This is a genomic window from Novosphingobium sediminicola, from assembly GCF_014196525.1.
GTDB classification, from domain to species: domain Bacteria; phylum Pseudomonadota; class Alphaproteobacteria; order Sphingomonadales; family Sphingomonadaceae; genus Novosphingobium; species Novosphingobium sediminicola.
This window is the reverse complement of the sequence record NZ_JACIDX010000022.1, coordinates 1-57,671: the sequence shown is the minus strand read 5'-3', so window position 1 is coordinate 57,671 and position 57,671 is coordinate 1. Positions and strand designations below refer to the sequence as shown.

Annotated in this window: 39 protein-coding genes and 1 pseudogene (1 of these 40 running past the window's edge); 13 read left to right on the top strand and 27 right to left on the bottom strand. The window is 63.7% G+C overall.

Annotated features, from left to right (window positions below; all coding sequences use genetic code 11):
- A protein-coding gene (locus GGR38_RS21405; protein ID WP_183628603.1) for a TolB-like translocation protein crosses the window boundary here: on the bottom strand, positions 1-1,226 show its 5' portion. 688 nt of this gene lie to the left of the window's left edge; 1,226 of the gene's 1,914 nt are visible here — the first part of the coding sequence; its start codon is at positions 1,224-1,226; the stop codon falls past the left edge of the window.
- Between the two features lie 150 nt (positions 1,227-1,376).
- Positions 1,377-1,835, bottom strand: a complete 459-nt coding sequence (locus GGR38_RS21400; RefSeq protein ID WP_183628602.1) for an Lrp/AsnC family transcriptional regulator — start codon at positions 1,833-1,835, stop codon at positions 1,377-1,379.
- 135 nt (positions 1,836-1,970) lie between these two features.
- On the opposite strand from GGR38_RS21400, the gene putA reads away from it, so the two are divergent.
- Together putA and GGR38_RS21390 are read left to right on the top strand one after the other, a co-directional pair.
- The gene (putA, locus tag GGR38_RS21395) at positions 1,971-5,474 is read left to right on the top strand and encodes a bifunctional proline dehydrogenase/L-glutamate gamma-semialdehyde dehydrogenase PutA (RefSeq protein WP_183628601.1); all 3,504 of its coding nucleotides are present in this window, start codon (positions 1,971-1,973) and stop codon (positions 5,472-5,474) included.
- Positions 5,475-5,543: 69 nt separating this feature from the next.
- On the top strand, positions 5,544-6,419 hold the full coding sequence (locus GGR38_RS21390; RefSeq protein ID WP_183628632.1) for an ADP-polyphosphate phosphotransferase: 876 nt from the start codon (positions 5,544-5,546) through the stop codon (positions 6,417-6,419).
- Between the two features lie 20 nt (positions 6,420-6,439).
- Here GGR38_RS21390 and GGR38_RS21385 read toward each other — a convergent pair whose 3' ends face one another.
- From GGR38_RS21385 to GGR38_RS21355, 7 genes are all read right to left on the bottom strand, one after another.
- Positions 6,440-6,844, bottom strand: a complete 405-nt coding sequence (locus GGR38_RS21385; RefSeq protein ID WP_172341978.1) for a GlcG/HbpS family heme-binding protein — start codon at positions 6,842-6,844, stop codon at positions 6,440-6,442.
- 134 nt (positions 6,845-6,978) lie between these two features.
- Positions 6,979-9,714 (bottom strand): TonB-dependent receptor plug domain-containing protein, encoded by a 2,736-nt coding sequence (locus tag GGR38_RS21380; protein WP_183628600.1) that lies wholly within the window; start codon positions 9,712-9,714, stop codon positions 6,979-6,981.
- 292 nt (positions 9,715-10,006) lie between these two features.
- On the bottom strand, positions 10,007-11,986 hold the full coding sequence (locus tag GGR38_RS21375) for an alpha/beta hydrolase domain-containing protein (RefSeq protein WP_183628599.1): 1,980 nt from the start codon (positions 11,984-11,986) through the stop codon (positions 10,007-10,009).
- A 4-nt stretch (positions 11,987-11,990) separates the two neighbouring features.
- A complete protein-coding gene (locus GGR38_RS21370; RefSeq protein ID WP_183628598.1) occupies positions 11,991-12,305 on the bottom strand; it encodes an AtuA-related protein in 315 nt (104 codons plus the stop codon).
- A 1-nt stretch (position 12,306) separates the two neighbouring features.
- The gene (locus GGR38_RS21365; protein WP_221227201.1) at positions 12,307-13,644 is read right to left on the bottom strand and encodes an acyclic terpene utilization AtuA family protein; all 1,338 of its coding nucleotides are present in this window, start codon (positions 13,642-13,644) and stop codon (positions 12,307-12,309) included.
- Positions 13,641-14,912 (bottom strand): CitMHS family transporter, encoded by a 1,272-nt coding sequence (locus tag GGR38_RS21360; RefSeq protein ID WP_183628594.1) that lies wholly within the window; start codon positions 14,910-14,912, stop codon positions 13,641-13,643. Before GGR38_RS21360 ends, GGR38_RS21365 begins: the two co-directional genes overlap by 4 nt.
- A gap of 73 nt (positions 14,913-14,985) precedes the next feature.
- On the bottom strand, positions 14,986-15,903 hold the full coding sequence (locus GGR38_RS21355) for a LysR family transcriptional regulator (RefSeq protein WP_183628592.1): 918 nt from the start codon (positions 15,901-15,903) through the stop codon (positions 14,986-14,988).
- 185 nt (positions 15,904-16,088) lie between these two features.
- Between GGR38_RS21355 and GGR38_RS21350 the strand changes: the two genes are divergently transcribed.
- The gene (locus GGR38_RS21350) at positions 16,089-18,302 is read left to right on the top strand and encodes a TonB-dependent receptor (RefSeq protein WP_183628590.1); all 2,214 of its coding nucleotides are present in this window, start codon (positions 16,089-16,091) and stop codon (positions 18,300-18,302) included.
- 42 nt (positions 18,303-18,344) lie between these two features.
- On the opposite strand, the gene GGR38_RS21345 is transcribed toward GGR38_RS21350, so the two are convergent.
- Positions 18,345-18,761, bottom strand: coding sequence for a MarR family winged helix-turn-helix transcriptional regulator (locus tag GGR38_RS21345; protein WP_172341986.1), 417 nt, complete (start codon positions 18,759-18,761; stop codon positions 18,345-18,347).
- 131 nt (positions 18,762-18,892) lie between these two features.
- Here GGR38_RS21345 and GGR38_RS21340 point away from each other — a divergent pair, with 131 nt between their 5' ends.
- A complete protein-coding gene (locus GGR38_RS21340) occupies positions 18,893-20,638 on the top strand; it encodes a tannase/feruloyl esterase family alpha/beta hydrolase (protein WP_183628588.1) in 1,746 nt (581 codons plus the stop codon).
- Here GGR38_RS21340 and GGR38_RS21335 read toward each other — a convergent pair.
- The 7 genes from GGR38_RS21335 to GGR38_RS21305 form a co-directional block, all read right to left on the bottom strand.
- On the bottom strand, positions 20,625-21,710 hold the full coding sequence (locus GGR38_RS21335; RefSeq protein WP_183628586.1) for a pectinesterase family protein: 1,086 nt from the start codon (positions 21,708-21,710) through the stop codon (positions 20,625-20,627). The two genes, GGR38_RS21340 and GGR38_RS21335, sit on opposite strands and share 14 nt — an antisense overlap.
- Positions 21,711-21,721: 11 nt before the next feature.
- Complete coding sequence (locus GGR38_RS21330) at positions 21,722-22,660, bottom strand: alpha/beta hydrolase (protein WP_246405144.1); 939 nt, start codon at positions 22,658-22,660, stop codon at positions 21,722-21,724.
- Positions 22,661-22,776: 116 nt separating this feature from the next.
- On the bottom strand, positions 22,777-25,815 hold the full coding sequence (locus tag GGR38_RS21325) for a TonB-dependent receptor (protein WP_183628582.1): 3,039 nt from the start codon (positions 25,813-25,815) through the stop codon (positions 22,777-22,779).
- 103 nt (positions 25,816-25,918) lie between these two features.
- Positions 25,919-26,857 carry a FecR family protein gene (locus GGR38_RS21320; RefSeq protein ID WP_183628580.1) on the bottom strand — a complete coding sequence of 313 codons (939 nt, stop codon included), beginning with the start codon at positions 26,855-26,857 and terminating at the stop codon, positions 25,919-25,921.
- Entirely contained in the window at positions 26,854-27,450 is a 597-nt protein-coding gene (locus GGR38_RS21315) for an RNA polymerase sigma factor (protein ID WP_343059194.1), read from the bottom strand. The genes GGR38_RS21320 and GGR38_RS21315 overlap by 4 nt, the downstream gene beginning before the upstream one ends.
- Before the next feature lie 102 nt (positions 27,451-27,552).
- Entirely contained in the window at positions 27,553-28,605 is a 1,053-nt protein-coding gene (locus GGR38_RS21310) for an ATP-binding protein (RefSeq protein WP_183628578.1), read from the bottom strand.
- Between the two features lie 2 nt (positions 28,606-28,607).
- Positions 28,608-29,285, bottom strand: coding sequence for a response regulator (locus GGR38_RS21305; RefSeq protein ID WP_183628576.1), 678 nt, complete (start codon positions 29,283-29,285; stop codon positions 28,608-28,610).
- A gap of 102 nt (positions 29,286-29,387) precedes the next feature.
- Between GGR38_RS21305 and GGR38_RS21300 the strand changes: the two genes are divergently transcribed.
- From GGR38_RS21300 to GGR38_RS21290, 3 genes are read left to right on the top strand one after another with little or no spacing between them, the layout of a single operon-like run.
- Positions 29,388-30,512: an efflux RND transporter periplasmic adaptor subunit gene (locus GGR38_RS21300; protein ID WP_183628575.1), complete on the top strand. Its 1,125-nt coding sequence runs from the start codon at positions 29,388-29,390 to the stop codon at positions 30,510-30,512.
- 14 nt (positions 30,513-30,526) lie between these two features.
- A complete protein-coding gene (locus GGR38_RS21295) occupies positions 30,527-33,661 on the top strand; it encodes a multidrug efflux RND transporter permease subunit (protein ID WP_221227200.1) in 3,135 nt (1,044 codons plus the stop codon).
- On the top strand, positions 33,654-35,000 hold the full coding sequence (locus GGR38_RS21290; RefSeq protein WP_183628572.1) for an efflux transporter outer membrane subunit: 1,347 nt from the start codon (positions 33,654-33,656) through the stop codon (positions 34,998-35,000). The genes GGR38_RS21295 and GGR38_RS21290 overlap by 8 nt, the downstream gene beginning before the upstream one ends.
- Positions 35,001-35,028: 28 nt before the next feature.
- Here GGR38_RS21290 and GGR38_RS21285 read toward each other — a convergent pair whose 3' ends face one another.
- On the bottom strand, positions 35,029-36,774 hold the full coding sequence (locus GGR38_RS21285) for a CocE/NonD family hydrolase (RefSeq protein ID WP_183628570.1): 1,746 nt from the start codon (positions 36,772-36,774) through the stop codon (positions 35,029-35,031).
- Positions 36,771-39,446, bottom strand: a complete 2,676-nt coding sequence (locus GGR38_RS21280) for a TonB-dependent receptor domain-containing protein (protein ID WP_183628567.1) — start codon at positions 39,444-39,446, stop codon at positions 36,771-36,773. Before GGR38_RS21280 ends, GGR38_RS21285 begins: the two co-directional genes overlap by 4 nt.
- A gap of 283 nt (positions 39,447-39,729) precedes the next feature.
- Between GGR38_RS21280 and GGR38_RS21275 the strand changes: the two genes are divergently transcribed.
- Positions 39,730-40,767 carry an MBL fold metallo-hydrolase gene (locus GGR38_RS21275; RefSeq protein WP_183628566.1) on the top strand — a complete coding sequence of 346 codons (1,038 nt, stop codon included), beginning with the start codon at positions 39,730-39,732 and terminating at the stop codon, positions 40,765-40,767.
- A 52-nt stretch (positions 40,768-40,819) separates the two neighbouring features.
- Here the strand turns inward: GGR38_RS21275 and GGR38_RS21270 are convergent, their stop codons facing one another.
- Both GGR38_RS21270 and GGR38_RS21265 read right to left on the bottom strand, forming a co-directional pair.
- Positions 40,820-42,154 carry an MFS transporter gene (locus GGR38_RS21270; protein WP_183628565.1) on the bottom strand — a complete coding sequence of 445 codons (1,335 nt, stop codon included), beginning with the start codon at positions 42,152-42,154 and terminating at the stop codon, positions 40,820-40,822.
- Between the two features lie 12 nt (positions 42,155-42,166).
- Positions 42,167-43,318: an L-talarate/galactarate dehydratase gene (locus GGR38_RS21265; protein ID WP_183628564.1), complete on the bottom strand. Its 1,152-nt coding sequence runs from the start codon at positions 43,316-43,318 to the stop codon at positions 42,167-42,169.
- 143 nt (positions 43,319-43,461) lie between these two features.
- Between GGR38_RS21265 and GGR38_RS21260 the strand changes: the two genes are divergently transcribed.
- The 3 genes from GGR38_RS21260 to GGR38_RS21250 all read left to right on the top strand — a co-directional run bounded on the left by GGR38_RS21260 (position 43,462) and on the right by GGR38_RS21250 (position 46,904).
- A complete protein-coding gene (locus GGR38_RS21260) occupies positions 43,462-44,745 on the top strand; it encodes a glucarate dehydratase family protein (RefSeq protein WP_221227199.1) in 1,284 nt (427 codons plus the stop codon).
- Between the two features lie 48 nt (positions 44,746-44,793).
- Positions 44,794-45,681 (top strand): LysR family transcriptional regulator, encoded by an 888-nt coding sequence (locus GGR38_RS21255; protein ID WP_183628563.1) that lies wholly within the window; start codon positions 44,794-44,796, stop codon positions 45,679-45,681.
- 107 nt (positions 45,682-45,788) lie between these two features.
- Positions 45,789-46,904: a mannonate dehydratase gene (locus GGR38_RS21250; protein ID WP_183628562.1), complete on the top strand. Its 1,116-nt coding sequence runs from the start codon at positions 45,789-45,791 to the stop codon at positions 46,902-46,904.
- Between the two features lie 60 nt (positions 46,905-46,964).
- Here GGR38_RS21250 and GGR38_RS21245 read toward each other — a convergent pair whose 3' ends face one another.
- Both GGR38_RS21245 and kdgD read right to left on the bottom strand, forming a co-directional pair.
- Complete coding sequence (locus GGR38_RS21245; protein ID WP_183628561.1) at positions 46,965-48,293, bottom strand: enolase C-terminal domain-like protein; 1,329 nt, start codon at positions 48,291-48,293, stop codon at positions 46,965-46,967.
- Positions 48,293-49,207, bottom strand: coding sequence for a 5-dehydro-4-deoxyglucarate dehydratase (gene kdgD / locus GGR38_RS21240; protein ID WP_183628624.1), 915 nt, complete (start codon positions 49,205-49,207; stop codon positions 48,293-48,295). The genes GGR38_RS21245 and kdgD overlap by 1 nt, the downstream gene beginning before the upstream one ends.
- 403 nt (positions 49,208-49,610) lie before the next feature.
- On the opposite strand from kdgD, the gene GGR38_RS21235 reads away from it, so the two are divergent.
- On the top strand, positions 49,611-52,529 hold the full coding sequence (locus GGR38_RS21235) for a TonB-dependent receptor plug domain-containing protein (RefSeq protein WP_183628560.1): 2,919 nt from the start codon (positions 49,611-49,613) through the stop codon (positions 52,527-52,529).
- 46 nt (positions 52,530-52,575) lie between these two features.
- On the opposite strand, the gene GGR38_RS21230 is transcribed toward GGR38_RS21235, so the two are convergent.
- Positions 52,576-53,625, bottom strand: a complete 1,050-nt coding sequence (locus GGR38_RS21230; protein WP_183628558.1) for an MBL fold metallo-hydrolase — start codon at positions 53,623-53,625, stop codon at positions 52,576-52,578.
- Positions 53,626-53,810: 185 nt separating this feature from the next.
- On the opposite strand from GGR38_RS21230, the gene GGR38_RS21225 reads away from it, so the two are divergent.
- On the top strand, positions 53,811-55,001 hold the full coding sequence (locus tag GGR38_RS21225; protein ID WP_183628556.1) for an enolase C-terminal domain-like protein: 1,191 nt from the start codon (positions 53,811-53,813) through the stop codon (positions 54,999-55,001).
- On the opposite strand, the gene GGR38_RS21220 is transcribed toward GGR38_RS21225, so the two are convergent.
- From GGR38_RS21220 to GGR38_RS24025, 3 genes and pseudogenes are all read right to left on the bottom strand, one after another.
- On the bottom strand, positions 54,998-56,446 hold the full coding sequence (locus GGR38_RS21220) for a carboxylesterase/lipase family protein (protein WP_183628554.1): 1,449 nt from the start codon (positions 56,444-56,446) through the stop codon (positions 54,998-55,000). The genes GGR38_RS21225 and GGR38_RS21220 overlap by 4 nt on opposite strands.
- Positions 56,447-56,476: 30 nt before the next feature.
- A complete protein-coding gene (locus GGR38_RS21215; RefSeq protein ID WP_183628552.1) occupies positions 56,477-57,487 on the bottom strand; it encodes a PfkB family carbohydrate kinase in 1,011 nt (336 codons plus the stop codon).
- Positions 57,484-57,671 (bottom strand): annotated as a pseudogene (locus tag GGR38_RS24025) (mannitol dehydrogenase family protein); the annotation flags it as partial. The gene GGR38_RS21215 and the pseudogene GGR38_RS24025, both read right to left, overlap by 4 nt.

The following is a 57,671-nucleotide window of genomic DNA, read 5'->3' as shown; positions in this document are numbered from 1 at the left end:
CCCGAGGCGTTCTTGCCCGCCGCGCAATGGGTGGTCGATTGGAAAACGAGGCGCTTGTCGCTGCCATCGGCCTTCATCACCACCAGCGATGTATCGACATCCTTGTTCGACAGCGCCAGCGTGCCATCGCGGGCGAACATCGGGAACACATCCGTATAGCGATATTCGAACTTGTCGTTCCAGCTATAAAGCGGCGTGTTCTGGGCCAGCGGCAGATTGTCGATCCGCTCATAGACCACCTGCCGCCCATCGCGGCTCCACGAAGGTTCGCGCAGGTTGGCCGGGAAGGGCTTCGCGCCATCGGAATACATGATCCCGGTGATCTGGGCCGATTTGGTGCTGTAGGCAAAGCGGCCATCGGGCAGGAATTGCGGGTTGAGCTTCACCCCCGGCCCCGAGGTCAGCTCCTTGGCCTGCCCCGTCGCCACATCAATCGCCACGATCTGCGAGGTGGCCTTCATCGACAATTGATCGACCCGGCTCAGCCAGCTCAGTTCGACATCGCCCTGATAGGCGATGATCTGTTTGCCATCGGCCGACCATTTGGGCGATCCGGTGGTCACGCCCCCGGTCGCTACGCCCTCTCCCGACAAGCGTTTCAGGCCCGTGCCATCGGGATGGACGATATAGACCGACAGTTCCTGAAGATGCTCCCATGCCGCGCCCTTGTCATGCGACTTCCACTCGGTATTGCGGTCGGAGGTGAAGGCGATCCACTGGCCATCAGGCGACCAACTGGGGCGATAGAAACCATCGGGCTTGGCCGGATCGCCCTGAATGGGCGCGGCGCCCGTCAGATTGCGCAATTGCCGCGTTTGCAGGTCCAGCACCCAGATATTGGCCCGGTGCGATCCCCGGTCCGACATGAAGGCGACATAGCGATTGTCGGGCGACATGGCCGCCTGATCGTCCACCGCCGGATCGTCGGTCAGGCGCTCGAGCGCGCTGCCATCGGCGCGCACGCGATAGATGTCGGATTGCCCGCGCCCATTGCGTTCCGAGGTGAACACAATCCACTGCCCATCGTCCGAAAAGCGCGCGGCATAATCGAAACCATCGGTGGCGATCAGCCGATGCTCGCCGCTGCCATCGGCATTGGCGACATAGAGCTGCGATTTCGTCGGCCCGATGCGGTTGAAGAGCAGGACGTCCTTGGCCATCGCCGGGGCCGATGCCAAAATGCCGATCGAGAGGGCAAATCCCGAGATCCAATTGCCGTGAGCCATAGCCAATCCTCCACGCTTGCTGTCTTTCGGCGTGATCGCCTTGGCATCAGCAGCTAGGCGAGGAGGGCGGCTTTTTTTTGATCCAGATCAAATCCGGCGCCGATCTGATCGCCACGCACGCCTAATCAATCGCGGGAAAATGGCGGCTTTTCAGCCGATCTGGTCGACGATGGTTTCCATCACCACAAAGGTCGACGTACTGGCCACATGGGGCAGGCTGGAGATCTTTTCGCCCAGCACCGCGCGATAGGCGGTGATGTCGGATGTGCGCACTTTGAGCAGATAGTCGAAATGGCTGGCCAGCATGTGGCATTCCTCGACTTCCTCCACCTGCAACACCGCGCGACGGAAGGCTTCGAGCGCCTTTTCGCGCGTGTCCGACAATTTGACCTCGGCAAAGGCGATATGGCCCATGCCCAGCCGCACCGGGTCGATCACCGCACGAAAGCCGCGAATATAGCCCTCATCGACCAGTCGTTTGAGCCGGATCTGGCAAGGCGTTTTGGACAGGCCCACCCGCCGCGACAATTCGGCCACCGACAGGCGGGCGTCGACGCGCAATTCCTCGATCATCTTGCGGTCGATCTGGTCGATCGGGCTATTGTCCATCGCGGATCCCTATCATCGGTCTAAAACATCGCCCATCTTTATCCGATTGGCATGGTATGATAGGCTCCTTTGGTCGAAACGCCTAGACGCGATGCGATAGGCTTGCCCCGTCCACCCCATGACGGAAATGCGCCGATGACCGATGCTGCTTTTGCCCATTTCGCTCCCGCTCTGGCTGCTCCCTCGCCTCTGCGCCGCGCGATCACCGATGCCACGCGCCTGCCTGAGGGCAAATGCCTTGCCGCGTTGATCGAGGCGGCCACTCCGCCAGAGCCGATGCAACCTGCCATTGCCGCCACCGCCTGCGCGCTGGTGCGGGCTCTGCGCGCCAAGGGGCAGCGCGGGGGCATGGAAAGTCTGGTCAAGGAATATGCGCTTTCCAGCCAGGAGGGCGTGGCGCTGATGTGTCTGGCCGAGGCGCTGCTGCGCATTCCCGACAATGCCACGCGCGATGCGCTGATCCGCGACAAGATCGCGCGCGGCGATTGGCAGGCCCATCTGGGCGCGGGTCGAAAGCTGTTTGTCAATGCGGCCACATGGGGCCTGATCGTCACCGGGCGGCTGGTGGGGGCCAACAGCGACGGCTCGCTGGGCGCGGCGCTGACGCGGCTGATCGCACGGGCGGGCGAGCCGCTGATCCGGCGCGGGGTCGATATGGCGATGGAACTGATGGGCGAGCAATTCGTCACCGGCGAGACCATCGAGGAGGCCCTCAAACGCGCCCGAAGGCTTGAGGCGCAGGGTTTTGCCTATAGCTATGACATGCTGGGCGAGGCGGCGACCACGGCGGCGGATGCGGCGCGTTATTGGCGCGATTATGAAAACGCGCTGCACGCCATCGGCAAGGCCAGCGCCGGGCGCGGCCCCTATGCCGGGCCGGGCATTTCGATCAAACTCTCCGCGCTCCACCCCCGCTATGCCCGCGCGCAGCAGGACCGGGTGATGGGCGAACTCCTGCCCCGCGTGCGGGCGTTGGCCATTCTGGCGCGCGATTATGACATCGGCCTCAATATCGACGCCGAGGAGGCTGAGAGGCTGGAAATCAGCCTCGACATTCTCGAAGCCCTCGCGCTCGATCCCGATCTGGCGGGATGGAACGGGCTGGGCTTTGTGGTGCAGGCCTATGGCAAGCGGTGCCCCCATGTCATCGACTGGATCATTGATCTGGCGCGCCGCACTCAACAAACGGCCAACAGGCGGCTCATGGTGCGGTTGGTCAAGGGCGCCTATTGGGACAGCGAGATCAAGAAGGCGCAGGTCGATGGGCTGGCCGATTTCCCGGTCTTTACCCGCAAGGTTCACACCGATGTGTCCTATGTCGCCTGCGCTCGGCGGTTGCTGGAGGCGCGCGATGCGGTGTTCCCCCAATTCGCCACCCATAATGCCCAGACTTTGGCCACGATCCACCATCTGGCCGGGCCGGATTTCACGACCGGCGATTGGGAATTCCAATGCCTGCACGGCATGGGCGAGCCGCTGTATGAAGAGGTCGTAGGCGCGGGCAAATTGAACCGCCCCTGCCGGATTTACGCGCCGGTGGGGACGCATGAGACCTTGCTGGCCTATCTGGTGCGGCGCCTGCTGGAAAATGGCGCCAATTCCTCCTTCGTCCACCGCATCTGGCAGGAAAGCCTGAGCCCGCAGGAACTGGCGCAGGCGCCCGCCGATGAAGCCCGCACCATCGAGCCCTTCGGCTCGCCCCATCCGGTGGTCGCCCTGCCCGCGCATCTCTATGGGCAAAGGCGCAATTCCTCCGGCCTCGATCTGGCCAGTGAGAGCGTGCTGGCCGCCCTCTGGCAGGATTTGCGGGCCAGCGCGGCGCGGGAATGGCGGGCCGATCCGATGATCCCTTCGCTCTGCGTCATCCGCCCGCCGCAGGATGTGCGCAACCCGACCGACCGGCGCGACCTTGTGGGATTGGTCAGCCCCACACTGGAGCGCGATATACCGCTGGCCTTTGCCAATGCGCGAAGGGCCGCGCAGGGCTGGCGCGAGACGCCGCCCGCGCAGAGGGCCGCGATGCTGGAGCGCGCCGCCGATCTGCTGGAGGAACAGATGGGTATCCTGATGGGCCTCATCATCCGCGAGGCAGGGAAATCAGCGGCCAATGCCGTGGCCGAAATCCGTGAAGCGGTCGATTTCCTGCGCTATTATGCCGATCAGGCGCGGACCACCCTGAACGATACCCATGCGCCCATCGGCCCGGTGGTCTGCATCTCGCCATGGAACTTCCCGCTGGCGATCTTTGTCGGGCAAATCGCTGCCGCGCTGGCCGCGGGCAATGTGGTGCTGGCCAAACCCTCCGAAGAAACCCCGCTGATCGCCGCGCAGGCGGTGCAGATCCTGCATCAGGCGGGCGTGCCGGTGGGGGTGCTGCAATTGCTGACCGGGGCGGGCGAGATCGGCGCGGCGCTGGTGGCCCACCCTGATGTGGCGGGCGTGCTGTTCACCGGATCGACGCCGGTGGCCAAGCTGATCCAGCGCGAATTGGCGCGCCATGAAGGGCCGCCCATCCCCCTCGTCGCGGAAACCGGCGGGCTCAATGCGATGATCGTCGATTCCTCGGCGCTGGCCGAACAGGTGACCGGCGATGTTCTGTCCTCCGCCTTCGACAGCGCCGGGCAGCGCTGCTCGGCGCTACGCATCCTGTGCCTTCAGGAGGATATTGCCGAGCGGCAGTTGACGATGCTGAAAGGCGCGCTGGGCGAATTGCGGATCGGCAATCCCGATCGCCTCTCCACCGACATCGGCCCGGTCATCACCGAGGAAGCGCGCGAGGCCATCGCCGCCCATATCGGCCGCCTGCGGGCATCAGGATGCCCCGTCTGGCAGGCCCCGCTGGGCGAGGAAACCGACCATGGCAGCTTCATCGCGCCCACCATCATCGAGATCGACAATATCGCGCAAATCGGCGGCGAAGTGTTCGGCCCGGTGCTGCATATACTGCGCTATGCCCGCGAGGATCTGGACACGGTGGTCGAGGCGATCAACGGCACAGGCTATGGCCTGACCTTTGGCCTGCACACGCGGCTGGACGAGACCATCGCCGAAGTGACCGAAGGAGTCGCGGCGGGCAATATCTATGTCAACCGCAACACCATCGGCGCGGTGGTGGGGGTGCAGCCCTTTGGCGGGCGCGGCCTTTCGGGCACTGGCCCCAAGGCGGGCGGGCCGCTCTATCTGGGGCGGTTGGTGCGAACCATGCCCCTGCTCGATCTGACCCCCGACCTTGCCACCGAATTGCCGGGGCCGGTGGGCGAGCGCAATCTCTACCGGCTGCATCCGCGCGGGCGCGTGCTGGCGGCGGCGCACAGCCAAGAGGGCATGGCGGCGCAGACGGCGGCGGCACGCGCGGCAGGCAATCGGGTGGACCTGCTCTGGCTGGGCGAAGGGTCAGCGCCTGCAGGCGCCATAGAAGCCCTGCCCGCGATTAACCCCTATGGCGCGGTGCTGATCGAACCGGGGCCTCGCGCCCATCAACTTATGCAGCAGATCGCGTCGATGGAGGGGCCGATCCCGCTGATCCAGCAGGCCGATGAAGAAGGGCATTCTCGCCCCGACTGGCTGATCGAGGAGCAGACCGTCTCGATCAACACCACGGCGGCGGGGGGCAATGCCGGCCTGATGGCGCAAGTGTGAGATCGCCCTTTCCCCGCGCGTCTTGCGGGCGCATAGAGGGAGCCCTCGCAGGCCCGGAGAATGGAAGCCATGGAAATCGCCCTGAAAACCTATCGCATTCCCGAGGGTAAAAGCGTGGACCTGAAAAAGCGCAAGACGCATGTCAGGCCCGCCTATGAATCCAAGGCCGATTATGAAACGATTCTGGCCGACCATGTCGCCCGCCTCTCCGACCTGCAACAGCGCCACTATGCCGCCAATGCCCATGGGCTGCTCATCATCTTTCAGGCGATGGATGCGGCAGGCAAGGATGGGGTGATCCGCCATGTCATGTCGGGCGTGGGGCCGCAGGGCTGTCAGGTGTTCGCCTTCAAACGGCCCAGCGACACCGAGCTGGAGCATGATTTCCTGTGGCGCGCGACCGACAAATTGCCCGCGCGCGGCGAGATCGCCATCTTCAACCGGTCCTATTACGAGGGCGTTCTGGTGGTGAAGGTCCACCGCAAGAGCCTGAAGGCCGAAATCGGCCCCGACAGCGCGCAGGGCGACGAGCTGTGGCAGGAGCGCTATCGCTCGATCCGCGATTTTGAGCGGCATTTGCATGTCAATGGCACGCGGATCGTCAAGATCTTCCTCCATGTCTCCAAGGAGGAGCAGCGCCAGCGCTTTCTGGCGCGCATCGAGGAACCGCACAAGAACTGGAAACTGACCCCGGCCGATATTGAGGAGCGCCAGTTCTGGAAAGACTATCGCCGCGCCTATGAGGCCTGCATCGAGGCGACCAGCACCAAGGAGGCGCCGTGGTATGTCGTGCCCGCCGATGACAAGGAAAACGCCCGGCTGATCGTCTCACAGATCGTGCTGGATGCGCTCGAAGGGCTGCGCCCGGACTATCCGGACATCTCGCTGGAAAAACGCGGGCAATTGCAGGCGATCCGCGCGCAATTGCTGGCCGAGGGGGAATAGCCCCCCGGCCAGAGCCATCATCACAGGATCGCGGCAATCCCGGCGCGCGCGATCTGAACATCCTGTTCCGATTTGACGCCCGACACGCCCACCGCGCCGACGAAATCGCCATCAACCACAATCGGCACGCCGCCTTCGAGCATCGCCTGCAAGGCAGGCGCGGTCAGCATGGAAACGCGGCCGTTAAGGATCAGATCCTCGTAAACCTTGCTCTCGCGGCGCCCCATGATCGAGGTCACGGCCTTGGCAGGCGCCATATGCGCGGTGCTGGCCGAGGCGCCATCGAGACGCAGCTGGCCCAAAAGATGCCCGCCATCGTCCACCACCGCAATCGACACCGCCCAGCCGTTGGCCAGAGCTTCGGCCTCGGCAGCGGCCAGGATCGCCTTTACATCGGCGGTTTCAAGAGTGTGCTTGGTCTTCATGGGGGGAGGTATCCGTTTCTGGTGTTGCGGCGGCGCGCTTAGCACAGAGCGGCCGATGCGCCAGAGACGAAAAGACGCGACGAAAAGACGCGACGAAAACGGGCGCGGGATATTCTCCCGCGCCCGTCATCCGATCAGAACTTCGCGCTCACCCTTGCATAGATCTGACGGCCGAAGGGGTCCGAGATCGAGGGCAGATAGCCGTTGAACTTGGCAAAACCGGGGGCCGTGTCAAAGGCGTTGATCATGCCCGCGGTAAAGCTGAAGCGATCATCGGATCCAAAGCTTTTGGTATATTGCACGTCGAACACCGAGAAAGCCTTGATCCGGTCGGTGGGCGCCGTGCCAAGGTTCAGCCCGTAATCGTCCAGCACGCCCGAGGTATAGCGCCATGTGATCGAGAGATCATGCGTGCCATAGGCGAAATCGGCGCCCGCCACGCTGCGCCAGCGGGGCGCGGCCGAGGCCGAACCGGGCGACTGGTTGAAGGCGTTGCGATAGCCGATGCCGTCATAGACCACGCTGCCCGTGTCGATGTCATATTTGAGCAGATAGGTCACCGCATCACGCAGCGTCACCTGCACGCGGCCCACGTTGAAACCATATTGCGCGGCAACGTCGATGCCCGAGGTCTTGGTGCCACTGGTGGCGTTAAAGCTGGTGACGTTGATGGTCTGGGCCGAACCGGTGGTCGTGTCGCGGATCACCGCGCTCGAGTTCGGATTGGCGCTGATCACCGCCTGCGCGCCCTGCGTCTGGATCTGGTTGTTATATTTGAACTGCCAGAAATCGACCGACAGGCGCATCTTGGGCACCGGCAGGAAAGTCGCGCCAAAGTTGAACACATCCGCCGTCTGGGGCTTCAGGTTCGGGTTGCCATAGGTGGCGATGGTGCGGAAGGTGGTCGTGCCGTCCTTGGGATCGGTGATATTGCCCACGCCCGTGCTGATCAGAGCGTTCGAGCTGTTGGCAATCGCGGGGGCCTGAAACGCGCGGCTGAGCGAACCGCGCAGCGAAATCTGGGGCAGCACGCGCCAGTTGACCGCCAGCTTGGGCGCGGTGGAGCTGAAGCCGCCGTAATCTTCATAACGCGCCGCCGCATTGACGTTCAGCCCGTCGATCACCTCATAATTGGCCTCGACAAAGGCGCTTTTGACATTGCGCGTATAGGAATAGTTGCGGGCCGGGCCGATAAAGCCGCCAAAGCCCGACAGCAGCAAATCCGAATAGATCCCGCGCGACTTTTCCTTGCGGGCCTGAACGCCCACAGCCACATCAAGACTGTGCCCGTTGATCGTCACCAGCGAACCATTGGCGACCGCTTCGCCTACAAAGTATTCGTTCTTATAGTCCGAAAATTCGTCGGTTTGCAGGTTATAGAGCAGCGAAGCGTCCTGCTTGGCATTGTCCGACTGAAACGGGCTGTAATAAAGACAATTGCCCACGCCCGCCACCGCGCCAGAGCCTGCGCCGTTGAAGCGGATGTTGCAGTTCGGCCCACCATAACCGTTCAGCGCGGCCTGAAACAGGTTCATGTCGGTGTCTTTGTCGCGGGCAATCGTGTGGCTGGCCGAATAGGTGGCCGAGACCGCATATTTCCAGTCGTTGAACAGCTTGCCCCTTGCGCCCAGCACGTAATGCTGCTGATCTACCGTGTCGCGCATCACGCGGTATTGATAGGTGCCGGCAAAACCCTGCGCGCCGATGGCACGGCCAAGAAAGCCGATGGTCACGCCAAAGGGGTTGTACGGATTGCTGGCGGGCATCAGCGGCGGGGTCGCGCCATTATGCGTCTGGGCATAGGAAGGCACGCCGTAACGGCTTGAATCCTGATGGTAATAGCTCAGTTCGGCATAGATCGTATGGCCGGGCGCGACCTCGAAGGTCGTGTCATTGTGGATGTTCAGGCTCTTCGACTGAGGCCGGATCGGGTTTTGCGCCTGATAGGAATAGGCGCAATTGCCAAGGCCAAACGTCGCGCCCGCCGTAGGCAGATAGACGCTCGACGTGCCCGACAGGCCGCAATTGGGGTCCACCACTGTCAGCGTGCCATTGGCAGCCTTATTCGCATCATAAAGCGCGGTGTAATTGTTGCCGTTGATGATGACATTGCCGCCGGTACTGGTCTGCGGGCGGCCATAAAGCACGAAGCGCCCCGGATAGCCGGTGGTCGAAGCGTTGAAGAAATTGGTGACCGCGCGGTCGCCGTTCTGCAGGTTGTCCTGAAAACGATAGCTGGCCGAAAACACGCTGTGGATGCGGTCATTGCCAAGGCCGACCATCGCCTGAACATTCCAGGCGGGCGATTTGTCCATGCTGATATATTGCGCGGACATTTTGACGCCGGTGAACTTGGTGTTGGTGATCAGGTTGAACACGCCCGCCACCGCATCGGCGCCATAGGTCGACGATGCGCCGTCCAGCACCGTTTCCACCCGGTTGACGGCAATATCGGGCGTCAGCGAGTTGAGGTTGACATAGCCGTCGCCCGCCTGCGGCGTCACGCGGCGGCCGTTGAGCAGCACCAGCGTTGCGCCCGAGCCCAGCCCGCGCAGATTGGCCGAACGCGTGTCGCGCGTATCCGCCCCGCCCTTTTGCAGATCCTGCATCCCGCCCGTCGAGCCGACATTCTGCGGAATAAAGCGCGTGAGATCGCCGATCGAGGCCACGCCGGTCTTTTCCAGCGCCTTGCTGTCCACCGAAACGATGGGCGAGGCGCGGTCTTCCTGACGCACATTGCCGAGATACGATCCGGTAACGATGATTTCCTGCGGCTTGGCTTCAGGCGCGGTCTGCGCCATCGCGGGCGCGCCCGCCAAAGCCAGACCGGACAGCCCGCCCATCAACAGCGCCCTTGTCGAAGAATTCATGATATCGCCCTCCCTGCACCGCGCCGAGAGGGGCGAGAATGCAATCGGGCACAGGCAAACGCGCCGAAAAACAGCGCGATCCCGTTCCTTTTGACAGCCTCTTGGTCCCTGATCCCCTTCGGCGGGGTTGTCCAATTTCTGAGGCTGAACATGGCGAAATTGGTTCAAGAACGGAAATATAATATTCTGATTGATTGATGCGTCTGGGTTATCAAATCCGGCAAAACCCCAAGAAAAAGGCCACCGCGCAAGGTCTGCGCGATGGCCCCACCCATCCCATCCGGCAAAAGGCTCAGTCGATCAGCACCTTGCTAGCCTCGGCCTGCGCGATCAGCTTTTGCGCATCGGCCTCCAGCAGCCATCCCGCCGCCTGCTGCCGCGCCACCGCCTTGCGCACGGCGGCCACAAAACCGGCGTGATCGTGATAGCGCTCCTCCAGCGAGAGGCGCGGATCATGATGCGCCAGCCTTTCCGCCTTGGTTCGCGCAAAGGGGATGAAGCCCCCGGCAAAGCCGCAACCCCCGCCCGCCTCATAGCCCCCCGCCTTCACATTCCAGCCCAGATGGCTGCCCAGCGGCACCTGCAAGGCGACCGCCGGAACGCCCGAAGTCTCGTTGCCATCCGCGTTCACCCGCGGCACCCGCTGGGGCAAAGCGCCGAGCACGCGCGGCGGCTGCACCCCGATCACGCCGCTGGTGTCATAGGTTTTATAGCCCGGCCCGAAATCATAGTTGAGCAGCGAGTTGAGCTTACCATCGGGCACCGGTGCGCCCACAATATCGGGCCAACCCATCGCCTTGGCATTGGCCTCCACCAGATCGCCACCCTTCAGCGTGGGATAGCGGCTGGGCAGAGGCGCCTTGCCTTCACGCACCCAAGCCACCAGCATCATCTGCGCCGCACGCAGGCTCTCCATCGAGGACACCGCATTGCCCGGCAGCGCGCATCCCGGAGGGGTGGGATCACCCCCGGTCGGGAAGCCCCCGCTCCACGATCCGCCATGGGTGGTGCTGGGGAAATAATAGCGGCGCACTTCGGGCGGCAAAGGCAGATCGGCACGCCCATCCGTCCCGATCAGGCCGGGCGACATACGCAGCCCCCAAAATTCAGCCGAACCGAACGTCTCCACCACCTTGGGGCAGGTGTCGCTGGCATGGCAACGGTCGAGAAAGCTCGATACGCCGCGCCCGCGCGCCTTGTCATTATAGCGCGTCCACCACAAAGTCCCCTCGCTGCCCGGCTCGAACAGGCCCGCCGCGCCGCCCGGCACGCCAAAGCGCAGGTTAAGCGGCACCTGACGCGCGGCAATATTGGGGTTCACCCCGTCGAACACGCGCCGCCCGGCCTCATCCGCGTTAAAGCCCAGATGGACGAAAGTGCGCACATAATTGCCCGACTGCGATGTGCCGCTGGCAATGGCATAGGCGATCTTGCCCGCCGGATTGGGGTGGCCCGCATCATCCTTTTCCGCGTGGCGCAAAAAAGCCACCAGATCGCGCGTGGCGGCAAAGCCAAGGCCCAGCACCAGCGGGTCCTTGCCCTCATAGGCCAGCGTATAGGCGAATTTGGGATCGAACCCGCCGCGCAGGCAAATCCGCGCCGGATCGGGCGTGCCGGGGAAAGGCACCGTCCGGCAATCGGCAAAGGCCCAATCGGCAGGCTTGATCGTTTCCAGCGGCGCGCTGTCGCCCTTCAGCCGCATCAACCGCGCCTTGGTCGTATCGAGCGAGACCGGCAGCGGGCGCGGCGTGGGGCGGCCAATGCTCCCGGTGATGGGCAGGCTGGTGACACCCGCAGGCATATCGACAAAGCGCGCCAGCACCGGCCCGGTCAGCCCCGCCGCCACCGGCACGCGGGCGGTCTGCAAGCCCACATCCTCGGGCAAATCGCCCTGCCAGCCCGAGACCACGCGGACAAAGCCCATCGGATCAGGGTCACGCAGGATATTGCCGCGATTGGGCACATCATAAAACAGCACATCGCTGCCCGCCAAGGGCCGCGTGATGGCAAAGGTGGCCGAATATTCGACCATGCCGCGCGCATTGCGCGGGGCGGCGGCAATATCGGTAATGATCGTATTATGCGGGTCTTTGGGATCGACCTCGCCATGGAAACGCCCGCTGATCGTTTCATAACCCGGCTTGTCGGGCGCTGTCTTTTCCACCTCGATCCGGGTCAGGCGCGCATCGGCACCATGGGACATAAACATCGTCGCGCCCAAAAGCGCGTAACGCAGAGCGCCGAAAGGCGCATGACGCAGAGGCTTCATCATCGGATCACTCCGGCAAAAGGGGAAGATCGAGCAATTGCGCGCCCAGCGTCTTGCCATGCGCGTCGAGCGAGAGGGAGCGGGTGACGCCGCCCTGCAGCGCCCCTTCCAGCACCAGATTGACCGCCGCCAGCGCGGGCAATTCATAGCGTCGGATCAGGCGGGGGCGCAGGCCCGGCAAATGCGCTGCCACCCGCTCGGGCGTGACGGCGGCCAGCACTCGGAGATAATCCGCATCGCGCAAGGCAAAGACGGCGATTTGCGAAATGTCGCCCTTGTCGCCCGTGCGCACATGGGCAATGTCGCGCAAAATTTCGGCCATATCAGGCAATCTCCAGATGGACGCGCGGCGCAACCAATTCGCGCGCGATCAGCGTCGAGGCCACCGCCAGCACCTGTCTCACCGAGCGCGTGACACCGCCCCCGCCCATCGGGCCGTTGGTGTAAAGCGCCTCGACCTCGGCCCCGATTGCGGTGGCGCTTTTGGCGCAGGATGTGCGCGCGGCGATGCGGACGCGCACATCGGCAGGATCGCCGCCCGCCCCGCGCCGGTCCACCGCATCCATACCGATCAGATCGCAGCGCAATTCCTCGACCTGCGCCCCGATGATCTTCAGGCGTTCGCGGATAATCTCGATGGCCAGACGCCCCCGCGCCGCCGCGCCGGGTCCGGCATAGGAGATCTGCCCCTCGCCGACATAGCCGTCGTGATAGGCGATGGAGACTTTGAGCTTTTGCGGCGCCGCGCGGCCCATGCCGCCCGATACGCGCACCCGGTCCGGTCCGACCTGTTCGATCCGCACATCGCGGAAATCGGCGCTGACATCGGCCTGCAGATAGGCGGCTGGGTCGAGGATTTCATAGAGCAATTGCTCCTTGACCGTGGCCGTATCAATCCGCCCGCCGCTGCCCGCCAGCTTGCCCAGAATGGCCACACCATCGCGGCACACATCGGCATAGGGAAAGCCAAGGCGGGCCAGATCGGGCACATCCTTGACCCCCGGATCGGCGAAATAGCCACCGCAGACCTGCCCTGCGCATTCGAGCAGATGGCCGATCACCGTGCCCTGCCCCATCATCGCGTGATCATCGAAGGACCAGTCCAGTTCATGCGCCAGCGGCCCCAAAAACAGCGCCGGATCGCAGACCCGCCCGGTAATCACCGTATCGGCCCCCTGCTCCAGCGCCATGACGATGCCCTGCGCGCCGAGATAAGCATTGGCCGAGACAATGGCATCGCCCAGATCGCGGCTGGTGCCGGGGCGGTCGATCAGCGGATAATCGCCCGCCAGCACCAGATCGAGCACATCATCGCCCGTCACCGCCGCCGTGCGATAGCCCGACAGGCCCAGTTCGCGGGCGATTTCCGTCACTTTGCGCGCCGCGCCCAGCGTGTTGGCCGCGCCCATATTGGTCACGATCCGCACCCCGCGCGGCGCGGCCAGCGGCAAGGCCCGGCGCATCCGCGCCTCAAGCAGGGGATCGAAACCGGCCTGAGGATCAGCCGCGCGGGCGGCCTGCGCCAAACCGATGGTGCGTTCGGCAAGGCATTCAAAGGCGAGGTAATCAAGATCCCCATGCTCGATCAGATCGAGCGCGGGTTCGATGCGATCCCCCGAAAATCCGGCACCGGCGCCAATGCGCAAGGTCGAACGGGTCACAGGCTGAAAACTCCCAGAACAAGCGCGGCGGCGGTCATCACCAGCGTGGCGGCAAACAGCCATGGAATGGCGAAGCGCTGATGCGCGGCCAGTTCGACCCCCGACAGGCCCGCGACAAGGAAGGTGGCGGGGGTCAGCGGGCTGACCGGGAAACCGGTGGTCATCTGGCCTAAGAGCGCTGCCTGCGCGACCTGCACCGGGGGCAGGCCGAAATGCGCCGCGACCTCGGCCAGCACGGGCAGGACGCCGAAATAGAAACTGTCAGGGTCGAAAATCAGGCTGAGCGGCATGGACAGCACCGCGACCACCGGGGGCAGATGCGGCCCCAGCGCGGCGGGCATATGGCCAGCTGCCGCGCTGGCGATGGCCTTGATCATCCCGCTCTCGTTCATGATGCCGGTGAACACGCCCGCCGCCATCAGCACGCCCACCATTTGCAGCGCGGCGCCCGCGTGGGATTCGATCCGTTCACGCTGGATTGTGGGGGCGGGAAAATTGAGCAGCAGCACCAGCGCCGTGCCGATCATAAAGACCACTACCGGCTCGACCTTGCCCGATACCATCACCCCCACCACGATAAGCGCCAGCAGCGTGTTGATCCAGAAGAAGCGCGGCAAAGGCACCGGATCGACCGGGCCAGAAGCGCGCGCGGGCGTCAGCCCAAGGCGGCGTTGCTCCCGCAGGCCCAGCCACCATGCCACGGCAAAGACAAAACCCAAGCCCACCACCTGCACCCCGATCATCGGCGTAAAGATCGCGCTCACCGGCAGTTTCAGCGCCGATCCGGCGCGGATGGTCGGCCCGGTCCAGGGCAGGAAATTGACCCCCGCCGCCATCGAGGCGGTGCAGGCCAGCACACGCCGGTCCATGCCCAATTCGTCATACAAGGGGCGCAGCGCGGGAATGGTGATCAAAAAGCACACCGCCCCCGAACCATCGAGATGGATAATCAACGCCAGCAGGGCCGTGCCCACCGTGATCCGCTTGGGGTCCTTGCCAACCGCGCGCAGCACGCCCGAAACCAGCGGTTTGAGCACGCCCGCATCGCCCAACAGGCCGAAAAACAGGATGGCAAACACAAACATACCCGCCACCGGTGCGATCCGCGTGATGCCCGCGATCATATAGGCAGGCATATGCGCCCCCGCGCCAATCGCCAGACAGCCCAGCACCGGCGCCAGAATCAGCGCGACCAGCGGCGAGACACGTTGCGACAGGATCGCGGCCAGCAGGCCCAGAATGGTGGCCGCAGCCACGGTTTCAAGCATGATCCTCTCGCCTTTGAATAATTATGCCGTGCCACCATGCCGCAATTGCATTGATGCAACAATTCGACTTATTCTATCTTTCTATAACTCCGCCGCATGAATCACAGGAAACCATCGCATCCAGAAAGGCCTGCGCGGCCGGAGACAGCGTGCGCCCCACCATGCGCGACACGCCGATCCGGCGCGAGGCCAGCGGCGGCTGCATCGCGCGCCACGCAATATCGGCATTATTGGCCAGTAAGGGCAGCGTCGATTGCGGCAGAAGCGAAATGCCCAGCCCCGCCGCGATCAATCCGCCGACCGTTGCCAGTTGCGAACATTCGAACAGGGCGGGCGTGACAATATCGGCGCGGGCGAAGGCGGCGTCGGTCAGCATCCGCACGCTGCTGCGCGGCTCCATGCCGATAAAGGGCATGTCGCGGAACACCGACCATGGCGCCGGATCGGGAATCGCGCCCGCATCGCGCGCATGGCACACCAGCACGCAGGCATCCTCAAGCATCGGCATGAAGTCGATCTCGGCCTGAGCATTGGGCTCGATGGAAATGGCAAAATCGATCATCCGGTCCTGAAGGCTCTGATACAGGCCCGAGGTCAGGTTTTCGCGCAGGATGATCTCGACATGGGGATGGCTTTGGCGAAAGCGGGCGATCACGCGTGGCAACAGGTTCGCCGCCACCGAGGGCAAAGCGCCCACCACCACGCGCCCTCTCTGCCCTTCAAAGGTCTGTTTCAATTCGCGGAATGCCTGATCGAAATCGCCGGTCAGCCGCTCGACCGTGGGCAGCAGCGCGGCCCCGGCGCTGGACAGGCGCACATTGCGCGAATTGCGGTCGAACAGACGCACGCCCAGATCCTCCTCCAGCAGCTTGATCGTCCGGCTGAGCGCGGGCTGCGAGAGGTTGGCCATGCGCGCGGTCTCGCTGAAGCTGAGCGAACGGGCGACCTGGAGGAACAGGCGGAGACTGGAAAGGCTGGGGGTGCGTGACATGGGCATAGATTAGCCCGATCATGCCATTTTGCCAATCAATCGGCAAACCATCGACTGTGGCGCAAAAGGCACATCCACACACCTATCATAGCGAATGATACCATCGCACAGTTGCGGGAAAACTGTAATGTTATAGAACATAACTTATGAGGCGCCAAAGCGCGCCGGAATTCTGGAGAGGACATATGAAAATCAACCGCGTCGCACCGTGGCTCGCCTCCGCTCTGCTGGCCACCACCTCGCTGGCCGCAGCGCCCGCCTTTGCCGCAGACCAGCCTGCCGCTGCCGAAAATCCCGACAAGGACATCGTCGTCACCGCGCAGCGCCGCCGTGAAAATGTCCAGAACGTCAACATTGCCGTGACCGCGCTGTCGGGCGACGCGCTGGTGGACAAGAAGATCACCCGCGCGATCGACCTTCAGACCGCGGCGCCCGGCCTGACGATCTCGCGTTCGGGCGTGACCGATTCGTTCAACATCCGCGGCATCGGTCTTGCCTCGGGTTCGCCCCAGGTGACCAATGGCGTGGCTACCTATATCGACGGCGTGTTCCAGCCGCCCATCGTGTCGAACGGCCAGTTTTATGACATGGCCGGCGCCGAAGTGCTGCGTGGCCCGCAGGGCACGCTGTCGGGCGCGAACTCGACCGGCGGCGCGATTTACCTGACCACCCAGCGCCCCAAGCTGGGCGAGACCAGCGGCTATGTTTCGGGCAATTACGGCAATTACAACAATGTCGGCGTGAATGGCGCGATCAACCTGCCCTTTGGCGAAAAGTTTGCCGTGCGCGCATCGGGCCTGTTCAACCAGCATGACGCATGGTTCAAGGATGTCGGCCCGGCCAACAACCAGCCCGAACGCCTTGCCGAAATCGACGGGCGCATTCAGGCGCTCTACAAGTCGGGCGGTTTTCAGGCCAATGTGAAGGTCGAGGCCACCCAGCGCAAGACCGGCGGCTTTGCCCTCCAGCCGATCAACACCAGCCTCACCAACAATTCCGCCGTCGCGGGCCGCACCAACACGCCCTTCACGGTCAGCTTCAACACGCCGGTGTCGAATTTCGAGCGCTCCTTTGCCACGGTGCTGGAGCTGAAGTATGAGTTTGCCGGTGGCCTGACGCTGCGCTCGCTCACCGCCTATCAGAACAAGCGTCTGGCCGCCGTCAGCGACACCGACGCCACCTCGATCAGCCTGCTGGCGGGCGGCAACAATGTGCGCGAGCGCGTTTACAGCCAGGAAATCAACATCATTTCGCCCGATACGGGCAAGTTCAAATATGTCATCGGCGGCTATGCCCAGCGCAACAAGGTGGACCTGCGCAACTGGAACAGCAGCGGCGGCAATTTCACCACCCTGCCCCATCCCAACACCAGCAAGCTGCTGCTGGGCGCCTTTGGTCAGGCGACCTATCAGTTGACCGACAAGCTCTCGGTGGATGCGGGCCTGCGTTATTCGCGCTTTGAAGTGACCGGCTCGAACGCGGTGTACAGCGCGGCGCCGGGCAGCACGATGGCCATGATCATCGGCGATCCGCCGGTGGGCGCCACCATCCTTGCCCCCCAGACCGGCCATGAAAGCGACGGCCGCGCAACGGGCAAGATCGCGCTGAATTACAAGCCCGATGCCGACAATCTGATCTATGCCTTTGTCGCGCGCGGTTACAAGAACGGGGGCATCAATCCGCCGACCGGCACCTTTGCGCCCGAAACCGTGATGGATTACGAAGCGGGCTGGAAATCCACCCTGTTCAACCGCCACCTGCGCACGCAGATCGGCGCGTTCTATATGAAGTATAACAACTTCCAGATGGACGTGACCAACCCGGTGTCGGGTCAGAACGGCGTGGTCAATCTGGCCAATTCGGAAATCAAGGGCTTTGAGGCAAGCTTCCAGGCCAAGGTCAATGCCCTGTCGATCGACGGCGGCCTGTCCTATGTCGACAGCAGCCTTTCGGGCTTTACGCTGATCAACAAGTGGCTGGTGCCTGCCGCCTCCAACGGTTTCCCCCAGTGCAACGGCAGCAATTCGGCGCGCTGCTTCGACTATACCGGCACCAGCGTAACCACCAGCGGCGGTTCGAACCTGTACAGCCCGAAGTGGACGTGGAACCTGGCGGCATCCTATCGCATCGAGGTGGGCGATGATGTGGTCGTCACCCCGCGCATCGGCTACTCCTATATCGGTTCGCAATGGGCCTACCCCACCTATCAGACCGGCACCGACCTCATCAACGCGCGCGGCCTGTGGCAGGGCAGCATCACGCTGGACAAGGGCACCTGGAAGGGTGAAATCTACGGCACCAATCTGGCCAACAAGTTCTATGTGGCCGGGCAAAGCGGCCGCAACGAACTCTATGGCGCCCCGCGCGAATATGGCGTGCGCGTGACCAAGAAGTTCTGATCGCATAAGATCCCCGACAGGCCATGGGGCCTGTCGGGGATCTTATTCAGGACACCACAGGGCGCGCAGCAAAGGCACCAGTTCATCGCGCAGATGTTCGGGCACCGCCTCATAGATGCGCGCTTCCTGCGCCTCGAATTCGGCCATAATGCGCTCGACCAGCGCCTTGCCGCTCTCGCTCAGCGTCAGGCATTGGATGCGCCCCTGCCCCTTGGTGCTGACGATCAGGTCGCGGTCGATAAAACGGCGGATGATCGGGTTGAGGTTGGGCCGCTTGATCGAGAGCATCCGCCCGCATTCGGCCTGCGAAATCCCCGGATTGCGGCCGACCAGCACGAGGATCGAACCCTCCGATATACCGACGCCCAGCGGTTCGAGATGTTGCGAGAGCTGAACCATCCGGCTTTTGGAGGCTCGACGCAGCAAATAGCCGGGGAAATTGCTTAAAGGATTGTCCATCAGGCCCCCAAATGGCGCCTTTTAGGGCGCTTGTGCGCCATGCGATACAAAACCGCGCTGGCACATGCTATGTTATTCTGCATAATTCACCCCACAACGCAAAAGACGCAACGCATAAGAGAGGATCGGTCATGAATTTGCCCACCACCCACCATGCCCTCGCGCTGGCCATCCTGTTTGCGGGGAGCAGCGGCGCGGCCCATGCGGCCAGTGATTGCGCGGCGCTGGCCAAGGCCGCCATGCCCGACCGTTCGAGCGTGATCACGCTGGCCGCCCTGCGCGAAGCCAGCCCGGCAGAAGCGCGCGGCAATGGCCCGATGCCGCCTGCCGCCGCCATGCCCGCGCACTGCGAGATCATCGGCAAGATGCAGGAGCGGCAGGGCGCCAATGGCCAGACCTATGCGATCAAATTCCACCTGCGCCTGCCCACCGATTGGAACGGACGCTTCGTGTTTCAGGGCGGCGGCGGATCGGATGGCTTTCTGGGCGATGCCAATGGCGGATTTTCCAGCCAGCCCGGCGTGACGGCCCTGGCCAAGGGCTATGCGGTGGTGTCTTCGGATTCGGGCCATGACAATGCGGTCAACAATGATCCCGCGCGGCAAGGCGTGGTGACTTTCGGCCATGACGCCATCGCCCGCCACAATTACGGCTTTGGCTATATCGGCCCGGTGGCGCGCGCGGGCAAGGCGCTGATCCGCGCCTATTATGGCCGGGCGGCGGCCTTCACCTATTTCGTCGGCGGGTCCAAGGGCGGACAGGAAGCGATGATGGCGGTCCAGCGCTTTCCGGGCGAATTTGACGCCGCGCTGATCGGCTATCCCGGCTTCCATCTGGCCCATGCCTCGATCGCGCAATTGTGGGATGGGCAGGCGTTTGGCGCCGTTGCCAAGGCCATGGGCCAGATCGGCGCGGACGGCCTGCCGCTGGTCAACAAGGCGATGAGCGATGAGGATATCCTGTTGACGCAGGGCGCAATCCTTGCCGCCTGCGATGCGCTGGACGGCACCAAGGACGGGATGATCGAGCATTTCACCGCCTGCACAACGGCGCGCGTCATGCCCGAAATGATGAAGATTGCTTGCAAGAGCGACAACATGGCCGACAAGACCAGTGCCTGCCTGCTGCCGATGCAGATTGCCGCGATGCGCCGCGTGATGGGCGGCCCGCTGACCAAGGATGGCAAGGCGGTCTATTCCGATTGGGCATGGGACGCCGGGATCGGGGCCAAAACCGCGCAGGGCGTGACGCAGGGCTGGCGGATCTGGAAGATGGGCGGCTATGCCTCGGCCATCAACAACGGCGCGCTGCTGCGGCTGGGTGCGCCGTCCAATTCGGCGGTGTTCCGCTCGCCCCCGCTTGATGTGGCCGATGATGTCACCTCGCTCACCCGCTATGCCTTGAACGCGAATATCGACGAAGCCTATGCCGCAGCCCATGTGAAATGGGGCGAATTGAAGGAATCCCCCGCCGATTTCATGCATGCCGATGCCACCGACCTTTTGCCTTTCACGCGGCGCGGGGGCAAGATTATCCTGTTTCACGGGGTCAGCGATCCGGTCTTCTCGGTGCTCGACACGATGCGCTGGCTCGATGCAGTGAACAAGCGGGAGAAGGGCAAGGCAGGCCGCTTCGTGCAATTCTATGCTGTGCCGGGGATGAACCACGGACGCGGCGGCCCTGCAACGGATCGTTTCGACATCTTCTCCCAACTGGTGGCATGGCGCGAAAAGGGCGTAAAGCCCGGCGCGATCACCGCCACGGCCGGGGCCGACACGCCTTGGCCGGGCCGCGAACGCCTGCTCTGTCCCTTCCCCGCGCGGCCCCATCGCAAGGGTGAGGATAGCGAGAAGGCCAGCGCCTTTACTTGCCAGTAAGCGTCCAGCCGGACAGGAATTGCGAGCGGATCTGAGCATAGGTCCGCTCATTTTTCCATGCGATGGCCACGCCTTTGCCTTGCGCGCCGGGGCCGGAGGATCCCACCTCGCCAAAGCGCGAATCCTGCGGGCGGAACACCGTGGCCATGGCGCCATCGCGCGATGTGCCGTTCATCGTCGTCCAGCGTTCGGCATGGATGTGGCGGTCCATCACGCAGTCAATGTAAATCGCCATGCCCACCGCCGAGGGATCGGCATAGCGCCCATCGGCAAAGCGCGTGGTGGGATGCCAGGGCCGCCCCAGCGCCACCGCGCCATCGGGCACACCCACCTCGCGCGTCAGGCGTGAGGCATAGAACACAATGCCGGTCGGCTGCGACAAGGGCGTGGAGGGCGCAGCAACAAAGGACTGGAACCCATCGGGACCGGGCGGCTGGGCTCGGGGGCGGCTGCGGATCTCGCTATGTTCGATCAGCAATTGGCCATTGCCGAAGATGAAGTCGATATTGCCCGCGATCAGACTGTCCTGCACCAGCGCCCGCCCGCCATTGGTGAAAACCGTGTCCTGATAGCCCAGCATCGCCACGCGGCGCATCAAGACCCGGTCGGCATGAATGTCGAACAGCACGGCGGCGGCCTGCGGATTGCCGATGCGCGCCGGATCGCCATAGGCAATGCGATCATTGGCCAGATAATCATAGGTATTTTCAATGGTGATACCACGCACCTCGACCTGATCGGCATCAATGGTCAGCGTGGCCGAACCGGGCGTGCCCCAGCCGTTGCGGTGATAATCCTTGGCCGTTTGCGCCACTGCGCCGAAATGGATGCGGGTCTTCGCCCTGTCCGCCCCGATCAGTCGGAGGCGAGGCCGGGCGATCACCGGCTTTTCATGATAGTCCCCCGGCGCAACGCGGATGGTGATCCAGCGCTCGCTCTTGTCCCGCGCGGCGGCGTCCAAAGCGGATTGGATGCGTGTATAGCAAGGCGCGGGGGTCGCGCCGCAGGTGGGGCGCACGTCATAGTGCGCCGGAGTGGTCAAAGCGGCGGCGAGCAGGAACGGAGCAAGCATCAGCAGGTCTTTCAGCGTTGGGGCAGCGATTGCAGGAAGGCGGCGATCCTGTCAGCAGTGGTGGTCAGGTATGGATCAAAGAACCAGATATCGTGAGGCGCCTTGGGGAACGCGTACCACTGGGCGGGGATCTTATGCCGCGCCAGTTCGGCCAGCACCTTGTCTTTGCCCGCGGTAAAGCGCGGGTTGCCGCTGCTGATGATGAGCGTGGGCGGGGATTGCGGGCCGACATGCGATGCCGCGCTCGCCTCGCGCCAGCGGTCGGGGGACTGTTCATAGGATCCGCCCAGCCATTTGGAGGCCGACGATCCGGCGCCTGCGGCATTTTCATATTTCAGCGCATCGGGCGTGGTGAAATCCAGCACGCCGTCCATGTCGATCAACGCGTGAGGGTGCCCTCCCGCCCCGAACATACCATCGCCATAGGCCACCAGCGAGGCCAGTTGCCCGCCCGATGACGCCCCGCCCAGTGCGATGCGGTCGGGCCGGATGCCATAGTCTTTCGCATGATCCTGCGCCCAGATCATCGCATCGTGAATATCCTGCGCGCCCGCCGGATAGGGCGCCTCGGGCGAGAGGCGGTATTGCGGGATGAACACGGTATAGCCGCGCTGGGCCAACAGATTGGCAAGCGGGTGAAAATGGCTGCGCGCGCCCGAACGCCATGCGCCGCCATGGACCAGCACAATGCCGACACCGCGCGAACGCGCCTTGGCCGGGCGGAAAATGTCGATCAGCAGGTCGCGCTCGCCCATGGTTTTATGCACGCGGTCGGGCAGGATCTGTTGCCCGGTCTGCGGCAGGATCGCGGGCCAGGCGATGCCGGGATATTGCGCGACATATTGGGCAAAACGGCGGGCGATGCTGTAGCTTTCATCGACCTCATGCGCCTGAATGGGCGAGGCGAAAGCCGCGCAGGCCAGCAATAGGAAACCGGTATCAAAACGCAACGCAACTTCTCCCGATACCGCAGATGAAAGCGGGGGCCGCCGACGCAACGCGCTCCGACGGCCCCCTTTGATGCCCGGATATGGGAGTTTTTGGGAGTCATATCCGGACAAAAAGTTCAGAACTGATAACGCGCCCCGACAAACCATTGCGCGCCGGTCTTGCTGAATTCCCGCGTCAGATATTGCGTGCCGTCGCCGGTGCCATAAATGCGCTCTTTCTCATTGGTGATGTTGATGCCCTGAACATTCAGGCTGAGCCGCTTGGTCAGGTTGTAATAGGCCGAGAAGTCCACCTGCGTCGGGCCATATTTGCGCTCCTGCACATGGCCGTTGCCGCCCGGCTGGCTCAGCAGATAATCATCGCGCTTGTTGATCGAAAGACGGACGCCAAGTTTACCGGTGTCATAATAGCCGGTGAAATTATACGAATTGGGCGAAAGGCCGGTCGAATCCCGCGCCGATACATAAGTATAGTTCGAGGCCACGCCGAAATTCGACCACCAGCCCTTGAGGAAGGTAAACGGCACGTTGAGCGTGACTTCCAGCCCCTTCACGCTGTTGCCCCCCGGCGCATTGACCGTGGTGTAGAACGTATAGGGCACCTTGGCCGGATCGGCCTGATACGAGGCGCTGTAGCGCGGATCGGCATAGATCGCGGCCCAGAATTCCTGCGGCACCGCCTTGGTCACCACCGAATTGGTCAGCGAGGTGACAATATCCTTCTTGAACGCGCCCACCGCGATCAAACCGCCCTTGCCGAAATACCATTCGAAATTGACGTCGAAGTCATTGGATTGATAGGGCTTCAATTCCGGATTGCCCAGATTGCCCACCGTACGCGTGGTATATTCAAAGGTCGGGCTGGCGATATTGAGCGAGGACAGGCCCGGCCGCGTCATCGAACGGGCATAGGAGAAGCGCGCCAGGAAATCGGGCGTGATGTTCAGCACCAGATTAGCCGCGGGCAGGAAATTGCCATAGGACCGCTCGACCTGAACCGGCGATCCGGCGATCACCGCGCGCGAGGTCAGATCGGTGCGCACATAACGCGCGCCCGCATTGGCGCGCAGCGTCATCCCGGCAATGTCAAACTCACCGTTAACCTCACCATAGCCGCCCATGGTCTTTTCGATCACGGTCCAGCCCGCGCTGGTATTGTCGGTATAGTTGGGCGAAATCAGACCCGAGCGTGCAATCGCATCGAAATTCATCACCGCAAAGGTGGGCAGCCCGCCCGACACCACGCCATCGCCGAAATGGCCAATCGGGAAGGCCTTCATATAGGATGACGGGGCAAAGCTGGGCAGATCGCCCTGCGCCTCGCTGTAACGCACCATGCGGCGGTTGAAGGCCACGCCGATCTTGGCGTTGAACTTGTTGTCGGTATAGGTCAGGTTGGCCTTGGAGGTGAAATTGTCCTTCACCACATTGTTGAGCCGGTTCGCCGCCGTCAAAGCATTGATATAATTGGCCGTGTTATTGGGATCATAGCTGCCGTAGCTGACCTTGGCCACATCGGGGTTGGCGGTGTAATCATAGGCATAATAATGCGGGGTCGAACGCGCATAGAAGCGCAATTCGGTGCGATCCGCCGCATCGCGCGCGGTCCCCGCCATCGCGTCAAACTTCAGCTTGTCGGAAAAGCGATAGTCGCCGGACAAAACATATTGCTGGAATTTCGACAGCGAGGTCTGATGGCGGCTTTCATACCAAGAGGTCACATCGTTGAAGGATGCGGCCACCAATTGCTTGCCATCGGGCGCGACCGTGAAGGACAAAGGCGTCTGGCCGACGAAATTGCCCGGCGTGCCATGGGTCAGCAACCATTCCATCGAATTATAGCTGTAGCGATCATTGTCGAGCTGCGAATAGAGCACGTCAAAGCTGATCAGCATCCGGTCGGTCGGCTTGAATTGCAGCGATCCGGTGATGCCCAAACGCTTTTGATCGTTGCCGAAGAAATCCGCGCGCGGCAGACGCGGCGCCCAGAGGCAATCGGTGGCCTTGGCCGCGCCGCATGGGGCGGGCGTGCCGGTGACGGTGGGGTTGCTGTTGGCCCAGCTGTCGCCGTTGATGTAGGGCGATGTCCAGCGCACGCTGGAGAAACCTTCCTGATAGACGGTCCGCTTGGAATAGGCAGCCGAGACCAGCACGCCGATCCGGTCATCGGCAAAGGTGTTCGACACCATCACCGTCATGCGCGGGTCGATCTGGCGGGTCATGGTGTTGTAGCCGCCCTGACCGCTGGCGACGAAGTGAAAGCCTTTGAAATCGAAAGGCTTGGCCGAATAGAGATCGACCGTCCCGGCAATCCCGCCTTCCTCGATCGAGGCGCGCTGGGTCTTGCTGACATCAATCCGGTTGAACAGTTCCGAGGCAAAGACATGGAAGTCGAAGGCGCGCCCGGCGTTCAGGGTAAACCCGCCCGAATCCAGCCCGTCGGAACTGGCCGGAACCTCCATTCCGTTCAGGGTCGTGCGGGTGAAATCGGGCGAAAAGCCGCGCAGGGTGATGTTGCGCCCCTCGCCGCCCTCGCGGGTGATGGCCACGCCCGGCAGGCGCTGGATCGATTCCGACAGGTTGAGGTCGGGCATTTTGGCCATATCCTCGGCCACGATGCTTTCCGTCAGATTCACCGCCGAGCGCTTGATATCCTGCGCCTTCATCAGCGTGCGGCGAAAGCCTTTGACGATAATGTCGGCGGCGGGCGCCTCATCGGGCGCGGACAAAGGCTCGGCGGCCATCGGCGCGGCCTCGGCCATGGCGGCGCGCTCGCCCGTCATCAGCGCGGGACCGGCATGGACCGCAACCGCACGCACCGGTTGCAGCGTAGGCGCGGCGGGGCGAGCGGTGATCGCGTAGGAATGCGGCCCGATCTGCTGCGCCACCAATCCGGTCCCGGCCAGCATCCGGCCCAGCGCCTCGTCCACCGTCATATCGCCGCGCACGGCATTGGTGCGCACGCTTTGCGTGAATTTGCGCGGGGCGATGATCTGGATATCCCCCTGATGGCCCAGCGCGCCGATGGCCGTGGTGGCCGATTGCGCCTCGATGGCGAACTGGCGCGTCTGGCCCGCCGCATGGGCCGGCATCGCGGCCAGCACCACCATCGCGCTCGACGCAAGAAAAACTCCACGCATAGTGGAATGCATCATCAATCCCTCCCGAATATCCCGCCTTCATGGCTCGCTTTTGTCAGCAGCCTTAAAGAGACATGGCGAATAAAAATCCTTCGCCCAAAAATTCATTCCCCATTCATTATTTCGATTTCACCAAACGGATCACGCGCGGATCGCTCTCATCAATCCCCACATTCAAACTGGCCTTGACCGCTTCGGCAAAACCTTGCGGATCATTGATGCGAAACAGCCCGTCAAACTGCTCATCGGCCACAGCAGAATCCGCGATGATGATCTGGCGCTGGTTATACCGGTTGAACTCATCGGCCGCCTCGCTAAGGCTGGTGCCATTGAGGTCAATCATCCCGCTGCGCCATGCCAAAGAGCGATCCACCGCCGAGGCCCGGTCGCTTTCATGATGGACCACCGCGGTATCGCTCAGCAAAGCCCGCTCGCCCGCAACAAGGCGCAGGCGCAGGCTCTCATCCTCCTCGGACCAGCTTTCCACCACGCCCTCGGTCACCAGCACCTCGACCCCCGTCTCGCGCCGCCGCACCGAAAAGGCGGTGCCGACCGCGCGGGCCCGCACCTTGCCCGCCGCCACGGTAAACGGGCGCGCGGCATCCTTGGCCACATCGAACCATGCCTCGCCCTGAGCAATCTCGATCTCGCGGCTGCCCTTGGCCATGCGCACGGTCAGTTCTGAGCCCGAATTGATCGTCATCACGCTGCCATCGGCCAGAGGCACGCGGCGAATTTCGCCCACACGGGTAGCAAAACTGCTGCGCGTATCCAGCCAGCGCCCGGCCTCCACCACCGCCGCGACCGAAGCCGCCATCGCCCCCAGAAACCCGCGTCGCCGCCAGAAAGCAGGGGCCATCGGGGCCTCTTCCTCCTGCGCCACCGGCGTTGCCGCCACCCATGCCGCATGGACCTGCAACAGCAACCCATCGCGCCCCGCGCCGCCGTCCAGCCAGAGCTGCAATTCGGCCTCATCGGCCTCGCCCCAGTTCTCGCCATCCATCCGCGCGACGAAGCGGGCGGCCATATCGCGGTCATGTTCGGTGGCCGGTGTCATCGCCCGCCCCCCGCGCCGCGCTCGGCCTGATCCATGCGCTGGGCGCTCTGCGCCTCGGCATGGGCCCATGCGGCGCGGATGGCGCGCACGCCCACCCAGACCTGCTTTTCCACCGCCTTCTCGCTCATGCCCAGATGGGCCGCGATGTCCTTTTGCGACCACCCTTCGATCTTGCGCAATTCCACCACGCGGCGGCACCGTTCGGGCAGGGCGGCGATGATCGCCATCACCCGCTGGCACGTGATCCGACTGCCCGCCTCATCCTCAGGCGAGACGATGCTCTCATCACGCCAGTTCTCGATCTGCTCCATGGCGCCGATCGGCACCACCTGCGCCCGCCTGATCCGGCGCAGCATCATATGGCGCAGGCTGGCCATGAAATAGGCACGCGGCGCGGTGATATGGTCCACCGACGGCAGGGAAACGATCTGGCAATAGGCTTCCTGCATAAGCTCATCAATATCCTCTGCCGACACCCGCGCACGGGCCAGCCATGCCCGCATACCGGCCTCATGCGGCACGATTTCGCGCGCCATCCATGCGGCCAGCATGCGCCTGCGCGCCAATGCGTTGATCACCTCGCCCTGCGTCACAACCTCCCCCTGTCGCCGGGGTTTTACCCCTTTGGCTGCATAAGAGACATGGGCGCGCAAAATCCTTCGCGCCAGAGGCAAATTATTTTTTGACGCGCGCTATCAGGCGCCCAGCGTGACGATGAAATGCGAATGCCCGTCCTGCCAGCGATATCGCGCCGCGCCGCCATGGGCATGGGCAATCGCCTGCACCACGGCAAGGCCGAGGCCCGATCCGGTGCGATGCGTTTCGCGCGCGGCCGCGCCTCGGGTAAAGACGCGGAACAGATCGGCCTGCTGATCGAGCGGCACGCCGGGGCCATGATCGATCAGATGGATCGCCACGCCCCGCTCCTGGTGCCGCACCACCAGCCGCAAGGCGCAAGGGGTGGCGTAATGCAGCGCATTGTCCACCAGCGCCAGCAGCGCCTGACGCAGCCGCGCCATATCCACCCTTGCCCGGATCGACGCGCTTTCCACGCTCAGGCTGAAGCCCGCCCGTTCGACCGTGGGCGCCATCATCGCGGCCCATTCCTCAAGTCCCGTGCGCAGGTCCACCTCGCCCACCTGCAGTTCCAGCCGCCCGATGTCGGCCAGACTGACGCAGCGCAGATCCTCGACCAGCCGCGCCAGCCCATCTACCTGCGTCAGCAATCCGCGCAGCAGCATATCGTCCATCACGAACACGCCATCCGACACGCCCTGCAACCGCCCCTTCAGGATGGTCAACGGCGTGCGCAATTCATGGGCGATCTGCGCGTTCCAACTCACCGCATCATGGGCCGCCTTTTCCAGCCGCCCGGCCATCGCGTTGAAATCCTCGACCAGCGTCGCCGTCTCGCCCGGCGCCTCGACCAAAGGCGCGGCGCGAGCCGTCAGATCGCCATCGGCAATCGCGCGCGCTGCGCGGCCGACGGCATGCATCGGCTCGACGATATGGCGCGCCATGCCCGCCGCGATCCACGCGCCAAGCCCGATGCCCATGCCCGTCACCACCCCCATGATGACCAGATCCCAGCCATTGGGCATAGCCGAAAAACCGGGCGGAAACAGCTTGGGCGCGCACCAGACGGCAATCGTATAGACGATGTAGAAGACGATGAAGGAGAACAGCACCGTGGCAATCGCCACCGTCGCCATGGCCAGCGTCAGATGGCGCGAAATGTCGAATTTCACCTTCATGCGCCATTACCCAGCCGATAGCCGACCCCGCGCACGCCCGCCGGCATCCCCGAAACCCCGGCCTCCTCCAGCTTGCGGCGCAATTTGCTGATATGGCTGTCCACCGTGCGGTCCAGGGCTTCCGATCCGGGCAGGCAGGCATCGACCAGATCGCCGCGCGAAAACACCCGCTGCGGATTGCGCGCCATATGCACCAGCAGGCGAAATTCGGTCAGCGTCAGGGGAATTTCGCGGCCCTCGACGCGCGCCATATGGCTTTCGGTGTCGATCTCGACCGGCCCCACGCGCAGCACTGCCCCGCCCCCCGCGCCCCCCGTCCGGCGCAGGATCGCGCGCAACCGCGCCACCACCTCGACCGGGTTGAAAGGCTTGACCACATAATCATCCGCACCGATGCGCAGCGCCTGCAATTTGTCGATATCCTGATCCAGCGCGGTGATCATGATGACCGGCGTTTCGGCCTCGCGCCGGATCTGGGCCAGCACTTCCCAGCCGTCGAGATGCGGCATGCCCACGTCGAGCAGCACAATATCAGGCCGCAGCGCCCGGTGCAGGTCGAGCGCCACCCGCCCATCCCCGGCATGGACCGTGCGAAACCCCTCGCGCTCCAGATAGGCACGCAGGATGTCGGCAATATCGCCATCGTCTTCGGCAATCAGGGCAAGCGCTGTCATGGCCCCCATGTATCACCGCCCATTGGTATGCGGCCAGATGCCTCCACACAATCTCCACAAAACCTCCACACAAGGGCAATGATAAAGGTGCATGGGGCCATTATGCGATACGATCACCTCCGACTGGCCCTTCCCCTTTCCACCCTCCTGCTGGCCGCATGCGGCGGCGATGGCGCGCCCATGGCGCCCCCGCCCGCCGAAGTGCTGATTACCGCCGCGCAGGACCGCGCCATCGCGCTGGCCGATGAATTACCGGGCCGCGTGGTGGCCTTCCGCACCGCCGAGATCCGCCCGCAGGTGGGCGGCATCGTCCAGCGCCGCCTGTTTACCGAAGGCGCGATGGTGGGCGAGGGCCAGCCGCTGTTCCAGATCAACCCGGCCCCCTTCCGCGCCGATGCGGCCAGCGCGTCCGCCACCCTGTCGCGTGCGCAGGCCACCTATGCCCGCGCCAACACGCAGGCGGACCGGTTGAAACCGCTGGTGGGCGTGGACGCGATCAGCCGCCAGACCTTTGACGACGCCACCGTGGCCCGCGATCAGGCGGCCGCCGATGTGGCGCAGGCCCGCGCGGCGCTCGCCCGGCGGCGGCTTGATCTGGGCTTTGCCCGCGTCACCTCGCCCATCGCGGGCCAGATCGGCGCGGCCACCGTGACTGAGGGCGCGCTGGTGGCCACCACCGACGCCAACCCGATGGCCACGGTGCAACAAATCGACAAGGTTTACGTCGACGTGCGCCAGCCTGCGGCCCGGCTCGACGCCCTGCGCGCGGCGGTGGCCGAAGGGGCAGGTGCTGGCGCGGCTCCGGTGGAAATCATCACCGCCTCGGGCCAGCCGCATCCGGTCAAGGGCCGCCTGCTGTTTTCCGATGTCACGGTCGATCCGGGCACGGGCAATGCGGTGGTGCGCGTCCTAGTGGACAATCCGGGCAACCGGCTCTTGCCGGGCATGTTCGTGCGGGCGCGTCTGCCGCGTTTGCGGATGCCCCATGCGATTGTCGTGCCGCAACAGGCGGTAGGCCATGATGCGGCGGGCCGCGCGGTCATCCATGTCTGGAACGGCCGCGCCATCGAGGAGCGCCAGATCGAAGCGGGCGACGTGGTCGACGGCACAACCATCGTCCTGAAAGGCCTGAAGGCGGGCGAGAAGGTCGTCGTGGTCGGCATGGACCGCGTGCTGCCCGGCGCGCCGGTCAAGGCGCTGCCCTGGCACCAGCCGGCCAATCGCTGAGAGAGGCGCAGACCATGATCCCTCAATTTTTCATCCAGAGGCCGGTCTTTGCCTGGGTGGTGGCGATTGCCATCGCGCTGGCGGGGCTGATCGCCCTGCCCTCGGTTCCGGTCGCGCGTTTTCCCTCGGTCGCGCCGCCATCGGTGACGATCACGGCCACATATCCCGGCGCCACGCCCCAGACGATGAATGACGGCGTGGTCGAATTGATCGAGCGCGAATTGTCGGGCGCCAAACGCCTGCTCTATTTCGAATCCAGCACCGACACTTCGGGCTCGGCCACGATCACCGCCACGTTTCAGCCCGGCACGAACCCCGAACTGGCGCTGGTGGACGTACAGAACCGGTTGAAGCTGATCGAACCGCGCCTGCCCCAGACGGTGCGCCAATATGGTCTGGCGGTCGAGGTGGCCAACAGCGGCTTCCTGCTGCTGGTGGGCCTCAACTCGCCCGACGGGCGCTATGACGGGGCCTCGCTGGGCGATTATCTGGCGCGCAATGTCGTCAATGAATTGAAGCGCATTCCCGGCGTTGGCCGCGTCCAGAGCTTCTCGGCGGAAAAGGCGATGCGGGTCTGGGTCGATCCGGCCAAGCTGATCGCCTATGATCTGGCCATGGCCGATGTGACGGCCGCCATCGCCGCGCAGAATATCCAGATCGCGCCCGGCACGCTGGGCGCGGAACCGGCGGTGGCGGGCCAGCGCGTGCTGGTGCCGCTGACCGCCAGCGGGCAATTGACCAGCCCGCAGGAATTTGAGCAGATCGTGCTGAAGGCCAACACCAATGGCGGCACGGTGACTCTGGGCGATGTGGCGCGGGTTGAGATCGGCCAGCAGAATTACATGATGTCCACCCGCGAGAATGGCCGCGCGGGGGCCTCGGCGGCGGTGCAATTGGCGCCGGGGGCCAATGCGGTGCAGGTCTCGGACGCGGTGCGCGCGCGCATGGCCGAAATCGGCCGCGCGATGCCGGGCGGCATGGAATGGACGGTGCCTTTTGACACCGCGCCTTTCGTGCGCGTCTCCATCGAGAAGGTGCTGCACACGCTGCTGGAGGCGATGGTGCTGGTCTTCCTCGTCATGTATCTGTTTTTGCAGAACATGCGCTATACGCTGGTGCCTGCTGTGGTCGCGCCCATCGCGCTGCTGGGCACGATCGCGGTCATGTCGCTTTCGGGCTATTCGCTCAATGTGCTGACCATGTTCGGCATGGTGCTGGCCATCGGCATCATCGTGGACGACGCCATCGTGGTGGTGGAAAATGTCGAACGCATCATGGCCGAGGAAGGGCTTTCCCCCATCGAGGCCACCAAAAAGGCGATGCGCGAAATCACCGGGGCGGTCATCGGCATTACGCTGGTGCTGGTTTCGGTGTTCATTCCCATGGCCTTTGCCAGCGGCTCTGTCGGCGTGATCTATCGCCAGTTCGCCATGTCCATGGCGATCAGCATCCTGATCTCGGCGGTGCTGGCGCTTTCTTTGACGCCCGCGCTTTGCGCCACGGTGTTGAAGCCGATCACGGGCCATGCCCAAAAACCGCGCTTCTTCGCCGCCTTCGACCGCCTGTTTGAGCGCATGACCAATGGCTATGCCGGATGGGTCGCGCGGGTTATCCGGCGCGGCGGGCGGGCGATGGTCGCGCTGGGCGTGGTGGTGGCGTTGCTGGGCTTTGCCTTCTGGCGCCTGCCCACGGCCTTCATGCCCGAAGAGGATCAGGGCTATTATATGACCGCCTTCCAATTGCCCGCCGACGCCACCGCTGAGCGCACCCGCGAAGCCGTGCAGGTGCTGGAGCGCCACACCGCCACGCGCCTCTCGACCAAGGGCAATGAGGCGATCCTGGGCTTTGGCTTCTCGGGCGCGGGGCCCAATGCGGCGATTGTGTTCACCGTCCTCAAGGACTGGGGCGAGCGCGGCGGGGCCACGGTCAAGGATGAGGTTGCCCGCACGATGGCCGCGATGGGCGTCATCAAGGAAGGCATCATCATGAGCCTTGTGCCGCCCGCGATTGACGAGTTGGGCAATTCCTCCGGCTTTGCCATGCGATTGGAGGATCGCGCCGGGCGCGGGCACGAGGCGCTGGTGGCCGCGCAATATCAATTGCTGGGCCTTGCCGGACAAAGCAAGAAGGTGGTCGGCGTCTATCCCGACGGCCTGCCCGCAGGCACCAGCATCCACCTGTCCATCGACCGGCAAAAGGCCGAGGCGCTGGGCGTACCCTTCAACCGGATCAGCGACACGCTCTCGGCCGCGATGGGTTCGGCCTATGTCGGCGATTACCCCAATGCCGGGCGTATGCAGCAGGTGATCGTGCAGGCCGATGCGACCTATCGCATGAACCTGCCTGACATGATGCGATTGAACCTGCGCAACAATGCAGGCTCGATGGTGCCTTTGTCCGAAGTGGTCAAGGCCGACTGGCAGCAGACCCCGTTGCAATTGGTGCGCTATAATGGCTATCCGGCGCTGCGCCTGTCGGGCATGGCCGCGCCCGGCGTGTCGAGCGGCGATGCCATGGCCGAGATGGCCAATCTGGCCAAGCAATTGCCGCCCGGTTTCGCCATCGAATGGACCGGCCTGTCCTATCAGGAACAGCAATCGGGCGCGCAGGCCCCGATGCTGCTGGCGCTCTCGATGCTGGCAGTGTTTCTGGTGCTGGCGGCGATGTATGACAGTTTCGCCGTGCCTTTGGCGGTGATGCTGGTGGTGCCGCTGGGCCTGATCGGGGCGGTGGCGGCGGTGTCCTTGCGGGGCATGGCCAATGATGTGTTCTTCAAGGTGGGCCTGATCACCATCATCGGGCTGTCGGCCAAGAATGCGATCCTGATCGTCGAATTTGCCCGCCATTACCGCGCGCAGGGCATGGGGCTGGTGGAAAGCGCGATGGCGGCGGCAAAGGTGCGTCTGCGGCCTATCGTGATGACCTCGCTGGCCTTCACGCTGGGCGTGGTGCCGCTGATGCTGTCGACGGGGGCCAGCGCGGAAACGCAGGCGGCGATTGGCACGGGCGTATTTGGCGGCATGATTTCGGGGACAGTGCTGGCGGTGTTCTTTGTGCCGGTGTTCTTTGTGGTGGCTATGGGAATAAGTGAGCGTCTGGGCTTTGGCGGCTTGCGCAAGAAGAAGAAGCAGGAGCAGGCCGATGCGTAAGGTTTTGATTTTGGCCTTGGCCTTGGGTGGGTGTGCGGCGGAGAAAGCGCCCCTACCCAAGGCCCCCGTGGCCGCGCATTATGCCGAGACGGTAGCGCTCACCCCGCTGACATGGCGCGAATTCTTTGCCGATGCGCGGTTGCAACGGCTGATCGCGCTGGCGCTGAATGAGAACCGTGATTTGCGGATTGCGGTTTTGAACGCTCAGGCCGCGCGCGGGGCCTTGTCGGTGGCGCGCGGCGCGCAATTGCCGACGCTGGAGGCGCAGGGTGGTTTCACCGGCGCGCAGACCGCAGGCGGCGGCTTTGGCGGCTTTCGCTATGACCAGTTCAGCGGCCAGATCGCGCTGACCAGTTTCGAGATCGACCTGTTTGGCCGCCTGCGCGCGCAAAGCCGCGCCGCCTTCGACCGCTATCTGGCCAGCGAGGCCGGGCGGCGGGCCAGCGAACTGACAGTAGTGGGCGCGGTGGCGCAGGCCTATGTGGCCGAAAGGCTGGCGCAGGAGCAATGGCAACTGACCTCCTCAACGCTGGCCGACTGGCGCGTGTCGCTCGACCTGACGCGGCGGCTGCATGATGCGGGCCAGGCCAGCGGCAGCGATCTGGCGCAGGCCGAAGGGCTGGTGCGTCAGGCCGAGGCCGATCTGGCCCAGCGCCAGCGCGAGCGCGAAGTGGCCGCCCATGCGCTGTCTCTGGCCGTGGGCGCGCCGCTGCCCGAAGATCTGCCCGCGCCCATCGGGCTGATGCTGGCCTCAATGCCCGATCATCTGGGGGCGGGCCTGCCCTCCGACCTGCTGACCCGGCGGCCCGATATTGTGCAGGCGGAATATAATCTGCGCGCTGCCCAAGCCGATGTGAATGCCGCGCGCGCCGCCTTCTTCCCCCGCCTGTCGCTGACCGGGGCGCTGGGCGCGGTTTCTCCGGGCCTGTCGGGCCTGTTTTCCGGCACGAACAAGGCGTGGAATTATGCGCCTGCTGTCTCCCTGCCTCTGTTCCCCTATGCCGGACTGCGGGGCAATCTGGCTCAGGCCAAGGCGCAGCAGGGGATTGCGGTTGCTACCTATGAAAAGGCGATCCAGACCGCCTTTGCCGAAGTGGCCGACGGCATTTCGGCCCAGCAGACCTATGGCCCACAGATCAAGGCGCAGGATGCCGCCGCCGATGCCGCCGACCGGCGCGTCAACCTGTCGAAGCTGCGCTATCAGGCGGGGGTGGACAGCCGCCTCGAATTGCTCGACGCCCAACGTAGCGCCTATTCCGCACGCCAGACCTTGCTCTCCACGCGGGCCGGTGCCTTGCTGGGGATGATCGGGTTGTATCGGGCTTTGGGGTCGATCTGATGGTGGGCGGCCCGCGCCGCCCACCCACTCATTTGCGTGCCACCACCGGCAATTCGATGGAAGAGCGGTCGCGGTAGAGCGTAACCTTGCCCTGATCGACCGCCTGATAGGCCTCGCCAATCGAGGCGGTAACGGCCAGACGCAGCCGGTGGCCCGATTTCAGCACATAGGAAATCGGAAAGAAATCAAAGTCCATCGCCACCGGCACGCCCAGCTGCAAAGGCTTGAGATCCTGCGCATAACCGCGATGCCAGAGTTGCTGACTCGGCCCCCACGGCGCCTTGTTCACCGTCCGCCACGAGGCACGCAACCGCCCATCACTGATATAGCTGGCCCGCCCATCGGGGCCGACATCCTCCAGCACGGCATAGATATTGGCGTCCGCCCGATCCGCGCTGATCCACAAATGGGCGCGCGGGGTGCCGGTGATCTCGGTATCATGGGCCGCCACCGGTCCGCTATGCACCGAGGCCGAGGCGTTAAAGCCCGCCATATCTCCACCCCATTGCCGTCGCAGCGGGGCGTACTGCCCGTCGAACAATTTGGCTTCCGGCTTGTCCAGCAACACCGGCCCCGCCTTCGACGGCGCCCCGCTCAGCGCATCCTCGCCCAGATAAAGCGCCTGTTTGCGCGAGGGGATCGCCAGCCAGTGGGCCGCCCGCCGCCATTCATGGCCCGCAGGCGCATTATGGGTGTAATACAGAACCTCGCTACGCACCGTCCCCTTGCCCTTGGCATAATGATCGAACCATGCCAGCATTTCCGCGTCCGGCACCACCGTGTCATTCGGCTGGGTCATTCCCGGCAGCGCGCGATTGCCATGCACCCATGGCCCCATCACCAGCCGCCCGCCCCACAGGCGCTGCGATTCCAGTTGCCCCGCCACGGCCGCGTCATACCATCCGCCCACTTGAAGAACATGGACGCCCTTGGGCGGGGTATGAACCGCGCTGGTCAGGATCGTGTCCTCGATGCCGGGGCGATATTTGGCAAATGCGTTCCAGCCATCGCGCGGCATATTGCGCCAATATTGGCCCATCAGCCCAGATCCGCAGGCCTGCCCGGCCCGCGCCTGTGCCAGCAGCGCGCCGTCCTTGTCCTCATCGACCGGGTGTGGTTCTTCCTTCACCGGCTGGGCGCGGGCGGCCTCAGAATCGCTCACCGGCCTTGCCCCGCCGGCGGGGCGTTTGCATTCGCCCGCATAGGGCTGATTGGCAATCGAGAGCATGGGAATGCCGCCCAGCGTAATCCCATGGTCAAAGAATTGCGCGCTGGAACAGGCGGGCGCGATGGCCACCAGCCCCTTGGGCCGGAACTTCAGCGCCAGATATTGCCACGCCCCCTGATTGGAACAGCCCCATGTCACCGCCTTGCCCGTGGCGAAAGGCTGGGCGGCGGACCATTCGATCACCGCCTTGCCATCGCGCGCATCGGCGGCATTGACGAAGCCGGTCTGCACCCCGAACGAGGCCCCCGTGCCGCGCCGGTCCTGTGCCACCCAGACATAGCCATGGGTGACGAAATAGCGCACCGAGGCCATGGTCGCAGGGCGCAGATCGCTGCGCCCCTGTGTGACGACCACCGGCAGGCGGCGGCTTTCGACCTGCCCCGCGCTGGTCGGACGATAGATGGTCACCGCCATCCGCGTGCCGTCATAGGACCGGATATAGCGCGAGGAGGAGACCATCCCATCATAGGCCCCGTCATAGGCAGGAGCCGCCTGCACCGCGCTGGCCGCCATCATCGGGGCGATCAGCCAGAGGCGCGCGCTCACCACTTGGCCCTCAGGCCGATCGAGGCATAGCGGCCCAGAATGCTGGCCACCTGAGGATCAAACGCCAGCGCGCCGTTCAGCACCACCGGAGGCTGGCGGTCGAACAGGTTTTGCACATTGGCGGTCAGGATCATCTCGCGCATGCCAAAGGCCCCTGCCCCCTTGATTGACTGGCGCAGGTTCAGGTCAAAGGTGGTGTAGGAAGGTACATCGACCGGCGAGGCGATGGAATTGTTGGTATAACCGCCCGAATAATTGACATAAATCGAGCCTTCAAACCCGCCCAGCCCATAGGATACGCTGCCCCGCCCGCGCCAGTGGAGCGGGTTGTTGATCGTATTGGCCAAATCGACCAGTGGCGCATTGGGCGCCAGCGCCTGTTTGAAATTGATGACGTAATTGGCGCTGCCGCTGATGCGCAGCTGACCCGGCCCGACGGGAATGCGATAGGAGGCGATGATTTCCAGCCCCTCGGTGCGCACCTGTCCCACATTGACCTTGCGTCCGTCGAGGAAGGCCCCCACCGTGGCCGGATCGACCTTGACCCCGGTATATTGCGGCAGGTTCTGATAAAAATTCACCAGATCGGCCGAAGGGTTGCGCGTTACCAGAGCGCCCAGCAAAGCCTCACGCGAGGCCGAGCTGAGCGCCAGCGTGTCATTGCCCGGCGTGGCGATGCGGTTGCGATAGACCACGTTGAAATAGGTCAGCGACAGGCTCAGTCCCTCAATATAGGCAGGTTTGTAATCAAAACCCATCGACCAGATCGTCGCCTTTTCCGGCCCCAGCCTGTCATTGCCGCCGCGCACCCAGAGCGTGTTGACCGTGCCGGAGGGATTGTTCGTCAACTGATTAAAGGAAATCGTCAGCGTCGAAGGATCGACATCAGACAAGGTGGGCGCACGAAACGAGGTGCCATAGCTGCCGCGCAAGGTAAGGTCGGCCATCGGCTTGTAATTCAGCGCGAATTTGGGATTGGTTGTGCTGCCGAAATCGCTGTAGCGATCATGGCGCACCGCCGCCGAAACGGTCAGCTCGCGCAGCAAGGGCATCGCATTGTCCGCTCCCACCAGCGGCACAAAGGCTTCGGCATAGGCCGAGGCGATGTTGCGCCGCGTGGTCGAGGGCAAAAGCTGGGCGATGCCGACATTGGCCGTGCCGGTACTGGCCAGCGTATAGGACAGCAACTGGTGCTGCTGATATTCCCCGCCCACGGCCAGTTTGAGATCGCCGCCGGGCAGATGCACCACCGAACCATCCAGTTTGGCGGCAAAGTCAGTCAGCTTATATTGCGTGCCGATGGTCGAAAAACCCTTGATATTGGCAAGGGTTCCCGGGTTGGTGTTGCTGCCCGCGCCAAAGGGGTTGAAGGCCGTCAGCGGATTGGTGTCGCGCAGGGCGGCGGAGAGCGCGGCGGTGTTAAGCGCATAAAGCGTGCGCGATTCATTGTCCTGACCATAGCTGCCATAGGCGGTCAGCTTCCAATCCTTACCAAGATCGGCGTCGAAACCACCCGCCACCTGCCAGCTTGCCTGATAGGCGTTCTGTACGCGCGAGCCATAGTCGGAGGAAAAGCTGTAATTGACCGTTTCGCATTTGGTGCCTGCGGCCACGCCCGAACTGGCGCCGCAATTGGACAAGGTGGCCCCGGCGGGCGCGACAAAGAACGGATTGGTCGTGGGCACCGAAAGCGCACTGGTGACCGCGCCTGTACGGCGAATGACCGAACGATAGGCGAAATAATCCTCGGTCCACAGCGTAATCCCCGGCGCGATATCCTGACGCAGCGAAACAATCACCGAATCGCGCTTCTGCCCCGGAATGGCGTCGGAATTGAGATAGGCGCTTTCGCGGTTGGCCGTGCCCGCCGCGCCGATCTGCGCCGGGGTCAGGCCCGTGCCGTTCTGTCCTGCGGGCAGCGCATAGGTGCGCCCGCCGATCAGGATATTGCCCGGATTGGCAAAGAGCAGCCGCTGATCCGTGCCGCCGAACGGGGTCAGATCGTCAGTATAGCGGCTCGACCGATCCGAGGCGGCCAGTGCCGAGCGATAGCCATGTTCATAGGCCACCATGACATTGCCGCTGTTCCATTTCTTGCCGAACATGCCGCCCGCCGAGGTTTCATGCACCGCATCGTTAAACCCCTGCTTCACATAAACATCCAGCCCGGTGAAACGGCGCGGCAACAGAACGTTGACCACCCCGCCCACCGCATCCGAACCGTAAATCGCCGAGCCGCCGTCGGCCATGACTTCCAATCGCCCGATGGCGCCGGTCGGGAAAACCGAGGGGTCGAAGAATTGCGCCTGCGTGCCGGCGGGCGGCAAGCGGCGGCCATTGAGCAGGGTAAGCGTCGATTCCGTGCCAAGCCCGCGCAGATTGATGCCGTTGCCCGCCGTGATGTTTGCGTTTGCATTGTTGGCGGCGCTGAAATTCTGGTCATTGGCGCCTGTGCCTGTCACCGAGGGAATCTCCCGCAGCAATTCAGCGGTGGTGGCTGCCGGGCGCTTTTGAATATCGTCCTGATTCAATCCAATGACCGGGGCACCGACCGGCGCCACGCCGCGAATGCTGGTGCCCGTGGCCGCCGTCACGACGATTTCTGGGGCGGCGTCGGGGGCGCCTTGCGCCATGGCTGGATGAGAGAAAGCGCTTGCAGCGATACTTGTCATCAAAAGCGCGCGCATAGAAACCGAGATCATGGCTGAAACCCCCTCTTTCCATTCTTGTTTTGGCCAACGCCCTGTCGCGGCCACAGTGTTTTACTTCATAGCGGTTCTATCACCGCGATCTCATTTCATGCAAGCCCATACATCGCGCCGTCATACCGAAAGCACATCGTATCATGCGGGCAAAACATTGGTTGCGCCCATGCCCGCGCGATACCCAAGCGGCATTCCCAAACGATACCCAAAGTCCCACGCCGCACCATCCGGCCAACGAAAGGACCACCCTATGGAGAGGACCACCCGCCGTTCCATCCCCCTGCTCGCCATGCTTTGCGCGGGCACGGCGGCCATGGCGCAAATGCCGCCGCCCCATCCCGCCGCGCCTTCGGCCTATCCGGCGCAGGCCGCCTATCCCAAGGAGAACCGCGAGGCCGTAGGCCGCTATCTGGCCGAGGGGCGCAAGCTGGCCGGAGTGGATCTGGAGGCCGATTTCAACTGGCGCTGCCTGATCAGTCCGCTCGACAAGAACATCGTGTTTGGCGTCCAGCATGACGGCCTCGTGCCCGCCACACGTGTCTTCGACAATCTCTACGCCATCGGCCAGAACGCCGTCTCGGCATGGGCCATCGACACGCCGCAGGGCATCATCGTCATCGACGCGCTCAACAACCCCGACGAGGCGCGCGACATCCTCGTGCCCAATATGCAGAAGCTGGGGCTGGACCCGAAACGCATCAAATATGTCGTCATCACCCATGGCCATGGCGACCATTGGGGCGGGGCCAAATTCCTTCAGGACACCTATGGCGCGCGGGTCGTTGCCTCGGCCACGGATTGGGGGATGATGGAAAGCCCGTCGCGCGGGGGCGGGCCATTCGCTTCGCTGGTGCCGCCAAAGCATGACATTGAGGTCAAGGATGGCGACAGCGTGACGCTGGGCGATTTCACGATGAAGACCTATATCACGCCGGGCCATACGCCGGGCACGCTCTCGCTCGTCTTTCCGGTGTTTGACAAAGGTGTGCGCCACAATGCGGGCCTGATGGGCGGCACCGGCGGAGGCAGCAGCCCCGAGGCCGCGCGCCAGCAGATCGCCTCGCTGGCCCGCTGGCAAGGGATTACCAAAGCGGCGAGCGTCGATGTGCTGGTGACCAACCATCCGGTGCATATGGCCGCGACCGAAAAGGAGGCGCTGATCCGCTATGGCGCCACCGGGGGCAACAATCCCTTCATCTACGGCGTGGACAAATATCAGCGCTATATGGGCGTTATGAGCGCTTGCAGCCGGGTGCAACTGGCGCGGATGGGCGAAAACGCAGAGTAAGCCGGACGCCGAGAAAACCCCCGCTCCCGAAACACCGGGAGCGGGGGTTTCTTTATGCCTGCGCGCCGATCCGCTCGATCTTGCCGACAAGGAAGAGGTAGGAGAGCGCGGCGGCCAGCGCGCTGCCCGCCACCAGCATCAGCACGAGATCGAAGGAACCCGTTTCCTTCAAAATCCACCCAATCAGGATCGGCGTGGTGATCGAGGAAATATTGCCGAACATATTGAAAATGCCGCCCGAAAGCCCCGCACTGTCGCGCGGCGCCACATCGGCCACCACCGCCCAGCCCAGCGCCCCCACGCCCTTGCCAAAGAAGGCGAGGCTCATGAACAGCAACACCAGCGTGTTCGAATGGACAAAATTGCAGCCAAGGATGGTCAGCGCCCCCAGCATCCCCGCCACCACGGGCACCTTGCGCGCCCATGTCAGCGACACGCCGCGCCGCAGCAGCCAGTCCGACCAGATGCCGCCCAGCACCCCGCCGATAAAGCCGCAGACCGCCGGCATCGTGGCGAACAGCCCTGCCTTCATCACTGAAAGCCCGCGCTCCTGAACCAGATAGACCGGGAACCAGGTGATGAAGAAATAGGTCAACGTGTTGATGAAGAACTGGCCCGAATAGAGGCCCCAGAGCGTGGGCGTGGTCAGCAAAACACGCATCTTGCGGCGATTTTCGGCCTTGGCGGCGGCGGCATCGACCTGCGGCGCAACCGGATCAACCAGCGCACCGCCCTCGATCAGAAGGCCTAGTTCGCCCGCGCCCAGACGCGGATGATCGCGCGGATCGCGCACCACGCGCGACCAGAACAGCGAGACCACCAAACCCAGCGCCCCCATCGCCACAAACACCCATGGCCAGCCGAAATCGGCCACGATCCAACCCATCAGCGGGGCAAACAGCACGGTGGCGAAATATTGCGCCGCATTGAACACCGCCGAGGCCGTGCCCCGCTCACGCGCGGGAAACCAGCTGGCCACCACGCGCGCATTGGCGGGGAAACTGGGCGCTTCGGCAAGGCCCACCAGAAAGCGCAGGGCGAACAGCGCCGTCACCGCCGCCGTGCCGCTCAACCAAACCACCGTGCCATGGGCCACCGTGATGAGTGACCAAGCGACGATCACCCAGAGATAGACGCGCGGCGCGCCAAACCGGTCGAGCAACCAGCCGCCCGGCACCTGCGCGATGACATAGGACCAGCCGAAAGCGGAAAAGACGATGCCCAGTTGCAGCGGGTCGATGCCCAGATCCTTGGACAGCGAAGGCGCCGCCAGCGAGAGCGCCGCGCGCACCGCATAGTTGATGATGGTGACGCCAAACAGCATCGCCAGCACGCCCCAGCGCAGCCGCCCGACCTTTTCGCGCCCTATTTTAGAGACAGCCTCCATGGCCTTCGCTCCTTACCCGTGCGTATGGTCGGTGCAGCCTTTGGCGTCGATGCGACAGCTTGCCTCGGTCCAGGCCCGCGCCTGATCCGACAGGGTGACGCCGAGGCCCGGGCGGGTGGAGAGCATCATCTTGCCGCCCTCAAGGATCTGACGCTCGTTGAACAGCGGGTCGAGCCAGTCAAAATGTTCGACCCATGTCCCCAGCGGATAGGCGGCCGAGACATGGACATGGATCTCCATCGCAAAATGCGGGGCCATCATCAGGCCTGCCTGCTCGGCCCGCGCGGTCACGCGCTGAAACTGGGTGATGCCGCCCACGCGGGCCGCATCGGGCTGGATGAAATCCACCGCACGCGCGTCGATCATGGCGAAATGCTCCGCCGCGCTCACCAGCATCTCGCCCGAGGCGATGGGCGTGTCGATGGCGGCAGCAAGGGCGGCGTGGCCCTCGATGTCATAAGCGTCGAGCGGCTCCTCGATCCAGACGAGGCCATATTGCTCCATCGCGCGGCACATGCGCAAGGCGGTGGGGCGGTCCCATTGCTGATTGGCGTCCACCATCAGCGCCACGCGTCCGTCGATCTGATTGGCCACGGCCTCAAGGCGGGTGAGATCGACCTTGGGATCGGGATGGCCGACCTTGATCTTGATCCCGCCGATCCCGCTGGCGATCGAGGCCTCAACATTGTCCAGCACTTCGGGCAGAGGCGAGGAGAGGAAGCCGCCCGACGTGTTATAGCTAGGCACGCCATCGCGCCATGCGCCAAGCAACCGGCCCAAAGGCAGGCCCGCGCGCTTGGCCTTCAGATCCCACAGCGCAATGTCGATGGCGGCAATCGCCTGCGTCGAAAGGCCCGAACGCCCCACCGACGCCCCGGCCCAGACGAGCTTGTTCCACAGGCGGCCAATGTCCGCCGGATTTTCCCCGATCAGGCTGTCGGCCACTTCGCGCGCATGGGCATACATGCCCGGCCCGCCCGCGCGCTTGGAATAGCTGAAGCCAAGGCCGGTGTGGCCATCGGCGGTCTCGATCTCGGCAAACAGCATGGCCACGCGGGTCAGCGGCTTTTGGCGGCCCGTGAAAACCTTGGCATCGGAAATCGGCGTGGCCAGAGGCACCCAGGCGAGGCTGAGCTTGATGGCGGAAATCGTATCGGTGGGCATGGGTGTCCTCTCAGGGCCTTATCTCTTATCCGCCATGATCGCGGGGGATCGATGCTCAATCAACCGCCAAGGCGGCATCGGTCGATAGGAAATTCGCATTGGTCTTGGGGGGCGCATGGGGCCATGCGGGTGGAAAGAACAAGATGGAGAGTGCCCTGATGCAGATCACCGCGCTGCGCGTGACGCCGATTGCCTTTCGGGACCCGCCGCTGCTCAATGCCGCCGGGATCCACGAACCCTATGCGCTGCGCTCGATCATTGAGGTTGAGGCGGGCGGCTTTACGGGCCTTGGCGAAAGCTATGGCGATGCGCCGGTACTGGCGGCCTTGCAGGAGGCCGCGCCCGATCTGGTGGGTCTGTCGATCTATGATCTCAATGGGCTGCATGACCGGCTCGCCTCGGCGCTGGCCCGTCTGCCCACAGCGCAAGCCGGGGCCGAACTCGCGCCGGGGTCGCAGCCATCGCGCCTGCTGGGCAATTGCTTTTCCGCCTTTGAGGTCGCACTGCTCGATCTTCAGGCCAAGGTGGCAGGCGTGCCTTTGCACGAATTGCTGGGCGGTGCGCTTCGGCGTGAGGTGCCTTTTTCGGCCTATCTCTTCTTCAAATACGCCCGCCATATCGAGCCGGAGGAAGCCCCCGACGCATGGGGAGAGGCGATCACCCCCGAGGGCATCGTCGCGCAGGCGCGGCGGATGATCCACCTCCACGGCTTCGGCTCGATCAAGCTGAAGGCGGGCACCCTGCCCCCCGATATCGAGGTCGCCAGCATCGAAGCCCTGTCCCGCGCCTTTCCCGGCCTGCCTTTGCGGATCGACCCCAATGGGGCCTGGGCGATGGACACCGCTTTGAAGGCGGCGGAAAAGCTGGGGCCGCTGATCGAATATTACGAAGATCCGGTGGCGGGCCATGACGATATGGCGGAATTGCATCGGAAAACCGGCCTGCCTCTGGCCACCAATATGATCGTCATCGACTTTCCGGGCTTCAAGGAAAGCGTGGCGAAAAATTCGGTACAGATCGTGCTGTCGGACCATCATTACTGGGGCGGGTTGCGCGCGACGCAGAATCTGGCCGCCATGTGCGACACCTTCGGGCTGGGTCTTTCAATGCACTCCAATTCGCATCTGGGGATCAGCCTGATGGCGATGACTCATCTGGCCGCGACCACGCGCAATCTGACCTATGCCTGCGACACGCATTACCCATGGGTAGAGGAGGATGACGAGGTGATCGCGGGCGGCAAGATCCCCATCACCGGCGGCTGTGTGCGCATCACCGACATGCCCGGCATCGGGGTCGAGTTGGACCGGCAAAGGCTGGCGCGCGCCCATGCGATGTTCAAACGCATCACCATCCGCACCCGTGACGACTTGGGCCAGATGCAGAAATATGATAAGGCTTTCACCGAAAAAAAGCCAAGATATTGAATATGTCATGCGACCGGCCCCGCCCGTCGCATGACGGGGGGAGAGGCCTTGTTTGAACTGATCCAATTGCGCTGCTTTGTGGCTGTGGCCGAGGAGCTGCATTTTGGCCGCGCCGCCGCACGCCTCAACATGACCCAGCCGCCGCTCTCGCGCCATATTCAGGTGCTTGAACGGGTGATGAAGGTGCCGCTGTTCTACCGCTCCAGCCGGACGGTGAAGCTGACGGCGGCGGGCTCGGCCTTTCTGGTCGAGGCGCGGCGCGTGGTGCAACTGGCCGACAGCGCCGTGGCCACCGCCCGCGCGGCGGCCGAGGGGCGGCATGGCTTGGTGAGCCTGGGCTTTACCGCCGCTTCGGGCTATTCCTTCCTGCCGCGCTTCATCGCCAATGTGCAGAAAATCCTGCCCGACGTGCGCTTTGTTCTGAAAGAAATGGTCAGCGACGAGCAGGTCGAGAGCCTGCTCTCGGGCCGGATCGATCTGGGGTTCCTGCGTCCTCCGGTGCGCCATCCCGCGATGGTTTCGCAGGAAGTGCTGCGCGAGCGTTTCATCATCTGCTCTCCCGCCAGCGTGCCGGAGGAGGAACGCCCGCGCCGTCTGGCCGATTTCGACCGCCTGCCCTTCATCACCTATGCGCCCGACAAGGCGCGCTATTTCCACGATCTGCTGGCCGGGCTTTTCGCGGGCGCGCGGGCCGAACCCCGCTTCGTGCAATATCTGGCCCAGATCCACACCGCGCTGATGCTGGTGGGGGCGGGCCATGGCTATGCGCTGGTGCCCGAAAGCTCGCGGCGGCTGCACCCGGACGGCGTGGTCTTTTCCGAGCTGGAGGATGGCGAGCCGATTGTGGAATTACAGGCCACATGGCGGCGCGATGCGGATAATCCGGCGCTGCTGGCTCTGGTGCCGCGCTTGATGGAATTGTGCGGCTCGGATTGATACCAGCTTATTGATACCGGGGTAGCATAGACCAATCCTGACACACGATTGGTCGAAAGCGCCTTTGACAGGTTACGCTCCCTCTAAACCATAATAGGGAGAGAGCCATGGAAAGGCGTGATTTTCTGACCAGTATCGGGGTGGGGGTGCTGGCTGGCGCTGCGCCCATGGCGCAGGCGGCAGGGCGCAAACCGGCCCCCACCCCCAAACGCCCCGCGCTGAAAATGAAGCTGGGTTGCCAGAGCGGCCCGGCGACCGACGATCATTTCGCCTTTCTGGCCCGATACGGTGTGACCCATGTGGCCGCGCGGGCCAAATCGGCGGAGGGCGCGCTTTACTCAACGGCGGATGAGGTCAAGGCCCTGCGTGATCTGGCCGAGAAGCACAAGTTGACGCTCTCCATCCTCGATCCTTTGCTGCTGCCCTCCAGCCATATCGACCGGGAAAAGAACCCCGGCATCATGCTGGCCACCAGCCCGGAGCGCGAGCGCGAAGTAGAGGCGTTTCAGAACCAGATCCGCGCCTGCGCGGCGGCGGGCGTGCCCTGCATCAAGTATAATATGAGCCTGCTGGGCGTGATCCGCACCGGCAAAGTGCAGACACGCGGCGATGCGGTGTTTTCCGAATATGACGCGACCAAGCTGGACCCGGCCAAGCCCCTGACCCGCGCGGGCGCGATCAGCGAGGATGCGTTTTGGGAGCGGATCACATGGTTCCTCGAGCATGTCGTGCCGGTGGCCAATGAGTATAAAATCCGCATCGCCTGTCACCCACATGATCCGGGCACACCGCCGCAGGGCTATCAGGGCATCCACCGCGTGCTGGGCACCATCGAGGGGATGAAGCGTTTCATCACCATCAAGGAAAGCCCCTGGCACGGCTTCAATTTCTGTCAGGGCACGGTCAGCGAAAATCTGCCCAAACCGGCCGAACAGATCTTCGACGTGATCCGCTGGTTCGGCAGCCGCAAGAAGATCTTCAACGTCCATTTTCGCAACATCGTGGGCGGTCGCGGCCATTTCCGCGAGGCTTTCCCGGATGAGGGCGATGTCGATCTCTATCGCGCGCTGCTCACCTATGCCGAGGTCGGCTATGACGGGATGCTGATGCCCGATCATGTGCCGATCATTCCCGGCCATCCCGAAGCAGAGGGTGAGAGTTTCGCCTTTGCCTATGGTCATATTCGCGGGCTGATGCAGGCGGCAGGGCATTACACGGGGTAAAAAAACAGGAGGGAGCCGGGTGGATGGCTCCCTCCTGTCCGACGCACTATGGCGTAGAGATTATCTCACCATGCAGGGCCGCTTGTTATCAAACGTCCAGCCGGGGATAAGGTACTGCATCCCCATCGCATCATTGCGCGCGCCCAGCCCATGCTGCTGATACAGCTCATGCCCGCGCGCCAGCGCGTCCTCGTCGATCTCCAGCCCCAGACCGGGCTTGTCGCCAATCGCCACATGGCCATCCTCGATACTCGGCGGGTTCTTGGTCAGACATTCGCCATCCTGCCAGATCCAATGCGTGTCGATGGCCGTGACCTTGCCCGGCGCGGCGGCGGCGCAATGGGTGAACATGGCCAGCGAAATATCGAAATGGTTGTTCGAATGGCTGCCCCATGTCAGGCCGAAGGCGTCGCACAGATGGGCGACGCGCACCGCCCCTTCCATCGTCCAGAAATGCGGATCGGCCAGCGGAATATCCACCGATTGCAAGGACAGCGAATGAGCCATCTGGCGCCAATCGGTCGCGATCATGTTGGTGGCCGTAGGCAGGCCCGTGGCGCGGCGAAATTCGGCCATCACCTCGCGCCCGGAAAAACCACCCTCCGCGCCGCAGGGGTCCTCGGCATAGGCCAAAACCTCGCCCAGCGGCCTCATCAGGCGCACCGCCTCGGACAGAGACCACGCGCCATTGGGATCAAGCGTGATGCGCGCCTGCGGGAAAGCCTCCTTCAAGGCCCGCACCGCCAGCACTTCCTCATCGCCCGCCAGAGCGCCGCCCTTCAGCTTGAAATCGCGGAAACCATATCGCGCCTGCGCCGCGCGGGCCAGAGCTACCACCGCCTCGGGCGTCAGCGCCTCGCGGTTGCGCAGCCGTTCCCATTCATCCGCGCTGCCGCTCTCATCACGATAGGGCAGGTCGGTCTTTTTCGGGTCGGCGATGTAGAAGAGATAGCCCAGCATCTCCACCCGGTCGCGGTGCCGCCCGGTGCCCAGCAGATCCGCCACCGCCACGCCGACATGCTGGCCCAGCAGGTCGAGCATCGCCGCCTCAATCGCGGTCTGAGCATGGATCGTGGTGCGCAGGTCAAAGGTCTGCAAACCCCGCCCGCCCGCATCGCGTGAGGCAAAGGCGCGGCCCACCTGCGCCACCACGCTGGCATGGGTGCCGAGGGGCCGCCCCACGACCAGCCCCCGCGCATCCTCCAGCGTTTGCCGGATCGCCTCGCCGCCGGGCACTTCGCCTAGGCCCTGACGCCCATCACTGTCGGTCAGGATGACGATGTTGCGGGTGAAGAAAGGCGCATGCGCCCCCGACAGGTTGAGCAGCATCGCATCATGCCCCGCCACGGGCACAACGCGCATTTCAGCAATAATCGGAACAGATCCCATCAGATGCTTGCCTTCGCCTTGGCCACCAGAGCGGCCAGTTCTTCATGTTCCGCCGCCGAAAGATCCGTCAAGGGCGTGCGCACCGGGCCAGCAGGGCGGCCGATGACATTCATCCCCGCCTTCACGATGGACACAGCATAACCCCGCCCGCGATTGCGCAGCGCGATATAGGGCAGCACGAAATCGCGCAGCATCTGATGCACCTTGGCATGATCCCTCGCCCGCGCCGCTTTGTAAAACGCCACCGCCCATTCGGGCATGAAATTATAGATGGCCGAGGAATAGGTCGTCACGCCCATTTCCAGATAGGCGGGTGCGAAAGTCTCCGCCGTGGGCAGGCCGCCAATATAGGTCAGCCGGTCGCCCAGCTTGCAATAGACGCGCATCATCAGTTCGATGTCGCCCACCCCGTCCTTGTAACCCACAAGGTTCGGGTTGCGCTCACACAGGCGGGCCAGCGTATCCTCGTTCACAATCGCATTGTCGCGGTTATAGACGATGACGCCCAGATTGGTCGAACGGCACACCGCCTCGATATGCGCGGCCAGACCTTCCTGCTTCGCCCCCACCAGATATTGCGGCAACAGCAGGATGCCATCGGCCCCAGCCTTTTCCACGCCCTGCGCGATTTCCACCGCAATTGCCGTGCCATAGCCGCAGCCCGAAATCACCGGCACCCGGCCAGCAGTTTCTTCCACCGCCGCGCGCACCACCTGCACCGTTTCGGCAGGCGTCAGCGAGAAGAACTCGCCCGTGCCCCCGGCGGCAAACAGCGCCGCCACATCATGTTCGAGCATCCATCCGCAATGCTGCCGATAGGGCGCTTCATCAAAGCGCAGGTCCGCATCGAAATGCGTGACCGGAAAGGACAGCAACCCCGAGCCAATCACCTTCGCCATGTCCTGTGGGGCCATCATCTCTCTCGCCATCCTGTGTTCTGGTTGATCCTTGCCTTTGGGCTAGGACCAGAAGGCGCGGTGCGTCCATATCCATTCTTGGTTCAATTCATGCTGGATCGGCATCGCTTGGCCAATCCTTTGCATATCAGCCATTCCGGGCGCGAGAATAGCGCCAAATTGCAATGTAAAACAGCGGATTTGGCGGGAGCGCCCGGCCATCAGTGCCGGTTGGGCATTGTTCCATGCCCAACGCGTAATGGTTGCGCGCAAAAGCCGCGGCATAACAGGGCCACAAGCCATAGCGCCGAGACAAAGATGCGGCGCGTGGGGGAAAGATCCTGGGGCAACAGCCACAGGCCAGAGGATGTCAGCATTGCCCCGCCCCGGCGGGATGATGCTGTGAATGGGGGATGCCATCATGAAAAATGCCCGCACCATGCGCCTTATGTCCAATCGCAACCGACTGATTTTGGGCAGCAGTCTTGCAGTCCTTGCCCTGCCCTGCGTGGCCCATGCGCAAACGGCGCCTGCGCCTGCCGCCGTGCCCGCTAACGTGCCGGGCGCGGCCGAGATCATCGTCACCGGATCGCGCATCACGGCCAGCGGTTTTAACGCGCCCACGCCCACCACGGTGGTTTCCATCGAGCAATTGCAGCAGGCGGCACAGCCCAACCTGTTCGATTCCATCGCGCAATTGCCCGCGCTTCAGGGCAGCGTCGGCACCGCCAACACGCGCCAGAACGGCGGCACCAGTTTCGGCAATAACGGCCTTTCGGCGCTCAACCTGCGCGGGCTCGGCTCGATCCGCACGCTGACCCTGCTCGACGGCCAGCGCGTTGTGCCCGCCTATATCACCGGCATTGCCGATGTCAGCCAGTTCCCGCAACTGCTGATCAAGCGTGTCGATGTGGTGACGGGCGGCGCCTCGGCCTCGTGGGGTTCGGACGCGGTGGCGGGCGTGGTCAATTTCGTCACCGACAAGACGTTCAAGGGATACAAGGCGAATATCTCGGGCGGCACATCGACCTATGGCGACGATCAGAGCGTGCTGGCGCAGGCCGCCGCGGGCTGGGGCCTGATGGGCGACCGGATGCATATCGAGATCGCGGGCGAATATTTCCGCAATTCGGGCGTTGCGGGCGGCGAAGTGGGCGGGGCCAATCCCAATGGCCGCCCCGATGCCTATCGCTCGGGCACGACCTCTTATGCGCTGGGCGCGCAACCGGCGGGCGCCCCGCAATTCTATGCCTATCCCTATAATGCCCAGACCACCACGCTGGGCGGCGTGGGCCTGATCACCGCAGGCCCGCTGGCGGGCACGGCCTTTGACAGCACCGGCAATCCTTACGCCTTCCAATATGGCACCGGCTGCGTCTCGGGCACCTGCGTCGGCGGGCAGCAGGACAATTACATCACCACCAACACGCTGGACAATCCGATCAACCGCGTGGTCGGATACGGGCGCGTCGGCTTTGATGTGACGCCCAACTGGGAACTGTACGCCACGGTCAATGTGTCGGAAGTACGCACCAGCAACACGCCGATCGCCTATCCGCGCAAGCCGGGCAATCTGACGATGCAATGCTCGAACGCCTATCTGGCCTCGACCACAATCCCTGCGCTTTGCGCGTCCAAGGGCATCACCAGCTTCTCCTATGGCACGGCCAATGCGATCATGCCGGGCAAGGAAACGATCTATTCGGTACGCCGCCAGTACCGCTTCGTGATCGGCACCGAGGGTTCGTTCAACATCGGTGCGACGCCGATCAAATTCGATGCCTATTACCAGCATGGCACCAACAATGTGCATGTCGATATCCGCAACATGACTCTGAACGGTCGCTATAATGCGGCCATCAACGCGGTGCGCGATTCCAGCGGCAATATCGTCTGCTCCTCGGCCACGGCGCGGGCGGGGGGCTGTATTCCGATCAACATCTTTTCGGGCGCCAAAATTTCCGATGCCGCCTTTGCCTGGCTGACGGGGGGCACCGGCCCCTATCAATACAGCACCTTCAAGGAGGACGCGGCCAGCATCGCCTTTAACGCCACGCCTTTCCACAACTGGGCAGGCGACGTTTCGGTGGCGCTGGGCGCGGAATGGCGCAATGAATATTACAACACGATTTCCGACCCTTACGGCAATGGTGTGACCGCCGACACGCCCAACACCGCAGCCTATCCGGCCGATCCTCTGCTTTCGACCGGGGGCAACAACTGGTTTGCGGGCAATTATCACAATGGCTCGGGCTCGTTCAATGTGCGCGAGGCTTTCCTTGAGATCGGCCTGCCGCTGCTCAACAGCAAGGAGATCGGCAAGATCGACCTGAGCCTCTCGGGCCGCACCGCGCATTACAGCACGGCGGGCAATGCCAATACATGGAAGGTGGGCGCGACATGGGATACGCCGCTGTCGGGTCTGAAATTGCGGGGGGTGGTGTCGCGCGATCTGCGCGCGCCCAACCTGTCGGAACTTTTCGCCGCGCCGCAAACCGCCAACCAGCCCGTCATCAACCGCGCCACCGGCGGCACGGTGCAGGTGGTTTCGACCACGCTGGGCAATCCGGCGCTCAAGCCCGAAATCGCCAAGACGATCGACGTGGGCGCGGTCTATCGGCCTGATTTCATTCCGGGGCTGAGCGTCTCCTTCGACTATTACGACATCCGCCTCAATCAGGCGATCTCGACCCTGACCAATCAGCAGGTGATCGACCTGTGCTATAATGGCAATACAACCTATTGTTCCAACGTGAAATTCACCGGGGTTCTCGGCACATCCGACTATCCCTATGTGATCTCGCAGCCCTTCAATCTGGCCTCGCTCAACATGCGCGGCTTTGACATCGAGGCCGCCTATCGCCGCAATCTGGGACCGGCCGGCACGTTGACGCTGCGCGCGCTGGCCACCCATGCGATCTCGATGGTCAGCAACACCGGCATTTCGGGGCAACAGATCGCGCAACTGGCGGGCAACAACACCGACAATGGCAATGGCGTGCCCAAGTGGAAGGTGATGCTGCAACAGAACTGGGAAAAGGGCCCGGTCTCGATCACGCTGACCGAGCGGATCATCAGCGCGGGCTATATCGACCCCAATGCCATCGTCTGTTCGAGCAATTGCCCGGCCTCGACGGTGCAGAACCCGACCTATAATTTCAACGACATCCCCGGCGCGGCCTATCTCGACATCGGCGGCAATTACAAGCTGGGCAAGGCCGCGCAGGTCTATTTCAAGGTCGACAATGTGTTCAACCATCGCGCCCCGCCCTTTGGCGGCTCGGTGCTCTATGATCCGATCGGCCGCATGTTCCGCCTTGGCGTGCGCGTGACGATGTAATTCCATCTTGCGGCCCGCCCTCCTTAACCGGAGGGCGGGCCTATTATTATGGCTTTTCCGGGTCCAACCCCGCGCGCACCAGCCCCAACTGGCTGCAGGTTTCCTGAACCTTGTAATAGCGCGCCAATTTATCCGGCCCCACCACAAAGGGATTGGCATCCCCCGCGCGGCGATAGCGCAGCAGTTCCAGCTTTTCGAACGCGCCATCCTGCACCGGATGATTGGCCAGCATGACATCGGCCCCGGCCCGCGCCGCCAGATCGGCAAAGCGGCGCATCGAGGCGATATGGGTATAGCGCTGCATCGGATCGCGCGGCGCGCCAAACCCGCCAAAGAAAGCCGCAACATGGCGCTTGCCCTGGTCTGTCACGTCAAAGATCGTCGAAACCGTCCCCGGTGTATGACCCGGCGTGACATAGAAATGCAGCGTGGTCGCGCCCAGTTTCAGCACCTCGCCATCGGCAATGGTCCGATCCTTACCCTCGATGCGGGCGGGAGGCATCGGGGCGCCTTCCGGACCATCGGCCTTGCCCCGCGCGCGCATCGCATCCATCGCGGCCCAATCGGGCGCCGAAGAAATCAGCCCAGCGCCATAGGTCTTACGCAGATAGTCCGCCCCGCCGTAATGATCCCCATGCGCGTGAGTGATCACGATATAGCGCAGCCGCGCCGGGTCCAGCCCCACCGCCTTCAGCCCCGGCACGATGATCTCGCGCGCCTGCTCCTCATTCTCCAGCGCGTCAAACAGCACGATGCCCTCAGCCGTGTCGAGCGCCCATGCGGATTCGGCATTCTGGCCCACGAAATAGAGCTGGTCGAACGCCTTGGCCGGGGGCAGCAGGGCGTTCATCTGCAAGGCATTGACCCGCTGGCGGAAACGCGGATCGGCGATGCAGCGGTGAACGAAGTCGCCAAACAGATCATCGCCCGCCGTTGCCCTCGCCCGCGCCAGATACTGCGCCGCCAGCGCCTTGTTCTCCTTGGGAAATTCGGCCATTGCCGGATAGGTCGCCACTGGCGGCGTCCGAGACTGCGCATGCAGCGTCCCGCCCATGGCCAGCGCCGACAATAGCGCCAGTTTCGATCTCGAGTGCATCGCTCTCTCCCTTGCTGGGCGGGCCTGCCCCGCCTCGCGGGCATGTTGCGCCACCTGCGCGCGGGCCTCCAATGCGCAACCGCTTTCATCCCATGCCATATGCGGATCGATCCATCCTGTTTCAGCAATGGGAGGCGGCCATGGCGCGCGATACTCTCACCCAAAGACAAGAGGGAGAGACACCAATGCCCATCACTCGTCGCGCCGCGCTGGGCGGTATGACAGCCATGCTCGCGGGCCTGCCGCTGGCGGGGCTGGGCGATAGGGCGCTGGCCGAAACGCGGGCGCGGGCCGGAGCCTTGGGGCTGAAGATCACGGGGCTGAAAACCTTCCTCGTCGCCCCGCGCTCAATATTTGTGAAGGTCTACACCAATCAGGGCCTTACCGGGCTTGGCGTGGCGATCCAGACATCCAAGGAAATGGCCACCGCCGCCGCGATCATGGAATGCGAACGTGTGCTTGTTGGCCGCGACCCCACCCAGATCGAGGGCCTGTGGAACGAACTCTATCAAACCCCACGCTGGCGCGGCGGGCCGTTAACCGCCGCGATCAGCGCGCTCGACATCGCCTTCTGGGACATTCTGGGCCAGGCGCTGGGCGCGCCGATCTACACTTTGCTGGGCGGAGCGGGGGCGAACCGTTTGCGCATTTACGGCAGCACGATGGACATGACCCCCGCCATCTTTGAGGCGCAAAAAACGCAGGACATCACCGTCACCCGCGTTCAGGCCCCCAAGGGCAGCATCCCCCAGATGATCGCCACCACCCGACGCTGGCGCGAGATTGTCGGCCCGGATCATCAACTTGCCGTGCATATGGATGGCACGATGACCACGCGCGACGCACTGCAATATCTCCACGGGGTCGAGGACTTGAACCTCCTCTGGGTCGAGGAGCCGATCCAGATGGATGATATCGAGGACTGGGCCCATCTGCGCGCCCATACCACCACTGCCATCGCGACCGGTGAAAGGGTGCTGACCAAATGGGGCTTCGCGCCCTACCTCAACCGCCATCTGATCGACTTTGCCCAGCCCGATCTGGCAGCCTGCGGAGGCATCACCGAAGCGCGCAAAATCGCCGCCCTGTGCGAAGCCAACCGCATCCAGATCGCCCCTCACGGCCCGCATGAAACGGCGGGCGCACTGGCCAATTTCCACTTCGACGCCTCAACCACAGCGTTCTATGCGCAGGAAGTACGCGACTACACCTCGCAATTCGAAATGGACCTGCACGAGGGGCAGACCCCAAAAATCGTCAACGGCTTTTGCGAATTGTCCGACCGCCCCGGCCTTGGCACGGTGCTGAACGAAGCGGTCGCTGCCAAGCGGCCCTATCAACCTTTGACAAGATCGAGTGAGGGCCGCGCCTTTTAACGGATAGGGCTGCCATCATCGTTGAACAGGCGGCGCGGGCCGGTCTTTTCCGCCACCGCCGCGCCATCCGCCCATGGATCGCGCCCCGGCGTGGCCCGGCCCGCCGTGTCGAAATCCATCATCACACGGGCCTTGGCGCGATAGGCTGGCCATGGGGCTTGGCCGGGCGCGGAAGGCACACCAGTCTTGGCGAAATTGACGATATAATCGGCCATGATCCTGCCCATCGCGGCATCAGCGGGGCGGGTCTTGTCGCCATATTTCACATCCACCGTGTCGAAATAATAAGGCAAATCATCGGCATGGATCGCCCCGTCGCTCTTGGGCGTAGGCGCGGCATCGGCCACATAGGAAAAGCGGTAATAATAGGTCGGCAGCCCCTTGGCGGCGAACAGATCGGCCATCTCTCGCGCGCCCTTGACCATCATCCCCTCGCGCCCGCCCAGATCGCCGCTGGTCGCGCCCACCATCACCGGTACGCGATTAAACGTCCCCGCGCGATAGGCCACCAACGGATCGACCGTCACTCGCCCATCGGGAAAGGGGCTGCTGAATTTGCGCGGCCCCGGCCCCATCACCGCCGACATCTTGATCCCGCCCAGCACCTTATCCGCCGGAACCGCGCGCAGCCGCGCCAAAGCATCGGCGTCCTGCGCGCCGATCCCCTGCTCCTCGCCAAAAGCCTTGCCGATAGCCTCGGCCCCGGCCAGCGAGGGATCGCCGATGAAATGGCCATCCCCACCCGAGGCGATAATCGCGCGGGCAAACAGACCCTGTGACTGCGGCGAGGTCAGCAGATTATGTACCGACATGCCGCCCGCGCTCTCGCCCATGATGGTGATATTGGCCGGATCGCCCCCAAAAGCGGCAATATTGCGCCGAATCCAGCGCATCGCAGCAATCTGGTCCATATAACCATAATTGCCCAACTGCCCCTTGTCCTCATCGGCACGGGTCAGCGCGGGATGGGCAAAGGTACCAAACCGGCCAAGGCGATAGTTGAAACTGACCAGCATCACCCCGCGCCGGGCCAGCCTGTCTCCCGCATAGATCCAGCGCGAGGCCGAGCCATTCACAAAGCCCCCACCATAGATCCACACCAGAACGGGCAATTTGCGTGCCTCCCCGGCCGGGCGCCAGACGTTGAGATAGAGGCAATCCTCGGAATGTTCCGAGCCGTGCGGCAGGGGGTTCGCCTGATAGACCTGCATGCAATCATGCCCGAAATTGGCAGCATCGCGCGGCCCCGCCCACGCCCCCGGGGCCTGCGGCGCGCGCCAGCGCAGATCGCCCACCGGCGGCGCGGCAAAGGGAATGCCCTTGAACGATGTCACCCCGTCCTGCGTTTGCCCGACCAGCACGCCTTGCTCAACCGCCACCTGAGACGGCGCAGCATGCGCGATAGCGGGGGCCAGCAAAAGGGCCGCGAGCGTGCTGTGCTTCATGTCTATCCTGTCCCGATTTATGGTTTTATTTTACCGCCGGACATCGCCTGAACTGCCTGTAAAGCCATCCACTTCCTCTCGGGACAGGCGGAGCCAGTCGCCGTGGAGGGAGTGTTTGAGGGCATTCATCGCCAGACCGAGCCGAGCCATTTTCTGCGCGTCGCCGCCCTCCAGCCAGCCTGTGAGGACGCCCGCCGCAAAGGCATCGCCCGATCCTACGCGGTCGATGATATCGGTGATCTCGATCTCGGCGGTCTGATGGCGATCCTCGCGCAGGTCCACGCGGGCCGAGAGGCGGTGGTGGGTCTGCGTGATGGGATGGCGCGCGGTGCTGGCCATGACTTGCAGGTTCGGGAAGGTGGCGAAGGCAGCCTCCACAGCCTCGCGCCGCCGTTCCGCACCATCGCCGGAAAAGGGCTTTTGCAGCAGCAGCGTCATGTCGCGGTGGTTGCCGAACATGATCGTGGCGTCGGCCAGCAATTCGAGCAGGATCTCACGCGGGTTGCTGTCCCACGCACCCCACAGCTTCTCGCGGAAATTGCAGTCGAAACTGACCGGAACGCCTGCCGCACGGGCCGCCCTGATCCCGGCGCGGGCGAGGTCCACGCCGCCGGGCCCAAGCGCTGCGGTGATGCCCGAGATGTGGAACAGCGATGCGCCTTGCAGGGCGGCGGCGAAGTCGAACTCCTCCGGCGCGGCTGTGGCAAAGGCCGATCCGGCGCGGTCATAAGTGATCGCGCTGGGCCGCAGCGAACCGCCAACCTCGAGGAAATACAGGCCCATACGGCCTTCGCCGCGCACGAAATGCGCCACATCGACGCCTGCTCCGGCCAGCGCCGCGCGGGCCTTGTCGCCCAAAGCATTGGCCGGAACCTTGGACACGAACCGGGCCCCATGCCCCATTGCCACCAGCGCGACGCCGACATTGGCCTCCGCCCCGCCGATGGTCAGGTCGAGGGATTGCGCATCGGCAATCACTCGACCCGCAGGCGTGGCAAAGCGCAGCATCACCTCGCCAAAGCAAACGACAGGGCCGGTCACCGCGCCAATCCTTCTGCGATCAAAGCCACGTCTTCAGCATTGGGCACCCAATCGCTCTCGATCAATCCACCCGCCCCGAACAGGGCGTGGATAGCATCCTGTCCCATTGCCGCTTGTGCGAGCTCCCCCGCGCGTGGGTCATCGACGGGACCGTTGCTTCCGCGCAAGTGTTTGATCCATGCGG

What these genes read in the sequence shown, in the direction of transcription:
- GGR38_RS21400 (WP_183628602.1), bottom strand. Translation starts at nt 1,835, where the DNA reads ATGGACAATAGCCCGATCGACCAGATCGACCGCAAGATGATCGAGGAA.
- putA (WP_183628601.1), top strand. Translation starts at nt 1,971, where the DNA reads ATGACCGATGCTGCTTTTGCCCATTTCGCTCCCGCTCTGGCTGCTCCC.
- GGR38_RS21390 (WP_183628632.1), top strand. Translation starts at nt 5,544, where the DNA reads ATGGAAATCGCCCTGAAAACCTATCGCATTCCCGAGGGTAAAAGCGTG.
- GGR38_RS21385 (WP_172341978.1), bottom strand. Translation starts at nt 6,844, where the DNA reads ATGAAGACCAAGCACACTCTTGAAACCGCCGATGTAAAGGCGATCCTG.
- GGR38_RS21380 (WP_183628600.1), bottom strand. Translation starts at nt 9,714, where the DNA reads ATGAATTCTTCGACAAGGGCGCTGTTGATGGGCGGGCTGTCCGGTCTG.
- GGR38_RS21375 (WP_183628599.1), bottom strand. Translation starts at nt 11,986, where the DNA reads ATGATGAAGCCTCTGCGTCATGCGCCTTTCGGCGCTCTGCGTTACGCG.
- GGR38_RS21370 (WP_183628598.1), bottom strand. Translation starts at nt 12,305, where the DNA reads ATGGCCGAAATTTTGCGCGACATTGCCCATGTGCGCACGGGCGACAAG.
- GGR38_RS21360 (WP_183628594.1), bottom strand. Translation starts at nt 14,912, where the DNA reads ATGCTTGAAACCGTGGCTGCGGCCACCATTCTGGGCCTGCTGGCCGCG.
- GGR38_RS21355 (WP_183628592.1), bottom strand. Translation starts at nt 15,903, where the DNA reads ATGTCACGCACCCCCAGCCTTTCCAGTCTCCGCCTGTTCCTCCAGGTC.
- GGR38_RS21350 (WP_183628590.1), top strand. Translation starts at nt 16,089, where the DNA reads ATGAAAATCAACCGCGTCGCACCGTGGCTCGCCTCCGCTCTGCTGGCC.
- GGR38_RS21345 (WP_172341986.1), bottom strand. Translation starts at nt 18,761, where the DNA reads ATGGACAATCCTTTAAGCAATTTCCCCGGCTATTTGCTGCGTCGAGCC.
- GGR38_RS21340 (WP_183628588.1), top strand. Translation starts at nt 18,893, where the DNA reads ATGAATTTGCCCACCACCCACCATGCCCTCGCGCTGGCCATCCTGTTT.
- GGR38_RS21335 (WP_183628586.1), bottom strand. Translation starts at nt 21,710, where the DNA reads ATGCTTGCTCCGTTCCTGCTCGCCGCCGCTTTGACCACTCCGGCGCAC.
- GGR38_RS21325 (WP_183628582.1), bottom strand. Translation starts at nt 25,815, where the DNA reads ATGATGCATTCCACTATGCGTGGAGTTTTTCTTGCGTCGAGCGCGATG.
- GGR38_RS21320 (WP_183628580.1), bottom strand. Translation starts at nt 26,857, where the DNA reads ATGACACCGGCCACCGAACATGACCGCGATATGGCCGCCCGCTTCGTC.
- GGR38_RS21305 (WP_183628576.1), bottom strand. Translation starts at nt 29,285, where the DNA reads ATGACAGCGCTTGCCCTGATTGCCGAAGACGATGGCGATATTGCCGAC.
- GGR38_RS21300 (WP_183628575.1), top strand. Translation starts at nt 29,388, where the DNA reads ATGCGATACGATCACCTCCGACTGGCCCTTCCCCTTTCCACCCTCCTG.
- GGR38_RS21295 (WP_221227200.1), top strand. Translation starts at nt 30,527, where the DNA reads ATGATCCCTCAATTTTTCATCCAGAGGCCGGTCTTTGCCTGGGTGGTG.
- GGR38_RS21290 (WP_183628572.1), top strand. Translation starts at nt 33,654, where the DNA reads ATGCGTAAGGTTTTGATTTTGGCCTTGGCCTTGGGTGGGTGTGCGGCG.
- GGR38_RS21280 (WP_183628567.1), bottom strand. Translation starts at nt 39,446, where the DNA reads ATGACAAGTATCGCTGCAAGCGCTTTCTCTCATCCAGCCATGGCGCAA.
- GGR38_RS21275 (WP_183628566.1), top strand. Translation starts at nt 39,730, where the DNA reads ATGGAGAGGACCACCCGCCGTTCCATCCCCCTGCTCGCCATGCTTTGC.
- GGR38_RS21270 (WP_183628565.1), bottom strand. Translation starts at nt 42,154, where the DNA reads ATGGAGGCTGTCTCTAAAATAGGGCGCGAAAAGGTCGGGCGGCTGCGC.
- GGR38_RS21265 (WP_183628564.1), bottom strand. Translation starts at nt 43,318, where the DNA reads ATGCCCACCGATACGATTTCCGCCATCAAGCTCAGCCTCGCCTGGGTG.
- GGR38_RS21260 (WP_221227199.1), top strand. Translation starts at nt 43,462, where the DNA reads ATGGAGAGTGCCCTGATGCAGATCACCGCGCTGCGCGTGACGCCGATT.
- GGR38_RS21250 (WP_183628562.1), top strand. Translation starts at nt 45,789, where the DNA reads ATGGAAAGGCGTGATTTTCTGACCAGTATCGGGGTGGGGGTGCTGGCT.
- GGR38_RS21245 (WP_183628561.1), bottom strand. Translation starts at nt 48,293, where the DNA reads ATGGGATCTGTTCCGATTATTGCTGAAATGCGCGTTGTGCCCGTGGCG.
- kdgD (WP_183628624.1), bottom strand. Translation starts at nt 49,207, where the DNA reads ATGGCCCCACAGGACATGGCGAAGGTGATTGGCTCGGGGTTGCTGTCC.
- GGR38_RS21235 (WP_183628560.1), top strand. Translation starts at nt 49,611, where the DNA reads ATGAAAAATGCCCGCACCATGCGCCTTATGTCCAATCGCAACCGACTG.
- GGR38_RS21230 (WP_183628558.1), bottom strand. Translation starts at nt 53,625, where the DNA reads ATGCACTCGAGATCGAAACTGGCGCTATTGTCGGCGCTGGCCATGGGC.
- GGR38_RS21225 (WP_183628556.1), top strand. Translation starts at nt 53,811, where the DNA reads ATGCCCATCACTCGTCGCGCCGCGCTGGGCGGTATGACAGCCATGCTC.
- GGR38_RS21220 (WP_183628554.1), bottom strand. Translation starts at nt 56,446, where the DNA reads ATGAAGCACAGCACGCTCGCGGCCCTTTTGCTGGCCCCCGCTATCGCG.